Here is a 53,792-nt window from a genome sequence, read left to right on the forward strand (position 1 = left end):
TTCGCGTGGACTCGCCGCGCGACACCCGCCACTCGTACTCCTTGCGGATCGCGCTCGCGAAACCCAGCTCCAGCAGGGTGTTGAACGAGCCGTCGGCCGCTTCCAGGACCGTGCCGAGCAGCCGGTCCAGCTCCTGCGGGGTGACCACGGAGAGCGGCAGCTTGCCGACGAGATAGATGTCGCCGAGCGGGTCGATCGCGTAACTCACGCCGAAGAGACGGAGGTTGCGCTCCAGCAGCCAGCGGTGGACCGCCGCGTCGTTCTCGTCCGGATGGCGGACGACGAAGGCGTTGAGGGAGAGCGAGTGCTTGCCGACGCGCAGTGAGCAGGTGGTGGACAGCTTGCGCGTGCCGGGCAGCTTGACGACGTAGCCACCGGGTTCGGGGCTCTCCCAGGCGAGCCCGGCGTCCTCCAGGGTCGCCTCGATGACCTGCGCGACCTGCGCGGCCTGCGTCGTCGCCGCCACAGCCGTTGCCGCTTCGTCGGGTACGTCAGCCATGGTGCGAGCGTACGCGACGGCGGTGTTCGTGCATCGCGGCCGTGTACACGTCGGCGGTCGCGGACGCGGCGGTGTCCCAGCCGAAGCCCTGGGCGTGCGCGGCGGCGGCCGCACCCATCCGCGCGACCAGTTCCGGCGCTTCGGCGAACCGGCCCAGTGCCTGGGCGTACGCCTGCGGGTCGTGCCCCGGTATCAGGAAGCCGCTGACCCCGTCCCGCACCGCCACCGGGAGCCCGCCGACGGCCGCCGCGACGACCGGGGTGCCCGCCGCCTGGGCCTCTATGGCGACCAGGCCGAAGGATTCGCTGTGCGAGGGCATGACCAGCACGGACGCGGCCCGGAACCAGTCGGCGAGCTGGTCCTGCCCGACCGGCGGGTGGAACCGTACGACGTCCGCGATACCGAGCCGGGCGGCCAGTTTCTGCAGCCCCTCCGGCTTGGCGAGCCCGCTGCCGCTGGGGCCGCCGACGACCGGTACGACCATCCGGGTACGCAACGAGGGATCGCGGTCCAGCAGGGCGGCGACGGCCCGCAACAGCACGTCCGGGGCCTTCAGCGGCTGGATGCGCCCCGCGAAGAGCGGGATCAGGGCGTCCTGCGGCAGTCCGAGGCGCGCACGCGCCGCCGCCCGCCCGTCGGCCGGGCGGAAGCGGTCCAGGTTGACCCCGGGGTGGACGACGGCGACGGACCCGGGATCGGCCTCGTAGAAGCGGACGAGCTCGTCCGCCTCCCCGGCGGTGTTCGCGATCAGCCGGTCGGCCGCGCTGACGATCTGGGTCTCGCCGATGACGCGGGCGGCGGGCTCGGGGGTGTCGCCCGCGGCGAGCGACGCGTTCTTGACCTTGGCCATGGTGTGCATGGCGTGGACGAGCGGGACGCCCCAGCGCTGGGCCGCGAGCCAGCCGACGTGACCGGAGAGCCAGTAGTGGGAGTGGACCAGGTCGTAGTAGCCGGGGCGCTGACCGGCCCACGCCTGCATCACGCCGTGCGTGAAGGCGCAGAGCTGAGCGGGCAGCTCCTCCTTGGCCAGACCCTCGTACGGTCCCGCGTCGACGTGCCGGACCAGGACACCGGGCGCCAGCTCGACCGCCGGGGGCAGCCCGCCGGCGGTGGACCGGGTGAAGATCTCGACCTCGATGTTGATCGCGGCGAGGCGCCTGGCCAGCTCCACGATGTAGACGTTCATGCCGCCCGCGTCACCCGTGCCCGGCTGGTGCAGCGGCGAGGTGTGCACGGAGAGCATCGCGACACGGCGGGGTTTGCGGTGGCCGCCGGGGAAGGCGGTGGGGAACCTGAGGCGCGGCGCGACACGGCTGCTGCCGAGCCGGGAGACGTACTGACTCACGTCGTCCGGTCCTCCTCACTCAGGGCATGACAGCGGAGGGACTTGAGCCCCTCGCAAGGGGCTGCAACAGTGGAATGTCTCCTTTCATTTCCGCTTTACCAAATCATTACGGTGCGGGAGCCGCACGCCGGGGCCGGGAAGCGGGGCCGGGCCCCACGCCGCCTGCCACCCCCGCGGAATCGTTACGCTCGCTGTCATGCGCCCCATCGGCACCGCGACCCGCGGGACCACCAACCCGAACCGGCTCCGCCGCATGGACCGCTGGATCGCCGCCACCCACGGCCCGGCCCTGCGCCGCGCCGACGCCCCCGCCGCCGTCGACCTCGGGTACGGCGCCGCGCCCTGGACCGCCGTCGAGCTGCTCCAGCGCCTGCGCACCGCCGAGCCGCGCACGACGGTGACCGGCATCGAGATCGACCCGGAGCGGGTCGCGGCGGCGAAACCGTACGAGCGCGAGGGCCTCACCTTCCTGCACGGCGGCTTCGAGATCCCGCTCCCCACGCGCCCCGACCTCATCAGGGCGGCGAACGTGCTGCGCCAGTACGACGAGGACGAGGTCGCCGCGGTCTGGCAACGGCTGTGCGGCCGCCTCGCGCCGGGCGGGCTGCTGGTGGAGGGGACGTGCGACGAGATCGGGCGCCGGCATGTCTGGGTGGCGCTCGGCCCGGAGGGCCCGCGCACGGTGACGTTCGCGACCCGGCTCGGCTCCCTGGAGCGCCCCTCCGACCTCGCGGAACGCCTGCCCAAGGCGCTGATCCACCGCAATGTGCCGGGCGAACCGGTCCACGCCTTCCTGCGGGACTTCGACCGGGCGTGGGCCGCAGCCGCCCCGTACGCCTCGCTGGGTGCCCGGCAGCGCTGGATCACAGCGGTGCGGTCACTGTCGGCCGACTGGCCGCTGGCGGACGGGGTACGGCGCTGGCGCCAGGGCGAAGTCACGGTGAAATGGGCCGCCGTCCAGCCCGACCGACAGCCCAACACGCGCTGAACAGGCCCGGCGAACGCGCGTACGGGGAGGCGGGCGGGAACACGGACGGGGCATCGTTCGTCCAGACGAAGGGGAGCGACAGCGATCACGGGGCCCGGGGAGAGATCCCCGGGCGTCGGCCGACCCGTGTGAGCGTCAGGACAGCGGCCGTGTGCCTCTGTTGCTTTTCGGTACGGCATGGCACGATCTCGTCATCGACCAAAGTTACTGACGGTAAATCAGATTCATTGGATCTGCCGGTTCCATAGGAATCACAGGCTTCATAGGCTTCATAGGCTTCATCGGGTTCATTCGGAGGGGGATCTCGTGAACCGACGTCACTGTGCCGCAGCCGCGATCACTCTGGTCTGCGCGCTGACCGTACTCACCGCGCCGGTCCAGGCTTTCGCCGCGCCCGCGCCCCCACCCCCCTCCCCCTCCGCGTCGCAGCCCGCTTCCGGGTCCGAGGCGGCGAAGCCGAAGAAGACCCTCGAAGAGGTACGCAAGGAGATAGACGCCCTGTACCGCAAGGCCGGGGCGGCCACCGACGCGTACAACCTCGCCGAGGAGAAGGCCGAGAAGCAGTCCGGCGAGATCGTCAGGCTGGCCCGGGCCATAGTCGCGGGCCAGGCGAAGATCGCCGAGCTCAAGAGCATGGCGGGCGCCCAGGCCCGCGAGCAGTACCGCACCGGCGGACTGCCGCCCGGCGCCCAGCTGATGCTCAGCGACGACCCGCAGCTGTTCCTGGACGGGGTGACCCGGGTCCGGGAGGGCCAGCAGGCCGCCCAGGGCGTCCTCGGCGAACTGACCAGGACCCAGCAGGACTTGGAGACGTACACCCAGGACGCGAGCACCAACTGGGACAAGCTCGAAGCCGGCCGCCTCAAGCAGGCCGAGGCCAAGAAGAAGATCAACGCGCAGATCGCCGCGGCGAAGAAGCTGGAATCCCAGCTGAAGAAGGAGGAGCGGGCCCGCCTGCTGAAGCTGGAGCAGGAGGCGGAGTACAAGCAGCAGACGGCCTGGCTCAGCTCCGGCGCCCTGAAGGACATCAACCGCGAGGCGAGCGCGAGCGGCAGGAAGGCGGTGGCCTTCGCGACCGCACAGATCGGCAAGCCGTACGTCTGGGGGGCCGAGGGCCCCGGTTCGTACGACTGCTCGGGGCTGACGTCACAGGCCTGGGCGGCGGCGGGCCGGCCGATCCCGCGCACCTCGCAGGAGCAGTGGCGGCTGCTGCCGCACATCGCCATCAAGGACATGCGCCCCGGCGACCTCATCATCTACCACGGTGACGCGAGCCACGTGGGCATGTACATCGGCGACGGGGCGATCGTCCACGCCCCCCGTCCCGGCCGCAACGTCACCCTGGCGGGCGCGGGCTCGATGCAGATCCTCGGAGTCGTACGCCCGGACAAGTAGGGACACCGGCCGGGTGCGGGGGCACCGGATCGTGGGCGCCGACCACGTCGAGCCCGGCCGGCGATCGAGGACACAGCACGCCCCGGCCACCCCTCCCCCGGCACTCTGTCGACGCCCCCGACCCTCGTGGGAGTGACCCGCACTCCCACGGGAGTGACCCGCACCACCGACCCCCCACCACCCCGCGTGACCTTTGTCATGCCCGGATACCCGCCCCCACGCCCGCGCATCTCGCCGGATCCGTGACCTGACGCGGCTTATGGCGGTGCATATGACAGCGGCCGATCGCGGAACGCCATTCCGTTCCCCCACCGCGGACCGCTATCGTCCCCGTCTGGCGGGTCGTCGATCGTCGTTCCGCCGCGCCCTCGGGGGGAGGGAAGGAAACCGAAACCGATGCCCGTACCCGCACCGCAGCAACAACAGCACACCGTTCCCGCTGCGGAGACCTCCCACGGCGCCCACCTCACCCTCCTGGTGATCGAGGACGACCCGGCGGGCACCTTCACCGTCCCGGAGCTCCCGGCCGTGGCCGGCACACGGGTCCGCATCCGCACCGCCCGCAACCTGACCGAGGCGGGCCGGCTCCTCACCGACGACGTGGACTGCATCCTGCTGGACCTGGCCCTGCCCACCGGCAACGAGGCGCGCTCGACCGGGCCCGAAGGGGCCGAGGGCGCCGAGCGGGCCGACGGGCTCGCCACCCTCGAGCACGTCCTGCGGATCGCCCCGCGCCACGCCGTCCTCGCCCTCACGGCGGAGGACGACGCCGAGCTGGGCGCCGAGGCGGTACGGGTCGGCGCCCAGGACTACCTCTCTCGCGGCGAACTCGACGGACTGCTCCTCAGCCGCGCCATCCGTTACGCCGTCGAACGCAAGCGCGCCGACACCGCCCAGCACCAGCTCACCGAGTCCCGGCTGCGCGCCCAGGAGAACGCCCGCCTCGAACGCGGCCTGCTCCCCACCCCGCTGCTCGAAGGCTCCGATCTGCGCTTCGCGGCCCGCTACCGCCCCGGCCGCAGCCGTGCGCTGCTCGGCGGGGACTTCTACGACACGGTCCGTACGCCCGACGGCACCGTCCACGCGATGATCGGCGACGTCTGCGGGCACGGCCCCGACGAGGCGGCGCTCGGCGTGGAACTGCGCATAGCGTGGCGGGCGTTGACCCTGGCCGGGCTCTGCGGGGACGAACTGCTCTCCACGCTCCAGCAGGTCCTGGAGCACGAGCGGGAGAGCGAGGAGATCTTCGCGACGCTCTGCACCGTCGACATCGCGCCCGAGGGCCGGCGCGCCGGGCTCTGCCTGGCGGGCCACCCCGCCCCGCTGATCGCCCGGCGCGGACAGGCCGCGCGCCTGCTCCCGTACGAGGACGGCGGCCCGGCCCTCGGCCTGCTGCCGCGCGCCCGGTGGCCGCGCCGGCAGGTGGACCTCGGCGGCACCTGGAGCCTGATGATGTACACGGACGGGCTGATCGAGGGGCGCGTGGGACCGGACGGTACGCAGCGGCTCGGCCAGGACGGCATGGTCGCGATGATCAACCGCCAACTGGCGGAGGGGTTCACCGGCGAGGCCCTCCTGGAGGCGGCGGTCACCGAGGCGCGGGAGCTGAACGGCGGCGAGCTGACCGACGACGTCGCGGTCCTGCTGCTCGACCGCGACCAGGAGCGCAGCCGCCGGTGGGGCGTGAACGGCGAACGGGGCCGGAGCATCCCGCGCCCCCGCCCCGAACCGACACCACCCACGCCCTCCGCAAGCACCGCGGGCGCCACGACCGCCGCGAGCGGTCAACGCCCGCCGTTGTAGGGCCCGTACGGCCCGTCGCTGCTGGAGCCACCGCGCCGGCCGCCGCCCGAGACCGCCTGCAGCGCGGGCCGTACGTCCACCAGGAAGACGATGGACGCGACAGCTCCGGCAAGCTGCAGGAACAGCATCGGCACGAAGAGATTCACGGCGACGGTGATGCCGAGGATGATCAGCCAGAAGGACTTCTTCTGCTTGTCCGCGGCCCGGTAGGCGTCCTCACGGGCCGTGGCGGCCATGATCAGTGCGACCACGGCCAGGACGAGCATGACCATGTAGAGCAGCCAGACGAGTGTGCTGAATCCTGTGAGCAACATGGTGTGCACCGCCTAATAAGTGGATGAGCGCCTCGCGGCCAAGGTACCGGGACAACGAGCCGGGCACCCCGAAAGGTGCCCATCCCGCGCCCCGGTACACAATCCGGCCGGGGCGTCGAGGCCCTACTTCGTGGTCGGCGGAGTGTTCTTCTTCGCGGTGGGCTTGCTCACGGGCGCCTTCTTGGCGGGCGCGGCCTGCGCCTTGCTCTCCGGCCGGACGGCCTTCGGGGCGGGCGCTGCCTTGGCCGGACCGGGCTTCGCGGCCGGCCCCGGCTTCGCGGCCGGACCGGGCTTGGCGGCCGGCTGCGTCTTCGCGGTGCCCGTCGGCCTGGACTCCTTGCGCGGCTCGACGACGACGGCGATCTCGACGATCTCGTCGGCCGTCTCGCCACGCCAGTTCTTCACGGTCTGCTCACCGCGCTCGGCGACCTTCTCGTACGTCTCCCGGGCCCGCACCGCGTACTCCGCGGCCACGCCCAGCCCCCGCAGCGCCAGGTCCTGGGCGTCCTCGCCCAGCTTCCGCAGGTCACTGTCGAACGACCCGATCACCTCGGTGAACTTGGCCTGCACGGCGGCCTGCGCCTCCTTGGCCTGCGAGGCGACCTTCTCCTGCACGGCCTTGGGGTCGGTATTGCGTACCGCCTCGATACGCTCCGGCGCCTCCGCGCGCAGCTGCTCGATCAGCGCCGGGACCTTGCGCGCCTGCTCGACGGCGATGTCGGCCGTACCGGCGGCGAAGTAGAGGGGGGTCGGGTCGGTGAGGGTCTTGCGCAGGTCATCGGTGATGGCCATGACTGTGGTCCTCCCGGATCATCAGACTCAGTGTGAGGGTTTTGAAGAGTTTGAAGGCTTTGAAGCCGAGCCGGCGTCGCTGCCGCCGGCCTTGTGGGGGCCGTCGGCACCGGCACCCGCTCCGGACTCGCCGCCGGTCTCCGATCCGGCTCCGACGCCGGATTCCGGTCCGGGCTCGAACCCGTTCTCCTTGCGGAAGGAGTCGTAGATCTGCAGCAGAACACTCTTCTGCCGCTCGTTTATGGACGGGTCGGCCAGAATCACCGCCCGCGTCTCCAGCTCATCCCGCTCCCGCTCATCCAGGATCCCGGCCCGCACGTAAAGGGTCTCGGCGGAGATCCGCAGCGCCTTGGCGACCTGCTGCAACACCTCGGCGCTCGGCTTGCGCAGCCCGCGCTCGATCTGGCTGAGGTAGGGATTGGACACCCCCGCGGCATCGGCGAGCTGCCGCAGCGACAGCTGGGCGTTGCGCCGCTGCTCGCGCAGATACTCACCGAGATTGCCGACGTTGAGTGATGCCATACCCCGATGGTGCACCCACCTTGCTAACTTTTGCAAGCACCCGCTTGCAAAAGTGCGCCACGCCACCCGCACGGCCCCGTGCGATCTCCCGTCCCGTTTATCCGTTCTCAGCAGATGTGGCGAGTCCCAGTGGTTCTGGCGAACGACCTGGCGGAGTCCCGACGAAGCCGGCCGGCCTGTTGTCCCGTCGCGTTCAAGCTGGCGGATTCCCACTCGATCTCATTCGGGCTGACAGATTCTCACTGCCACGAGCTCGGAGCGGCGGTGTTTGCTTCGATCGTGGCCCAACTGGTCCGCGGCGCGGCCCTTGAGGCCATCATCAGCGGCAGCGAGGCCGTCACCCGCAAGACTCTCGACACCATCGAGGTCGACCAGACCGCCGAGGACGCACGCAACGAACGGCGCCGAGCCCGAAAGCCCCGCCGCCGGAGGCCGGATGCCGACGCAGCCTGAACAACTTCGGTCACTGCCCATCTCTCCCGGCCCCGTCCACAACGAGACACTCGGCTCCTACCTCCACCGCCTCGCCGTCGCCAACAACCGCCCCGCCAGCGTCCTTGCCCGGCTTCTGGGCCCCCTCCCACCGGAGTTCTCACCGCTCAGCAACACCACAGCCGGATGGACCGCTCACTCACCCGACCGCCACCCGAGCGGTGGCGTCACCCGCCGCGAGAAGGTGGGCGGCGTGGTCGAAGCGCACCAGCTGGGCGGCACGCTTGGGAGTGAGGCCGATCTGGGACCGGAAGCGGGACCACAGGCGCTTACGGCTCCATCCCACCTCGTTCGCCAGGCTGTCGACCCGCACCTGTCCCCGGCTGGTGAGCATCCGCCACCAGGCAGCAGCGATCTCCGGATCGAGCGGTGGGCGGGCGTCCAGCCGTCGGCCAAGGACATCCGCCGCGATCGTGAACCGTTCGTCCCACGACGTGGCGGCGCGCAGCCTGTCCTCGGCTCGCCCGGCGTCGCGACCCCAGACATCTTCCAGGGAGACCACGGTCCCGACGAGCTCGGTCGATGCGCTGAGCACTGCAGCCGCCACGACCGGCGACAACCGAATCTGGAGGCACTGGCCTGCCTCGGCCGTCCGGCCGCTGATCCGAAGGTTGCCCGGGATCAGCCCGACGACCACGCTGCCGCGTTCGCGCCGGCCGTGGGCGTTGTAGACGAGGCCGTCTCCTTCGCTCAGGTCCACGAACAGGGTGACCGATGGGTGCGCAACCATGGCGATGTCCACGAGCGCCGGGAAACGTTGACCGAACCCGGCCATGCTGATCCCGGGCAGTCGCTCTGACTGCCGCGGGATCGCGACCTCCACCCACGTCCAGTCAGGTGGTGACTCTGTGGCCCACACAGCACCAGGGTAGCGATCGGTGTCAGCGGCCTGCCGCCGCGAAGGCCAGCAGCAACTTGCTGGTCGTCTCCGGCGCTTCGAACATGGGGAGGTGTCCGACGTCGGGCAGTTGCTCGACGCGCGCGTTCGGCACCGTGTCGTATTGGTGTGCCGAAGACGGATCCCAGCGGCGGTCGGCAGCGCCGAAGATCACCAGGACCGGGACGTCGAGGGCGGTGAGGCGGTCGGGCACGCTCCGCTCGGCGATGTACGCGGCGTTTCGGCGCAGCACCGTCCTGAACGTGCGATAGCTGATGCCCCGGACCTCGGCGACCAGGTCGTCCGGGACGTCCACCGGGCGGTTGCATACCGCGGCCACCCCCCTGCGGAGCATCGCGTCCGAGCGGATCGACCAGAGGAGCGGGCCCAGCGGCGGGGCAATCAGCATCTGAAGGAGGACGGGCTGCGGAAGGAGCGCGTCGGGACTCGGGCCGCTGCTGATCAGCGCGAGCGAACCAACCAGGTCAGGGCGCTGTTCGGCAAGCGCGGTGGCGATGTATCCACCGCTGGAGTGCCCGACCACGGTGATCGGACGAAGGTCGAACTCGTCGAGCACCGCGGCCAAGCGGCCCGCCTGCTCAGGCACGTCGTACGACGGCGCGGGCGAAGACTGGCCGTGACCCGGGAGGTCGACTCGGATGACGTGATACCGGTCGGCGAGTGCCGGCACCACCGGGCTCCAGGAGCCGCCCGAGAATCCCGATCCGTGGATGAGCACCAGCGGCGGCGCCTGCCGCGGGCCGTAGTGGACCACATGCATCCCGTGCAAGTGCGTGACGTCGTCATGTCCCATGTACGGGACGATGCCTGCGCTGCCCGCTATCAGTCTTGTACAAATGTCGTCGCGAGGCTGACGCTCGCCGGACACCTCTGTCTCCACGGCGAGCGGGACTTCCACGAAAGCCAGGCCGTTTGAGAACGTCAGCCATCGGCAGTCTCCAACCATCTGGCATTCATGCAGGTCAACGTGTCGCTACCTGCCACCTACACCGCGACGGGACACCTGTACGGTCCACCGCATGGTTGACGAGTTCGATGTGGCTCAAGCTCTGCGCGGCGGGATACCCGACAGGGCGCGAGCCTGGGCCTTCCTTCGGGACTTTGCCGCAGCGTGGGTGGAGCCGCTCGCCGACGGCGCCGGTACGCGAGCGGAGGAGCTGGAACAAGCCGAGGAGACGCTGGGGCTCGCGCTGCCGACCGCGTTGCGTGAGGCCTACTCGCTTCTCGGCACGCGTCACGATCTCACCGGCAACCAGGACCCTCTGCTACGGCCCTCCGAACTGTTCGTGCATGACGAGTTCGGCGGAGTGCTCGTCTTCCGCAGCGAGAACCAGGGGTGCGCTTTCTGGGGCGTCCGACTGCGGGATCTCGACCAGGACGATCCGCCGGTGTTCGTCCAGTCACGGGACGGCTGGGTTCTCTTCCTGGAGCGAGTCTCCCTGGCCTGTGTCGAGCTCGTCCTCGGCGAGACGCTGCTCGGCCGCGAAGAACGGCTCTACAACGCCTGCGAACTTCCCGCCGAACTGATCCGAGAGCTGCCGAGCCGGTTCACGCGGGTGGAGTTTCCCGAGTACCCGATGTGGACCGGCATGGCGGACTCACCCGTGTGCTGGTTCTCCGCACCCGGCATGCTCTTGCGGCTCGACGGACTGAGCGACCACAGCTGGCTGCACGTCCGGGGAAGGACGCAGGCCGACCTGGACTCGCTCTGCGACACCATCCTCGGACACTGGGTACGCGGGTAGTCAGTGCCGTTGGAAGCCGACGAACTGCCTTTCTAGGCACCCGATGGTCTGCTCGGATGGCTGGGAACTCGGCGAATCGAGCGCAACGGGGCGTGAGAATGGCTGATCCGTACGTCATTCTCAACGAGCTCGCCCAGGAGCTTCGGCCGATGTCACAGGGCATCGGGTGGTTCGAGAGCCTCTCCGCTGAGGAGCAGTCCACCACCCTGCGACTCCTGTCCCATTTCTGCATTCAGGCCCGCGCCACCACCGAGGACGGCCCGGAAAGTATCCGACGCGCCGGACTTCGCGCCACGCACACACCGGCAGTTCTGATCGCACGAGGGCGGATCGACCAGCAACTCGGGAAGATCGCCAGTCTCACCCCGCACGACGAGCGCCTCAAGTCATTCCGGCTACTGATCGCGGTGCTGGCCGTCGCCGACGAACGCCGGCGGGAGCGCTTCTGCTCCGACGGTTGCGGACACGCGTGGCATCGACTGGCCGTCGGTACCCCCGAAACGCCGGCCTGATTCCTCGCGCTGTCGCCCCTACCGGGCCAGCGGCCGGAGGGGAAACATCGCACTCAGCTTCGGCAGTTTGCGCGCCGCCTCGTCTTCGCAGCGCACGTTCCACTGCTCGCCGAGCGGCCCTCTACTGCCCGCTGCATCGCCCTGATCAGCTTCGACCGGACACCGTCTCTCCGAAGCAGAGGCAGTCCCGGTCCTTGTGAGGCATCTGGTCGTGCGTCTCTGCCGGCCTTGGGCAGCCGCCGACTTGTCTCGGCCAATCCGAGGTACCGGACGCCCCCGGCACCTACGGTCCGTCACACCTGGTCAGCGCCGAGTGGGGGGTGGCCGGTGGAGGACTTTCCGGCCTGAGTGCGCCGACGCGTGGCCAACAAGCGACGAGGGACCGGGGCTACTGTCATCAGCCATGACCGAAGCCACCTACCTGCACACCACTCGGACCGCCTACGACACCGTTGCGGTCGACTACGAGAGGCTCGTCCGCGACGAACTGAACACCAAACCGCTGGACCGCGCCATGCTCGTCGCGTTCTCCGAACTCGTGCAGGCACCAGGCACGAGGCCGGTCGCCGACCTCGGCTGCGGCCCCGGCCGCATCACGGCCCACCTCCGCTCACTCGGAGTGGAAGCATTCGGCATCGACCTCTCCCCCGAGATGATCGCGGTCGCCCGCCGGACACACCCGGGTCTTCGGTTCGAAGAGGGATCGATGACCGCTCTGGACCTGGAAGACAACAGTCTCGGCGGCATCGTCGCCTGGTACTCCACCGTCCACACCCCACCCGAGCTGCTGCCGACCGTGTTCGCGGAATGTCACCGGGTGCTGGCCCCGGGCGGCCACATGCTCCTGGCCTTCAAGGTCGGGGACCGGCTCCGGCATCTGGACCAGGCATACGGCCACGAACTGTCGCTCGATGTCTACTGGATGTCTCCCGATCACATCGCCGACCTGATGAGCGAGGCCGGCCTCGTCGTGGACGCCCGGCTGATCCGTGAACCCGACGAGCGCGAGAAGCCCCGACAGGGTCGGCAGGCCTTCTTCCTCGCCCACAGGCCGCAGTCATCGTGACGGGACACCTCGGGTCGTAGCGCCGCCCTGCCTCACCCCCGGCCGGACAGGACATCCCGTGTCCCGTGTCCCGCCTCGGGGATCCGCTCTGATATCGGCGGACCTGATATCGGCGGACCCTGCGCCGTAACCGGTGCCGCTATCCTCGACCGGGGCCGGCCCACACCCGCGGCGTGTCCATGATCGCGGGGGAAGCCGAGGCCCACGGGGTCGACGCGCTGCCGTAGGGGCGGGGTGACCGGTGCGCCGCGCGCACCGGTTTCGACCTGCGTGCGCCGCCCACCCCGTACCGCTGGTTCCGCTTCTCCCCGCGCCGCATCCTGCCTGGCGCGACGCGAACGAGACGCCGGACCGCGATCCGTCGCGCGACGGCCGCTGGTCGGTCCGACGCCTCGGCCGGGCGCGCCTCGTGGCCGGGGCCCAGAGGCTTCACGGGCCGAAGCGAAGGAGAACCAGGCGTACCGCTCGAAGCCGGTCGGATCGAGCCGGGCGATGCCGACGGGGACCGCGAAAGCGGCCCCGCCCGACAGATGGAGACACGATGAGCATGGCCACGAGGACGGACACGCAGTCGTCCGCGCCGCACACTGCCGACAGCCACGATCTGATCCGCGTGCACGGCGCGCGCGAGAACAACCTCAAGAACGTCAGCATAGAGATCCCGAAGCGCCGCCTCACGGTGTTCACCGGCGTCTCCGGCTCGGGCAAGAGCTCGCTGGTGTTCAACACGATCGCCGCCGAGTCGCAGCGGCTGATCAACGAGACGTACAGCGCCTTCGTGCAGGGCTTCATGCCGACGCTGGCACGTCCCGAGGTCGACGTACTCGAAGGACTGACGACCGCGATCGCCGTCGACCAGCAGCGGATGGGTGGCGACCCCCGCTCCACGGTCGGCACCGCCACCGACGCCAACGCGATGCTGCGCATCCTCTTCAGCCGGCTCGGGAAGCCGCACATCGGCCCGCCCGGCGCCTACTCCTTCAACACCGCCTCGGTCCGGGCGAGCGGCGCGATCACCGTCGAGCGCGGTGCCAAGAAGGCGGTGAAGGCGACCTTCTCCCGCACCGGCGGCATGTGCACGCGCTGCGAAGGCCGGGGCACGGTCTCCGACATCGACCTCACCCAGCTCTACGACGACTCCAAGTCGCTCGCCGAGGGCGCGTTCACCATCCCCGGCTGGAAGTCCGACAGCTTCTGGACGGTCCGGGTCTACGCCGAGTCGGGCCTCCTCGACCCGGACAAGCCGATCCGCAAGTACACCAAGAAGGAGATGCAGGACTTCCTCCACCGGGAGCCGACCAAGGTGAAGGTCGAGGGCGTGAACCTCACCTACGAGGGGCTGATCCCCAAGATCCAGAAGTCGTTCCTGTCCAAGGACAAGGAGGCGCTGCAGCCGCACATCCGGGCGTTCGTGGAGCGGGCGGTCACCTTCACCACCTGCCCCGAGTGCGACGGGACGCGGCTGAGCGAGGGGGCCCGGTCGTCGAGGATCGAGCGGATCAACATCGCCGACGCCTGCGCGATGGAGATCCGCGACCTGGCCGAATGGATCCGCGGCCTCGAGGAGCCTTCGGTGGCGCCGCTGCTCGCATCGCTGCAGGAGACCCTCGACTCGTTCGTGGAGATCGGCCTCGGCTACCTCGCGCTCGACCGGCCGGCGGGCACGCTGTCGGGCGGCGAGGCGCAGCGCGTCAAGATGATCCGCCACCTCGGTTCCTCGCTCACCGACGTCACGTACGTCTTCGACGAGCCCACCGCGGGGCTGCACCCCCACGACATCCAGCGGATGAACGACCTGCTGCTGCGGCTGCGGGACAAGGGCAACACGGTGCTCGTCGTGGAGCACAAGCCGGAGATGATCGCGATCGCCGACCACGTCGTCGACCTCGGCCCCGGCGCCGGTACGGCGGGCGGCGCCGTGTGCTTCGAGGGCACTGTCGAGGAGCTGCGGGCCGGTGACACCGTCACCGGCCGCCATCTCGACGACCGGGCCGCCGTCAAGGAGACGGTACGCAAGCCGACCGGCGCGCTGGAGATCCGCGGCGCGACGGCGAACAACCTGCAGGGCGTCGACGTGGACATCCCGCTCGGGGTGCTCGCCGTCGTCACCGGCGTCGCCGGCTCCGGCAAGAGTTCGCTCGTGCACGGGTCGATCCCCGTCGGCGAGGGCGTGGTGTCGGTCGACCAGAGCCCGATCAAGGGCTCGCGACGGAGCAACCCGGCAACGTACACCGGACTGCTCGACCCGATCCGCAAGGCGTTCGCGAAGGCCAACGGCGTGAAGCCGGCCCTGTTCAGCGCCAACTCCGAGGGCGCCTGCCCCACGTGCAACGGCGTCGGCGTCGTCTACACCGACCTGGCGATGATGGCCGGCGTCGCCACCCCCTGCGAGGAGTGCGAGGGGAAGCGGTACCAGGCATCGGTGCTCGAGTACCACCTCGGCGGGCGCGACATCAGCGAGGTGCTCGCGATGTCGGTGGCCGAGGCCGAGGAGTTCTTCGGCGACGGCGAGGCGCGCACACCGGCCGCGCACCGCATCCTCGAGCGGCTCGCCGACGTCGGGCTCGGCTACCTCAGCCTCGGCCAGCCGCTCACCACGCTGTCCGGCGGCGAGCGGCAGCGGCTCAAGCTGGCCACCCACATGGCCGACAAGGGCGGCGTCTACGTCCTCGACGAGCCGACCACCGGCCTGCACCTCGCCGACGTCGAGCAGCTGCTCGGCCTGCTCGACCGGCTCGTCGACTCCGGCAAGTCGGTCATCGTCGTCGAGCACCACCAGGCGGTCATGGCGCACGCCGACTGGATCATCGACCTCGGCCCCGGCGCCGGCCACGACGGCGGCCGGATCGTCTTCGAGGGCACACCCGCCGCCCTCGTCACCGCCCGCTCCACCCTCACCGGCGAGCACCTCGCGGCCTACGTCGGCGCCTGACCGGGGCGGCCCCGTGGGACGGGTTCTCGCACACTGGATCCGGTGTGCGAGGACCGGACCGGGATCGGCCGGACAGCGCGCCGCCGATGTCCGGCCGATCCCGGTCCGGGGCACCCGCACGGCGGCCGGCCGCAGGGCAGTCGCCCACCGTTTGACCTTCACCTTGGGGGAGGCCACAGCATCGGTGGGGCCGGGCGACCTGCTCGGCACGAGGAGGAGAGCGGGCATGGGGCTGCTGACCATAGGGACGTTCGCGAAGGCGTCCCGGCTGTCACCGAAGGCGCTGCGTCTCTACGACGAGCTCGGACTGCTGCCCCCCGCTCGCGTCGACCCGGTGACCGGCTACCGGCTCTACGCCCCGGAACAGTTGGACCGGGCCCGGCTGGTGGCCTGGCTGCGCCGCCTGGGCATGCCGCTGGCTCGCATCCAGCACGTCTGCACGCTGGACGCGGCCGCAGCAGCCCAGGAGGTCCGCGCGTTCTGGGCACAGGTCGAGGCCGACACCGCCGCACGGCGGGACCTGGCCGCCTTCCTCGTCGATCACCTGTCCCGGAAGGACCCCGCCATGACCCCGATCACCCGGCCGCTGGAAATCCGTTACGCCGCACTGTCCGACACCGGACTCGTCCGTGAGAGCAACCAGGACACCGCCTATGCCGGATCACGCCTCCTTGCCGTCGCCGACGGCTTCGGGGCCGGCGGAGCAGCCGCCGGCGCAGCAGCCGTCGACGTGCTCAAGCGCCTGGAAACCGACAACGTTCCCGCGGGCAGTCTCCTCAACGCCCTCGAAGACGCCGTCGAACAGGCCGGTCGGGCCGTCCGCGGAGTCGCCGGAGCCGGCCTTTCATCGCAAGAGGTCGGCACGACGCTCACCGCGATGCTCTGGACCGGTTCACAGCTGGCCCTTGTCCACATCGGCGACTCCCGCGCCTACCTCCTGCGTGCCGGAGAGCTCTTCCGGATCACCCATGACCACACCGTGGTGCAGTCGATGGTCGACGAAGGGCGCCTCAGCCCGGAGGAGGCCGTCTCCCACCCTCAGCGATCGCTGCTGATCCGGGCCCTGTCCGGGGACGCCGAAGTCACGCCCGACATGCGCCTGCACGACGCGCGGCAGGGCGACCGCTATCTGCTCTGCTCCGACGGCCTGTCGAGCGTCGTGCCGGACGAAGAGATTCACCGGGCACTCGCCGCGATCGGCGATCCTGAGCAGGCAGTGCGCGAACTCATCGCCCTTGCCAACCGCTCCGGCGGCCCCGACAACGTCAGCTGCGTGGTCGCCGACGTCATGGAGCTCCGTTCGGGCCACTGATCCCGGTGCCCTCCGGCGGACGCCTGATCGGCATCCGCCGGACGCCCGCAACCCTCGACGAACACGAGACAAACGGGGTTGAACGTTGCCGCGTGGCCGTACGATCCGCGCGCCTGGTGCGGCTCGTGCGGTTCATGCGACCCGATCGGGTACTACCGGGCGAACGTGGCCAAGAGCCTGGAGTTCGCCGGCCACCTCCTGCGCAACGGCTGTACCCGCATGATCTTCAGCTCGTCCGCCTCCATCTACGGCCCGGACGCCGATCTGACGGTCGACGAGGACTCCCCCGTCGCCCCGCAGAGCCCGTACGCGCGCACCAAGGCGGTGTGCGAGGCGATGTTCACCGACATCGCCGCCACGCAGCCTCTGCGCGTGCTGTCCCTGCGCTACTTCAACCCGATCGGCGCAGATCCGAAGATGCGTACGGGACTTCAGCTGCGGCGCCCGAGCCACGCCCTGGGCAAGATGATCCAGGCGCAGGAGGAAGGCACCGCGTTCCAGGTCACCGGAACCGGCTACCCGACGCGCGACGGTTCGGGCGTGCGCGACTACGTCCATGTCTGGGACCTCGCCGCCGCACATGTGGCCGCGCTCGGCGCCTTCGACTCCGTCCTGCCGGTCGCGGGGTCCGGGCCGGCGGCCACCTCCACCGTCATCAACCTGGGCACCGGCACGGGCACCACCGTGCGCGAGCTCCTCGACGCCTTCAACAGCGTGGTCCAAGCACCTGTGCCCGCGGTCGACGCCGAAGCCCGGCCGGGCGATGTCGCGGGGGCGTACACCGGGAGCGACCGGGCGAAGCGGCTGCTGGGCTGGCAGCCGCGGTACTCGCTGGCGGAGGGCATCCGCCACTCCCTGGAGTGGGCCGCCGTACGAGAGGGCATGCTCGGCCGTTCCGTGTAGGCGCGGGGGCGGGTGCACGCGAGGGAACGGACCTCGTACGCCCGCCCCCCGGGACCACAGGGCCTAGGATCCCGCCATGGCTATCGACCCCGGCTACACCTGCTCCTGCTGCGGCGAACACCACGCGGAACTTCCGATGGGGTACTCGACCATGGCACCCGACGTCTGGGACGCGAGCCTGGAGAACGATCCCGACAGCATGCTCTCCTCGGACCAGTGCGTCGTCAGACACGAGCACTACTTCATCAAGGGTCTGATCGAGATACCCGTCCTCGGCAGCGAGGAACCGTTCTCCTGGGGCGTCTGGGTCTCGCTCAGCCGGGAGAACTTCGGGCGCGCCCTCGACGTGTGGGAGACCCCCGGCCGGGAGTTCGAGCCGCCGTACTTCGGCTGGCTGAGCACCGAGTTGGGGCTGTACTCGCCCCGCACGACCAACCTCAAGACGAATGCCCACACCCGCCCGATCGGCCTGCGTCCCCGGATCGAGCTGGAGCCCACCGACCATCCCCTCGCCGTGGAACAGCGCACCGGCATCACGCGCGACCGGGTGCGCAAGATCGCCGAAGCGGTGCTGCACGCCGACGACGTCCCTGCCTGAGCGGCCCCGCGCTCAGCGGGCGGTCGTGGCCGCGCACCGTGTCGGCCGCTACTGCGCCCCGAGTCCCGACCGCAGTTGCACGAAGGCGAGTTCGGCCGCCTCGACCGCGCCGTCGTACACCTGGTCCGCGCTCTCCCCCGCTTCGATCCGCCGCCAGTTCTCCAGGGCCAGGATGCGCAGTACGGCGTTGATCTGGCCCGCGGCCAGCCTGTCCCGCACCCCGTCGCCCAGCGCACGGGCGAGCGCCGCCTCCGAGCGGCCCTGGTAGGTGTACAGGCGGGCGACCAGGGACGGCGTCCCGTACAGCAGCCGCTGATACGCCAGCACCGCCGGCACATCGCAGAGCCCGGTCACCGGGTCGCGTCGCTCCAGGCCTGCCAGGAAGTTGCGGCGCAGGGCGTCCAGGGGCGACTCGTCGTCCGCGCGGGCGGCGACCACGCGGGCGGACTCGTCCTCGTGGTCGGCGAAGCGGTGCAGGGCCAGGTCCTCCTTGGCCGGGAAGTACCGGAACAGTGTCGGCTTGGAAATGTCCGCGGCGGCCGCCACCTCCGCCACCGAGACCTTGTCGAAGCCCCGCTCCAGGAACATCGCGATCGCGGCATCGGAGATCGCCTGGTACGTCAGCTGCTTCTTCCGCTCACGCAGGCTCATCGGCGCATGCGGCGCGGGGCCCGCAGGCTCCGCCGTCCCGGGTGTGTCTCCGCTCATGACCATGAAGCGTACGCCTTGACCTCAACCGGACTTGACGTCCGAGAGTGGTCGCACGGGCGCCGGGCAGGCCGGACGCCGACAGCCGGAAGGGTGTGGTCCAGATGCGCGCGGTGCTGGTCAGGGAGCTGGGCGGGCCGCAGTCGCTGGTGACGGCCGAGCTGCCGGACCCGGTGGCGGGGCCGGGGCATGCGGCGCCTGTGCCGTGAACCAGTTCTCGTAGCCCTGCCTCGTCGTCCCCACCGACGGCCGGCGGCGGCTCGGCGTGACCTGCCGTCGGCGGCAGGCCGGGGCCGTTCCTAGAACATGTCCGGGCACCAAGCCCGCCGCGCCGCCCGGAACATCCCCTCCGCCAGCGCCACCGCACCCGGCGTGCGTTCCTCGATGCGGCCCAGCGCCGCCAGTCGGACCGGCGACTCGTCGCCCAGGTAGAGCGTCCCCAACTCCCTTACGTCCAGGGCGAGATCGGCTTCGGCCGAGGTGGGGGTGCAGCTCGCGCCGGCCGGGGAGGCGTCCAGGCGGTAGCGGCCGGTGGTCAGGCCCGTGGTGTCGTGGACGTCCAGGACCAGCGCGCCGGGTACCGCGTACGTACGGGCCTCCAGAGCGCGTACGACGTCCAGGACGCGCACCCACAGCCAGTCCGCGTGGGTCACGATGCGGGCCGCGCGTGGGTCCGGGAGCAGGAGGGGCAGCAGGTCGTCGGGGGCGCGGTAACCGGTGCGGACCGTGGTGATCCAGTCGATCGAGCAGACGAAATGCCACAGCGCGCGCTCCGCGGCCGGGGTGACGGCGATCTGCCCGAGCACCGTGGCCCGGTTCAGCGGCTGCTTGGCCTCGCCCCAGTTGTCGTCGGCGCGGTAGGCGATCAGACCGTCCGGCTCACCGGCCGCGTTGCTGTAGACCGCGTAGAAGGGTTCCTTCCAGGCCTCGGGACCGGACGGGACCTCGCCGGTGTTCAGTTCCCACCAGCGGGCGTCGCGGCTGACCACACCGTGCTGCCGGGCGCGCAGCCGGTCGTGGAGGGCCGGGCCCAGCTTCCGTACGTCGGCACCGCTCACCAGGTCGATCCGGCCGCCGTCCTGCACGGAGGGGCCCGACCAGCGCGGGTCGAGGCCCGCCCTCGGTACGTCGATCTCCCACTCGGTGGTCCACGCCGCCGGACCGAAGCCGTACCGCCCGTAGATCGGGTACTCGGCGGCGATCAGTGTGGCGACCACGTCGCCGCGCTCCTTCGCCGCCGCCAGGTCCGTGGCCATCATCCGGCTGAGCAGTCCGCGACGGCGGTGCGTGGGCGACACCGTGACGTTGGCGATCGCGTCGGCCGGCACCGTGGCACCGCCGACGGCCGTGAGCTCCTGTGCGAACGAATGGAACGTGGCCACGCACCGCCCGCCGTCGAACGCGCCCTGTACGCGGGCGAGATCCGTGAGCGGGAGCCGCCGTTCGGCCTCTTGTTCCGTTCCCGTCGGCGGCTGCAGAAAGCCGGTGTGCTTGGCGCGCAGCCAGTCGGGGAACTCGGAAGCGGTGATCGTACGGACGTCAGGGACCATGTGAGCCACGCTAGACACCCGGCTCGCGAGTTGTCGCCCAGTTTCCCGGGACCGCGGAATCCGCTCAGAACGCCGCCCTGATCTCGCCGACCTCACCGCCGCCGCCCAGCAGCGGCGTGCGTCCGATCCGGGAGACCACCGGGGCGTCGATGCCGAGCAGGCGCAGCGACCGGGCCAGCACCGGGCCGAGCGCCCGCGTCGCGCCGTCGTCGATCTTGAAGGCCACGGCCCGGCCGTCCGCCAGCGCCACCGCCTGCACCGCCTCCGCGCCCATCTTGGAGAGCGTGCCCGGCACCTCCCGCATCAGCCAGGTGTCGGGGCGGCGCGTTCCCGCCACGTACTCGGGGTGGGCCCGCATCGCGTCGCCGACCCGGCGCTCCGCCGTCCCCGGCTCGGCCAGCACGAACGTGCGGAAGGCCCGCGCCAGACCCACCAGACTGATCGCCATCAGCGGCGCCCCGCACCCGTCCGTCCCGACCGCCGCGACCGGCTCGCCGGCCGCCTCCTCGACCACCTGGTGGACCAGCTGCTGGAGCGGGTGCGACGGGTCGAGGTAGGACGCCCGGTCCCAGCCGTTCAGCGCGCACACTGCGAGCATCGCCGCGTGCTTGCCGGAGCAGTTCATGGTGATCCGCTCCCGGACGTTGCCCGCGGCGAGATACGTCTCCGCCTCCGCCGGGTCCAGCGGCAGATCGGGCGGGGTCTGCAGATCGCCGGGGGTCAGCCCGTGCTCGGCGAGCATCTTGCCTACGAGTTCGAGGTGGAAGCCCTCGCCGGAGTGGCTCGCGGCAGCCAGTGCCAGCCGCTCCCCGGACAGGTCGAGCCCGGCCCGCAGCACGGCCGCGGCCTGCATCGGCTTGTTGGACGAACGGGGGAAGACCGGCGCCGCCGGGTCGCCCAGGACCCGTTCCACACTGCCGTCGGCGGCCAGGAGGACCAGCGAGCCCCGGTGACGGCCCTCCACGAAGCCGGACCGTACGACCTCGGCCAGGACGGGGTGGGCGGGGGATATGGCGGAGGGGGCGGCGGGGGCGGCGCTGGAGGTCATGGTGGCCTTCCGGGGACGGGCGGAACCTGCCCCCGGAAGGGTCGCTTCAGGCGAGCAGGTCGTCTACTTGTGCTTCACCGTCACGGTACCTGCGGGCGATCTCCGCACTGCAATCGTCAGCGGTGCGTTGCAGCTGGTGACGGCGGCGGGAGACCTGCTGCTCGTAGCGGACCAGGCGCCCCATCGCGATGTGCAGCTCGTCGTCCGTACGGGCGTCGAGGTCGGAGAGTTCGACCTCGGCGAGCGTCTCGGCCGCCAGCCGGCGGTACTCGTCGCTGCGCGGCGTGGTGAGCGTGACGTGCCGGGCGGAGGAGCGGTGCCGGGACGGGGTGTCGGCGAGGATCTCCGAGAGCCGGTCCACCACTGGTGTCTCCGGATCCCGTCTGCGGGCCAGCTCGGCCCGCAGGATGTCGATCCGGCCCTGGATCAGCCGCCGCACATAGCTGAGGTCGGCCTCGTCGCGCTGCGCGTCGCGACGCAGTGTGCGCAGCTCCGGCAGGCACAGGCCGCCCAGCTCCGGCTGCGGTCCCGCGGACGGGCCGTCCAGGTATGCGTGACCGGTTCGCTGGACGGGTGGGCGCAAGGTGCTGGTACTCGTACCGGTGGTGGTGCTGGTGCTGGTGCCGGTACCCGTACTGATACCGGTACCCGCACTCGTACTGATACCGGTACTCGTACTCGTACTGGTGCCGGTACGCGTGACCGGCACGGCGCCGGGGGACTGCCCGGTTCCATAGGTACTCATGCTGGTGTCCATCCCCTCGACCGGTGCGTCGGCACACCGCCTTCCCAGCATGGTGCCACTCCGGTGGGGCATATGTGGATGCTCTGTACCCGTTCAGCCCAAGACAGGTTGGCCAGGATAGGTTGGTCCATATGCGTGCAGTGGTGCAGAGGGTGGACGGTGCGAGCGTCACGGTGGCCGACGGCACGGGCGCGTCGGGCGGGCCCGAGACCGTCGGCGAAATCGTCGGTGAAGGGCTGTGTGTGCTGGTCGGGGTCACCCACGGGGACACCCCGGAGAAGGCGGCGCAGCTCGCCCGCAAGCTCTGGTCGGTCCGCATTCTGGAGGGCGAGAAGTCCTGCTCCGATGTGAATGCACCACTTCTGGTGATTTCTCAGTTCACTCTCTACGGGGATGCCCGGAAGGGGCGCAGGCCCACGTGGAACGCCGCGGCGCCCGGCGAGGTCGCCGAACCGCTGGTCGACGAGGTGGTGGCGCAGCTGAGGGCGCTGGGCGCGCAGGTGGAGACCGGCCGGTTCGGGGCGGACATGCGGGTCTCGCTCACGAACCACGGCCCGTTCACCGTCCTCGTCGAGGTCTGAACCGGCCCACGGCCCGACCCCGGACAGAGGTCGGGCCGTGCACTCGGTACATCGGTACGGACGGCGCAGACGCCGCAGACGGTCGCGCGTAGAGAATCTGCGTGCGGTTACGGCTCCACGACCGTCTCCTGGGCGGCGGCCGTATCCCCCGCGAGCAGCTCCGCGTCCACTGCCACGTTCCGCTTGACCAGGGCCAGCGCGATCGGCCCCAGCTCGTGGTGGCGGGCGGACGTCGTGATGAAGCCCAGCTGCCGGCCCTCGGCGCCGTCCGCGGCGAGCCGTACGGGGGTGCCGTGTCCGGGCAGCACGACCTCGCTGCCGTCGAGGTGCAGGAAGACCAGCCGCCGCGGCGGCTTGCCCAGGTTCTGCACCCGGGCCACGGTCTCCTGGCCCCGGTAGCAGCCCTTCTGGAGATGGACGGCGGTGCCGATCCAGCCCAGCTCGTGCGGGATGGTGCGGTGGTCGGTCTCGAAACCGAGGCGCGGGCGGTGCGCCTCGACGCGCAGCGCCTCGTACGCCAGGATGCCGGCCACCGGGCCGTGTGCGGCCGCGTACGCCTCCAGGTCGGCGCGGGGCAGGAACAGATCCCGGCCGTACGCCGTCTCCCGTACCGTCACCCCGTCCGGGACCTCCGCGATGGAGCCGGCCGGCAGATACACGACGGCGAAGTCCTCGGTGCGGTCGGCGACTTCGACCCGGTAGAAGAACTTCATGGACTCCAGATAGGCGACGAGGTCGCCCTGCGTGCCCGGTTCGGCGTGCATCCACACGGTCTCGCCGTCGTCGACGAGATAGAGGGCGTGCTCGATGTGTCCGTGCGCGGTGAGGATCAGGGCCTCGGTGGCCTGTCCCGGGGCGAGTTCGCTGACGTGCTGGGTGAGCAGCAGATGCAGCCAGGCCAACCGGTCGCTGCCGGTGACGGTGACGACGGCGCGGTGCGAGAGGTCGACGAGGCCGGAGCCGTCGGCGAGGGCGCGCTGCTCGCGGAACAGGTCACCGTAGTGCGCGGCGACGCCTTCGTCGCGGCCTTCGGCGGGGACCGCGCCGGGCAGGGACAGCAGAGGGCTCTTCATGCGACCAGCGTACGACGCGATTTGCGGCTCGGGACGGGCCGGTCCTATGCCTTGGGTCCGGCCGCGTCGGCCGTCCGTGCCGCGTCCCCGGATGCCGCCTTCGCCGTGCAGTCGGCGCAGCGGCCGAAGATCGCGAAGTGCTTCATGTCCGTCTCGAACCCGAAGCTGTCCTGCAGCTTCGCGGTGAACTCGGCGACGACCCCGACATCGGCCTCGATGACGTTCGTGCAGTCGCGGCAGACCAGATGGATGTGGTGGTGGCGGTCGGCCAGGTGGTACGTCGGCGCCCCGTGCCCCAGATGGGCGTGGCTGACCAGCTCCAGCTCCTCCAGGAGTTCGAGCGTCCGGTAGACGGTGGAGATGTTCACGCCGGACGCGGTCCTGCGCACCTCGGCGAGGATGTCGTCGGGCGTCGCGTGTTCCAGCGTGTCGACGGCTTCGAGGACAAGCTGCCGCTGCGGCGTCAGCCGATAGCCGCGCTGCCGGAGATCGGTCTTCCAGTCGGTGCTCACCACGGGCCCAGTGTAGGACCGGGTGAACACCTGGCCACAGCTGTGTCCGGGAGATTCCGTGAACTGCTCCGGCGTGGACCCGGACCCGAAGGGCTTCTTGAACTACTTGAAGAAGGCGATGCCGTCGTCCGGGAGGTCGCCGAGGCTCTTCGCCATCGCCTCGACCTCTTCCGGGGTGACGACCTTCTTCAGGTGCGCCGACATGTACGGGCGCAGCTCCACCTCCGGGGTGGCCTTCTCGCCGACCCACATCAGGTCGCTCTTCACATAGCCGTAGAGACGCTTGCCACCGCTGTACGGGCCGGAGGCCGCGGTGCGCGCCACCGCGTCGGTGACCAGGTCGATCTGCGGCTTCTTGTCAGCCAGCTCCCCGTACCAGATCTCGATGACGCCCTGGTCGCGGACCATGACGACCTCGACCTTGCGCTCCTTGTCGATGCGCCAGTAGCCCGACTCGGACTCCAGCGGCTTGACCTTCTTGCCCTCGGAGTCGAGCACCCAGGTGTGCGAGGTGTACTCCAGGAAGTCCCGGCCGTCGTGGCTGAAGGAGACCTCCTGGCCGAAGTTGCACTGCTCGGCGCCCGGGAAGTCGGCGACACCCGCGCCCGCCCAGTTGCCGAGGAGGAAGGCCAGCGGGACGAGGTCCGGGTGGAGGTCGGACGGGATCTCGATCATGAGTGGCTCAGACGATCTGTGAGGGGGCGGGGGCGGGGAAGGTCAGCGCTGACCCTGGTAGAGCTTCTTCACGGTCAGGCCGGCGAAGGCGAGAACGCCGACGCAGACCAGCACCAGCAGGGCGGAGAAGAATGCCTCAAGCACGGGAACTCCTTGGAACGAGCGGTAGGGCAGCAGTATGGGGCCGGGCCCCAGCCTAATGGCTCGGGGCCCGGCCCGTCGGTTCGGGGCGTGCGTGGGGTCCGCCGGGGGACGGGTCAGCCCAGCAGCCGGCTCCGCAGGATCGGCGTCCGGTGGAACGGCACGCTCTCCGTGCCCTCTTTGCCCTTGCCGGCGCCGTTCCGGCCTTCGTGGAAGTCCGGAACGATGAGGTTGCCCGCCTGGCGATTACAGTTCGGCACATGCCGAAGAAGCTCGTGATCAAGGTGACTGCCGGTGCCGACTCAGCCGAGCGCTGCTCGCAGGCGTTCACGGTGGCCGCGGTCGCCGTCGCCAGCGGCGTGGAGGTCTCCCTCTGGCTGACCGGGGAATCCTCCTGGTTCGCTCTGCCGGGCCGCGCCGCGGAGTTCGAACTGCCGCACGCCGCGCCGCTGCCGGATCTGATCGAGTCGATCCGGGCGGGCGGGCAGATCACCCTCTGCACGCAGTGCGCGGCCCGGCGCGACATCACCGAACAGGACGTGTTGGAGGGCGTACGGATCGCGGGCGCGCAGGTCTTCGTCAGCGAGATCATGGCCGAGGGCGTCCAGGCCCTGGTCTACTGACGCGCCACGCGCACCACGGGCACGCGCCCCCGCCCCGCCCCCATTAGTGCCGTTTCTTGCCGTCGAGTTCGTCCCACCACTCGTCGGACTTCGGGTCGCCGGACGGATCGTCCCACCAGCGGTCCTCCGGGCCCCGGCGGTTGGCGATCATGGCCGCGACGGGCGGGATGACCATGGCGACGAGACACATCGCTATCGCGGCGGGCATCGACCACAGCCGGACGAATGCCCAGGCCGACACGAAGAGGACGATGCAGGCGCCCATCATCAGGAAATAGCCGCGACGGCGTCGGGCGTACATAAATCAAGCGTAGGCCCGTTACGCGCACACGCGAATGGCACGAAGGGCCGTACCCCGCTTCAGAAGGCGTCCAACCTCTGGGGTACGGCCCTTCGGCCGGTGAGGTGTCGCGGGAGCCCACCGGGCCGGTCGGCCGGGCAGGCTCCCGCGTGCGAACTAGACGGCGATGGCGACCTCGGAGAGGCCACCGGTCTGCGCCACGACCGTGCGGTCGGCGCTGCCGCCCGGGACGAGGGCGCGGAGCGTCCACGTGCCCTCGGCCGCGTAGAAGCGGAACTGTCCGGTCGCCGAGGTCGGGACCTCCGCGGTGAACTCGCCGGTCGAGTCCAGCAGGCGCACGTAGCCGGTGACGGGCTCGCCGTCGCGGGTCACGCTGCCCTGGATGGTGGTCTCACCGGGCTTGATGGTCGAAGCGTCGGGGCCGCCGGCCTTTGCTCCACACATGGTGTTCTGTCCTTCTGGGTCGGGGGGCGTCCTGGTCCGGGTGGTACCGGTCCGGGTCGTGCGGAGTTGCTTGGTGGTTACTTGTTGGCGCCGAGCTCGATCGGCACGCCCACGAGGGAGCCGTACTCGGTCCACGAACCGTCGTAGTTCTTGACGTTCTCCTGGCCGAGCAGCTCGTGCAGCACGAACCAGGTGAGCGCGGAGCGCTCGCCGATGCGGCAGTACGCGATGGTGTCCGTCGCGAGGTCGACCTGCTCGTCCTCGTAGAGGGCCTTGAGCTCGTCGTCCGACTTGAAAGTGCCGTCGTCGTTGGCGTTCTTCGACCACGGGATGTTGCGGGCGGTCGGCACGTGGCCGGGGCGCTGGGACTGCTCCTGCGGGAGGTGCGCCGGGGCGAGCAGCTTGCCGCTGAACTCGTCGGGCGACCGCACGTCGACCAGGTTCTGGCTGCCGATCGCCTTCACGACCTCGTCGCGGTAGGCGCGGATCGACTCGTCCTGCGGCTGGGCCTTGTACGCGGTGGCCGGGCGGGACGGGATCTGGTCGCCGTCGACCAGGTCGCGGGAGTCGAGCTCCCACTTCTTGCGGCCGCCGTCGAGCAGGCGGACGTCCTGGTGACCGTAGAGCTTGAAGTACCAGAACGCGTAGGACGCGAACCAGTTGTTGTTGCCGCCGTACAGGACGACCGTGGTGTCGTTGCCGATGCCCTTCTCGGACAGCAGCTTCTCGAAGCCCGCCTGGTCGATGAAGTCACGGCGGACCGGGTCCTGGAGGTCCTTGGTCCAGTCGATCCGGATCGCGTTCTTGATGTGGTTCTTCTCGTACGCGGAGGTGTCCTCGTCGACCTCGACGAGGGCGACCTTCGGGTCCTCGATGTGGGCCTCGACCCAGTCGGCGTCTACCAGGACGTCACTGCGGCTCATTCTGTTCTCCTCCGGGGCAGTCTGCGGCGAGACGGTGCGAGACGGTGCGTGATGCGGATGTACGGCGGCGCAGGGTGCGGCGCACGTGCGACATGCGATCGGGATGGGCCCTGAATCGGTCGAAGGGCCGGGGGAATGCGGGGTGCCGAAGGCTCCCGCTCAGACAGTGCGACAGAGCATGGCGGCGACGCGGCACAGGTCCACTGCCCGCCGCTTCGTGAGATCCGCCCGTCCCCACTGTGGGAGACCGCCTATAGAGCACTGCATGGGACCGATCGTAGGGAGGTACGGGCGGACATGTCACCGCCGTGTCGCATCCTGAGACTCGATCGTCCGCAATACGAGACATCGGCTGGATGGCGTCGCCTCCCGCGCGGCTCCCCTGCCGTCCGCGCCCGTCGGCCATCTGCGGATCGGACACGACCGTCTCAATATGTGGCCCGAAGTGCCCTGCGCCGCCGAGGCCACTGCCCGGCCCCGGCGGAACCTATCCGGCGAGCTGTACGTCCGTGCCCGCCACCGAGATCTCCAGGCCGTCGGCGGTCGGCTGGATCTTCTGCAGCTTCAGGCCGCTGGGCAGGCCGCCGACCTCCCGCTCGAAGTCGGTCTTCCGGCGCACCAGACCCTCCAGCCCGGGGATGCCCTCGCCCGGCACCTTGTCGGCGTGCACCTTGAGGATGTGGCCGTCGACGAGGGTGACGGTGGAGAGCACACTGCGCGACAGCGGGCGGCCGAGGATGTCGACCGTGCCGGTCACCTTCACCTTGCCGTTGCCGCCGTACTCGACGACGGCGCCGTCGCCGGCGGCCTTGGTCAGGTCCTCGTACGAGATGACGGCGGTGCCGGTGGCGCGTGCGGCGGTGGCGCCGGAGTAGCCGTCGGCCGGCTTCACCTCGTGCAGCGCGGCGTTCATCCTGTTGATCCGGATCCTGCGGCCGTTGGCGTCGGTCTCGATGCCGGTGATCTCGACGTCGACCTCGTCGAACTGCGAACCGGCGAGCTGGGTCAGGAACGGAAATCCCTTGATCGAGACGTCCGTGGAGCCGATCGTGGCGCCGGTGACGTGGACCCGGCCCTCGATCTCCGACTCGGCGAAATACACCGCCGCCCGGTCGACGACGACGAAGATCCCGCCCAGAACCACCACTGTGACCAGCAGTATTCGCAGTGCGCGCATGCCCGCTCTTTCCCCCACCCTGCATCCGGCCGGACCCCCGGCGCCCCCGCGTCCGGTACGGATGCACGGCACGCCCGGGGTGATCGACGAGCGGACGCCCCCCTTCGGTTCCCGCTCGGTTCCCGAAGGGGGCGGCGGCGGTGCGTGCTACGAGATCGCGCGGCCGAGCAGATAGACGGCGGGGGCGGCGGCGGTGAGCGGCAGTGCCACACCGGCCGTCATGTGGACGAACCGCGACGGGTAGTCGTAACTCGCCACCCGCAGCCCGATCAGCGCGCAACCGCCCGCCGCGAGGCCGAGCAGCGCACCCTTCGTGCCGAAATCGGTGAACGCCCCCGCCGCGGCACCGGCGCCCGCGGCGGCGAGCAGCGCCACCACGACCGAGGCCGGTCCGGGCAGCGGCAGCGCGCGGACGAGGACGGCGACCGCGACGGCCACCCCGCCCACCGTCACCGCGTCCGGGACCGCCGCGAGGTGTCCGGCGGCCAGGACCGAGAGCGCGGCCGAGGCGACGGTGGCCATCAGCCCCTGCATCCGCTCGTCGGCGCTCGCGTGGCTGCGCAGCTGGAGGACCACGGTGAGCAGCACCCAGATGCCGAGGGTGCCGAAGATGGCGGCCGGTCCGTTCTCGCGGCCCGCGGCGAGCAGCGCGATGTCGGCGACGAGGCCACCGGCGAACGCGAGCGCGATGCCCTGCCGGGCCGGCCACATGCCGTTCAGCCGGAACCACCCGGCCGCGGTCACGGCCTGGAGCAGCACCAGCGGTACGACCAGGGCGTACGGCCCGATCGCGGCACCGAGGGCGAGGAGCAGTCCGAGTCCCGCGGTGAGGGCGGCGGGCTGCATACCCGGCGCGATGATCGGCGAGCGGCCCTCGGCGCGGGCGCGCTGGGCGTCGGTGATCCGGCTGTTGCCCAGGGTGGTGGGGGCGGTGTATCCGGCGGCGTCGAGCGCGGACGCGGTGGCGGCGGCGGGCGGGTCCGCGGGTACGTCCGCCCGGACCGGCTCGGCCGGGGCCTCGGGAGGCAGCGGGTAGGAGCCGACGGCGCGCTGCGGATGCGAAGGCGGCAGATAGGCGGTCTCGGCGGCAGCCGGAACGGGCTGCTGCACAGGCTGTGCGGGCTGCGCGGGCTGTGCGGGCTGCGCGGGCTGTGCGGGCTGGATGGTCGGCTGGTACTGGGTGTCCCAGGTCTGGCCCTCCCAGGTCTGCGCGACACCGAATTCCTGCGGGCCGTGCGCCGCGGGTGCGCCGGACTCCGGCAGGTGGCCGGTCGGCCATGCGGACACCGGGTCGGCCGGCCGCGGGGCTCCGTACGACGCCTGCTGACCGTACGACTGGCCGCCGTAGGACTGGCCGCCGTAGGACTGGCCGTCGTAGGACTGGCCGTCGTACGCCTGGTCCCCGTACGACTGCGCGCCCTGGGTCAGGTCGCCGTACGCCTGCTGACCGTACACCTGCTGTCCGTACGCCTGCTCCCCGTACGGCTGCTGTCCGTACGCCTGCTGTCCCTGCTCCCCGTACACCTGCTGTCGTCCGTACGCCTGCTCCCCGTACGGCTGCGAGGGCTGTGGCTCCTGGTCGCTCAGCGGGGCGTGACCGGGCTCGTACCCGTAGCCGTGGCCCGGGTCCTGTCCGTACGGATGCTGTTGATCGTTGCTGCTCATGTTCTGCGGTTCACCCTCCTGCGAACGGCGGGAGCACCTCGACCGTGCCGCCCTCGGCGAGACGTACGGTCTCATGACTGCGGGTCCCCACGGGGTCACCGTCGACGAGGAACGAGCACCTTTGCAGCACTCGGGTGAGCTCGCCGGGGTGCCGTTCGCGCACCGCGGCGAGCGCGTCGGCGAGCGTCGCAGCGGCGTACGGCTCCTCCGCGGTCCCGGCGGCGGCCTTCGCGGCGGCCCAGTAGCGGATCGTTCCGGCAGACATGGCGGAGTTCCTCTCCTCTCTCTCGCTCTCGCATCAGCTGTCCATCTTGACTTCCTCCCCCTCCCGAAGGAGGGGGATTCCTACGGCTCGCGCCGTGGGGTTTTCTGCTTCGTCGCCGACTGCCCGTCCGGAGTTCTCCGTTGAGGTCTTACACCGGCTCCACAGACCGATACCGCCAGCCCGGCGGCCAGAAGGTTGTGTGCCGCGTTCCCGTCGCGGTCGTGCGTGACGCCGCAGCTGTCACATGTCCAAGTACGGACGTGCAGCGGCATGCTCGCGGCGAGCGCACCGCAGTGGGAGCACAGCTTGGAGGAGGGGAAGAAGCGGTCGACAGTGATCACTTCCCGCCCATACCAGGCGGCCTTGTACTCCAGCATGCTCCGGAACTCGGCCCAGCTCGCGTCGCTGATGGCGCGGGCCAGGCTCCGGTTCTTGACCATATTGCGCACGGTCAGATCCTCGATCACGAGCGTTTGGTTCTCACGCACGAGACGAGTGGTCAGCTTGTGGAGGTGATCCCGGCGCCGGTCCGCGATCCGGGCATGGATCTTCGCAACCTTGATCCGGGCCTTGACCCGGTTCGCGGAACCCTTGGCCTTCTTCGCGAGGACCCGCTGGGCCTTCGCGAGACGCGCCCGGTCCTTGCGTTCATGACGGGGGTTGGTGATCTTCTCCCCGGTGGACAGTGTCAGCAGGGAGGTGAGGCCCACATCGATTCCGACCGCCGTATCCACGGCGGGGAGGGGCCTGACCCCGGGGTCGTCGCACAGCACGGACACGAACCAGCGTCCGGCCGCGTCCTGCGACACGGTCACCGTGGACGGCACCGCACCCTCCGGGAGCGGCCGGGACCATCGGACGTCCAGCGGCTCCTTCATCTTCGCGAGGGTGAGTTCGCCATCGCGGTACCGGAAGCCGCTGGTCGTGTACTCGGCAGAGGCCCGGGACCTCTTCTTCGACTTGAAGCGGGGGTACTTGGCCCGCTTCCCGAAGAAATTCGCGAACGCGCTCTGCAAGTGGCGGAGCGCCTGCTGGAGCGGGACGGAGGAAACGTCGCAGAGGTAGGCCAGCTCGTCGGTCTTCTTCCATGCCGTGAGCATCGCCGAGGTGGCGTTGTAGTTGACCCGCTCCCCCCGCACCCACGCTTCCGTGCGGACGGCGAGGGCGAGGTTGTAGACCTTCCGGACGCATCCGAAGGTACGCGATAGCTCCGCTGCCTGCGTATCCGTCGGGTAGAGGCGGTACTTGAATGCCCGCTTCACGTCAGTGGTCATGGTTCACAAACTAGCGCGACAACAGGTAAGAATCAAACCTGCGGGTCAGAGCACCGCGGTCCGCCAACGGTGGACGCCCACTACCAGGGCATCTGCCGGTTCTGGACCCCGGACGCGGCCGCCTACAAGGGACTGGGCCAGACCTACGTCGACGACCCGCGGTTTCGTTCGGCCTACGACAAGGTCACTGCCGGGCTGGCCGAGTACCAGCGCGATGCGATGGTCGCCTACGCAGATGCCCGGCTGAGCTGACCGATCGCTCACGCTGCTGGGGGCTGCAGACCCCCGGCCCCGAGCACCTTCCCGCCAGACCACCTCCGGGCGGTGGCCCGCCGTACGGAAGGGCATCGCCGACGCTATGCGGAAGTAGCCCATCCCTTCCCGGCTTTGCTGACGCCGAACACCGACCCGGCCCTGACATCGGTCTGCCCAGCCGTGACGGAGAGGACCGAGTGGGACGCGGCCTCACGCGTCCCCCGCCTCTCACTCCCGGAGAGCTCGTGCCCGTCCTGCCGTCCTGCCTGCTCGAACCCCTGTGGGACCAATTCGCGGCGCTGCTGCCCGAGCACGTGGACACCCACCCGCTGGGCTGCCACAACCCGCGCATCCCAGACCGGATTGTCTTCGAGCACGTCATCGCCGCCCTCGTGCACGGCTCCGGCCATCCGCCGCGCGACCCCGCGCTACAGGGACAGCCGGCCCACCACCAAGCGCCTGAAGTGACGTCTACCGCCGGGCGCTCTAAAGCCGGGGGTATCCACGAAAGGAATCAGATGAATCACCGCGCCGCCGCCCAGTCGCCGATGCGGGTGAGCAGGCTCTCGTCCGCGGCGTTCTCGGCATGGCCCATGCCGTGCTCCAGCCACAGCTCGGCGCCGTCGCCCGCCGCTTCGGCCAGCATCCGGGGGTGGTCCAGCGGGAAGTACGGATCCTGGTCGCCGTGCACGATGAGCAGCGGGGCCGGGGCGATCAGCCGGGCCGCCCCGACCGGGGAGAGCGGGACCGGGTCCCAGTCGTCGTGGTCGATCCGGGTGCGGAGCCCGTAGCGGCCGACCAGCCGGCCGACGGGCCGGGTGACCACCCAGTGCAGGCGGCGCATCGGGGCCGTGCCCCGGTAGTACCAGCGGGCGGGGGCGCTCACGGCCACCACCGCATCGGCGCGCGCATCCGCATGCACCCCCTCGTACGCTTCGATGCGCCCCCCGCGCTCCGCGCTCACACCGGCTCGTCCCTTGCACAGCGCCCCGTGCCGCAGCACCACCGAGCCGCCCATCGAGAACCCCACGGTCACGACCCGCCGGTGTCCGAGCGCCCGCGCCCACTGCACCGCCGCCGCCAGATCCAGCACCTCGCGATCGCCCACCGTCGACCGCCCGCCGGACCCGCCGTGCCCCCGGAACGAGAACGTGACCACGGCCGCGCGCCGGCCGAGAACCCCGGCGGCACGCCGTACCGCGGGCCGGTCCACCGATCCGGTGAACCCGTGCGCGACCACGATCGCGGTACCGTCGAAGGATGTTTCCGCAGCGGCCCCGGCATCTGCCGTACACGGCTCGTACACCGCCTCGATACGGACCCCGTCATCGGTCCGCAACGTGGTCCGCAACGGGGTGCGCAGCAGTCCGGGCGTGATCAAGGGAACAGAGGAACTCCGAAATCGCCCCTCGGACACAGAACTCATGTGGGCTATTCTGCTGGGAAGAGGATCCGGGCAAAGCAGCCCCTGGGTCCTTTTGTGCTTTCCAGGCGTTGTTACGGCGACGTTTCCACAAGCTCAGCGGTCCCGGGGCGCGGGGCCGCACCCGTAGAAAACGTATGACGGACGATGACGAACGTCGTACGGCGAGCAGTGACCGAGCCGGCACGAACCGTACGAAGAAGTGCCGCATACTCCCCCGGGCCGGGCCCGGGAGTGCCCCTCTCGCAGGGAACGAGGAGGACCGACGTAATGGGCGAGCGAACCGCGCACGATCATCGACCGACGACCCAGGCAGGTGGGCGGCGATGAGTTCACTGCTGCTTCTGACAAATGCCCTTCAACCGTCGACGGAGGTGCTTCCGGCCCTCGGTCTCCTGCTGCACAGCGTGCGGGTGGCGCCGGCCGAAGGCCCCGCCCTCGTCGACACCCCCGGTGCCGACGTCATCCTGATCGACGGCCGCCGCGATCTGCCGCAGGTGCGGTCGCTGTGCCAGCTGCTGCGGTCCACCGGACCGGGCTGTCCGCTGATCCTCGTGGTGACGGAGGGCGGTCTCGCGGCCGTCACGGCCGACTGGGGCATCGACGACGTGCTGCTGGACACGGCGGGCCCGGCCGAGGTCGAGGCCCGGCTGCGGCTGGCCACCGGCCGGCAGCAGATCAGCTCCGACGACTCCCCCATGGAGATCCGCAACGGCGATCTGTCGGTCGACGAGGCGACGTACAGCGCGAAGCTGAAGGGCCGCGTCCTGGACCTGACCTTCAAGGAATTCGAACTGCTCAAATATCTGGCGCAGCACCCGGGCCGGGTCTTCACCCGCGCCCAGCTGCTCCAGGAGGTCTGGGGTTACGACTATTTCGGCGGTACGCGGACAGTCGACGTCCATGTGCGGCGGCTGCGCGCCAAGTTCGGCCCGGAGCACGAGTCGCTGATCGGCACGGTCCGTAACGTCGGCTACCGGTTCGTCACACCGGAGAAGGTGGAGCGCGCGGCCGAGGCCAAGGCCCGGGCCACGACGGAGAGGGCCGCCGAACCCGTAACCCGTTCGGAGCAGCCGAGCGCGGCCGAGGCCCCGGAAGAAGCCCCGGTCCGGCCTGCCAACAGGTAGGTATATCCGCGTAGACTGCCGCGCGTGGCCAAGGTGACGCGGGACGATGTGGCGAGACTGGCGGGTACGTCGACCGCGGTCGTCAGCTACGTCATCAACAACGGACCCAGGCCGGTCGCCCCGGCCACGCGCGAGCGGGTGCTCGCCGCGATCAAGGAGCTGGGCTACCGGCCCGACCGGGTTGCCCAGGCCATGGCCTCGCGGCGGACCGACCTCATAGGGATGATCGTGCCGGACGCCCGGCAGCCGTTCTTCGCGGAGATGGCGCACGCGGTCGAACAGGCCGCCGCCGAGCGCGGGAAGATGGTGCTCGTCGGCAACTCCGACTACCGCGACGAGCGCGAGGTCCACTATCTGCGGGCCTTCCTCGGCATGCGGGTCTCCGGGCTGATCCTGGTCAGCCAGGGCCCCAGCGAGCGGGCCGCGGCGGAGATCGAGGCGTGGGACGCGCGGGTCGTGCTGCTGCACGAGCGGCCCGAGGCGATCGACGACGTCGCGGTCGTCACGGACGACGTCGGCGGCGCCCAGCTCGCCACCCGGCACCTGCTGGAGCACGGCAACGAGTACGTGGCGTGCCTCGGCGGCGTGGAGTCGACCCCGTCGGTCGGTGACCCGGTCGCCGACCACGTCGAGGGCTGGCGCCGTGCGATGCACGAGTCGGGGCGCTCGACGGAGGGCCGGCTCTTCCAGGCCCCGTACAACCGTTACGACGCCTATCAGGTGGCGCTGAAGCTGCTCGCGGGGCCGGACAGGCCGCCGGCGATCTTCTGCTCGACGGACGACCAGGCCATCGGTGTACTGCGGGCCGCGCGCGAGCTGCGGATCGATGTGCCCGGGGAGCTCGCGGTGGCGGGCTTCGACGACGTGAAGGAAGCCGGTCTGACCGATCCGCCGCTGACGACGGTCTTCTCGGACCGCCCGGCGATGGCGCGGGCGGCCGTGGACCTGGTGCTCGACGACTCGTTGCGGGTGCAGGGGTCGCGCCGGGAGCGGCTGAAGCAGTTCCCGTCGGCGCTGGTGGTACGACGGTCGTGCGGCTGCGGGGAACCCGCGGGCGGGGTGCGTTAGGCGGGATGCGTCAGGCGGGGCGGGCGGCACCCGCGCCCCGCCACGTTCGCACTCCCCCACGACCCAACGGAAGCCGTACTCCCTTATATCGGGCATACGAGGTTCTGCCGGGCTTCTCAGCGCGTGCTCAGGTTTCTCTCATCTTCGGCCGTCACGCTCTTTTACATGACAGAGAGCCAGCGCCCGAGCGGCGAGTACCCGATGTACCCCTCGTACGGCAACGGTGACGCGTCCTACCCGCCGCCGCCGTCCTACCCGCCCGCCCCCGAGCCCGCCGCGCACCGGCGCCGGGCCAGGCGGCCGGTGGCACTCCTGGCGGCCGTGGCCATCGCGGCGGGCGTCGTCGGCGGCGGCACCGCCGCCTTCGTCCAGCAGTTCACCGGCAACGACACGAACAGCACGGGCGGCGGCGTCGTCCCCGGCACCACCGTCTCGCAGAGCAGCAAAGGGACCGTCGCCGGTGTCGCGGCGGCCGTCTCGCCGATGATCGTCGAGATCAACGCGACCTCGACCGCGGGCGAGTCCACCGGCTCCGGCGTGGTCATCACGTCCGACGGCGAGATCGTCACCAACAACCACGTCATCTCCGGCGCCTCATCGGTCAAGGTGAAGCTCAGCACCGGCAGGACGTACACCGCGAAGGTCGTCGGCACCGACGCCGACAAGGACCTCGCGCTCATCAAGCTCCAGGGTGCGAGCGGGCTGAAGACGGCCACGCTGGGCGACTCCTCGGCGGTCGCGGTCGGCGACCAGGTCGTCGCGATCGGCTCGCCGGAGGGCCTGACCGGCACCGTCACCAGCGGCATCGTCTCCGCCCTGAACCGCGATGTCACAGTCGCCAAGGAGAACGGCAGCGGCCAGGGGCGGGGGCAGGGCGGGCAGAGCGGCGGCGAGCAGTGGCCGTTCGAGTTCGGCGGCCGGCAGTTCAACGGCGACACCGGCGACTCCACCACCACGTACAAGGCCATTCAGACCGACGCCTCGCTCAACCCCGGCAACTCCGGTGGCGCGCTCATCAATATGAACGGCGAGATCATCGGCATCAACTCCGCGATGTACTCGGCGAGTTCGTCCGACGGATCCAGCAGTTCCGGCGCGGGCAGCGTGGGTCTCGGCTTCGCCATCCCGGTGAACACGCTGAAGGCCGACCTCGCCACCCTGCGGTCCGGCAACGGTTCCTGAGGAGACAGGACGGACATGAACCCTCCCACCCGGATCCCCGCCGGCCCGGCCGACCTGGCCCTGCCCCTCGCTCTCGTCGCGGAACTGGCCGGCCGCAGGACCTCCGAGCCGCCCCGCGTCCCGGAGGTCCGTGCCGCCACGGCCCGCGAACGCCGGGCCGCGCGACGGCGTGCCGCGGCCGTGCGAGGCTGAAAGCAGCACGGTCCGCCCGGAACGAGAAGAGGAAAACGAGCGATGAGCCCCGCCGAAGACGATCCGCAGCGCATCCTGATCGTCGACGACGAGCCCGCCGTGCGTGAGGCCCTGCAGCGCAGCCTCGCGTTCGAGGGGTACGGCACCGAGGTCGCCGTCGACGGTTTCGACGCCCTCGCCAGAGCCGACGCGTACGCGCCCGACCTCATCGTCCTCGACATCCAGATGCCGCGGATGGACGGCCTGACGGCGGCCCGCCGGCTCCGCTCCGCGGGCACCACCACCCCCATCCTGATGCTCACCGCCCGCGACACCGTCGGCGACCGGGTCACCGGTCTCGACGCGGGCGCCGACGACTACCTGGTCAAGCCCTTCGAGCTGGACGAGCTCTTCGCCCGTATCCGGGCCCTGCTGCGCCGCAGCTCGTACGCGGCCGCGGCGGGCGGCGGCGTCCCCGACGACAATGTGCTGGCCTTCGCCGATCTCCGGATGGACCTGGCCACCCGCGAGGTCACCCGTGGCACCCGCCGGGTCGAACTGACCCGTACCGAGTTCACCCTGCTGGAGATGTTCCTGGCACACCCGCGGCAGGTGCTGACCCGCGAGCAGATCCTCAAGGCCGTGTGGGGCTTCGACTTCGAGCCGAGCTCCAACTCCCTGGACGTGTACGTGATGTACCTGCGCCGCAAGACGGAGGCGGGCGGCGAACCGCGGCTCGTGCACACGGTGCGGGGGGTCGGTTACGCACTCCGCTCCGGCGGCGGTGACGGATGACCGGCACCCTGCACCGGCTCCGCGCCCTGCCCCTGCGGACCCGGCTCGCGCTGCTGGTGGCGACGGCGGTCGCGGTGGCGGTCGCGGCGGTGGCGGCGGCCTGCTGGTTCGTGACGCGGGTGCAGCTGGAGCAGCAGATGGACGCGTCGCTGCGCAGTTCCAAGGTCGACAAGAACTACCTGAGCGACCTGTACAACTACTGCCAGGGCACCAGGCCACTGCCGCCGCAGTCGTTCACCGGGTACACCGTTCAGCTCATCGACTCCCGGGGCACGGTGTGCATCGACCCCGACGCATATGCGCTCCACGTGAGCCCCGCGGACATCGCGGTGGCCGAGGGCAAACAGCGCGACACCCTGCACTCGGCGAAGAACGCGCGCGGGGAGAGGATGCGCGTCTACACGTACGCGCTGGTGCAGATCGCCCCCGTTCCCGGTGGGACGACGGGCAGCATCGCCGTTTCCCTCGCCCGCCCGATGAGCGAGATCGACAAGCCGCTCTCCACCCTCGCCTGGGTGCTCCTGGTCGTCTCCGGCATCGGCGTCGTCGGCGCCGGCGCGGCCGGGCTGTGGGTCGCCCGTACCGGGCTGCGGCCCGTCGACGAGCTCACCGAGGCGGTCGAGCACGTCGCCCGCACCGAGGACCTCACCGTCCGCATCCCGGTCGAGGGCGAGGACGAGATCGCCCGGCTGTCCCGCTCCTTCAACTCGATGACCGCCTCCCTCGCCAGCTCCCGCGACCGTCAGGCCCAGCTGATCGCGGACGCCGGCCACGAACTGCGGACGCCGCTGACCTCGCTCCGCACCAACGTCGAGCTCCTCGCCCGCAGCGACGACACCGGCCGGGCCATCCCGCCGGACGACCGCAGGGCCCTGATGAACTCGGTCAAGGCGCAGATGACCGAGCTGGCCTCGCTCATCGGCGACCTCCAGGAACTGGCCCGCCCCGACGCGGCGGACCCCGGCCCGCTCCAGGTCGTCGCCCTGCACGACATCGCGGACACGGCCCTGGAACGCGCCCGCCTGCGCGGCCCCGAGCTGACGATCAGGGCCGACCTGACGCCCTGGTACGTACGGGCCGAACCGGCGGCGCTGGAGCGGGCGGTGGTCAACGTCCTGGACAACGCGGTCAAGTTCAGCCCGCCCCGCGGCACGATCGAGGTCGCGCTGCGGAACGGCGAACTGACCGTACGGGACCACGGCCCCGGCATCCTCGCCGAGGAACTCCCCCACGTCTTCGAACGCTTCTGGCGCTCCCCGTCCGCCCGCCAGCTACCCGGCTCGGGCCTGGGCCTGTCGATCGTCGCCCGCACGGTCCAGCAGTCGGGCGGCGAAGTGACCCTGCGCCCGGCGGCGAAGGGAGACGGCACCGAGGCGTCGATCAGGCTGCCGGGGGCTCCGCAGCCGCCGCCGGGGCTGTGACGGGGGGAACCGGCGATGCGAAGGGAAGAATTCGTGGGTTCTCGGCGGCATACAGCCCCGTCGGGCCGGTCAGACCCCGGGGTTGTGCCTGATCAGCGATTCGACCAGCCCGGACCGGGTGGCGGGGAAGTCCAGCGGGACGATCCCGAGCCCGGTCCGGCCCGCCGCCTCCGATCCGTCCAGGAATGACTGCACCTGCGGGTTGAGCCGGTCCGCGTTCCAGCGCGGCGGCATCAGGGCGGCGGTGCTGACGTAGTTCATGAACAGTTTCCCGGGCCGCTGCGCGGCCTTGCGGAACTGGGCCTCGATCTTGGGGTATTTGGCGAACGGCTCCGCCATGTAGTCGTCCTGGATGTCGAAGAGTTCCGAATCTGCGTAACGGACCCCGGGCAGTCCGCCGTTGTCGGCAAGCAGTACGACCTTGCCGCGCGCCTCACCCAGCGAGGGCAGTGCGGAGTCGATACGGAACAACGGCCGCCACCCCTTGACGTCGAGGTAGAGGTCGAAGACCCGCCGGAACTCCGCGTCGCTCTCCTCGGAGTACTCCTGCTTGACCCGCATCAGCACGGTCTCGCCCGGGTGAGCCGCCAGGAAGTCCCAGCAGGCGCCGAGCACATCGCCGAACATCAGGTTCTGGTACGAGGCGCCGTGGTGGATCGCGAACGCGTCACCGGTGACCCGGCACCGCACGTCGAGAAACCGCAGCCCGCTGTTCAGCTGCTCGGCGACGGTGGTGTTCTGGCACTCGGTCCACGGCCCACCGTAGCGAGCCCCCGAGTCGTGCGATCCGGGGATCGTGAGGCGTTGCAACGCGGTGGCGTCGGGGACGGCGCCCATCCAGTCCTGGGTGGCGAGGACCTGCCGGGCCCCGGCTGTGGCGGGGCCCGCGCCGACGACAACGGTGGCGGTGGCGGCGAGAGCGCCGGCCAGGAAGTTCCGGCGAGTGGCGGTGTACGGGCTCATGCGGGGAGTGCCTCCGTCTGCCGTGGGGGGTCAGCCGCCAAATTATGACGGGTGCACGACACCAGCGGAACAGGGCCGACGGCTGCCCGCCCGCGCATCAGATTCCGGGAAAGAGCCGACGCGATCTCGACGTTCTCTCAGGGGAGGGGCACCCGGCGCGGGTGTTGGGGGCAAACCGGCACGGGGTGGTGATCTCACGGGTGCATCTCAGAACAGCGCCGCAGCAAGGTCGCGCCATGCCGTGCGGGGGAAGAGACGATGGTCCGTGGTGGCTATCTGAAGGGCAAGGTGGTCGGCCCCGGCCTTTTGCTGCTCGGTGAGTCGGGCGGCAACCTTGTCAGGGCTCCCGTGGATGAACAGGGCGTCGATCAGTTGGTCGCTGCCGCCATCGGCCAGATCTTCGTCGGTGAAGCCGACGCGCAGCCAAGCGCCACGGTAGTTGGCCAGTTCCAGGTACGGGACGAGCACGGCGCGCGCCTGTGAGCGGGCGGAATCCGGATCGGTGTGCAGGATGACGGTCTGTTCCACTGCCAGCAGGGGCCGGCTTCCCAGATCGGACCTGGCCCGTGCGGTGTGCGCCACGTCCACCAGGTAAGGATGCACCCCCACTGACCGGGCAGCGCCCAAACGGGTCATCTGCGGGCCGTGCGCGCCGATGATGCGTGCGCAGGACGGCAGGGGAGGGGCAGCCGCATCCAGTTCGTCCAGGTACGAGCTGAGCGCCGCGTAGGGGCGGTGATAGCGGTCGACGAAGTCGGCGTGGCTGACGCCCAGTCCTACCAGAAGCCGGGCCCGCTGGTGCTCGGGCAGTGCGTGGTAGGCGGCGGCGAGCCGGTCGGCTGGTTGTTCCCAGATGGACACACACCCGGTCGCGACCGCTACTCGCCTTGTTGCGGCCAGGAGTTCGGCGGCAGCGACCAGGTCCCCGCTGGGGTTGCCGCCCGGACTGCCGCCGAGCCAGAGCGTTCCGTACCCCAGCTCTTCGAGCTCTGCTGCGGCGTCCTGCGCTTCGCGCCGGTCCCCGTGCGTAAAGGCCAGGCTCCATATGCCGAACGGTCCGAGTTCCACAGGCGGTCCTCCTCGAGCGGGGACTGCATTTCTATCGCTGCGGCCGGGCCCCTCCTCGCAGGATTCCCCATGGTGTCCAAAACTCATGCCGGCGGTGTCCGGAAGCCTCGGCCGGCCCGGTGATCGTCCTCACCGAATGTGTGCCGGAACCGAGTTGTGACGGCGGTTGTGCACAGGCGTCGCCTGACAGCTTCCCCGCCTGGTACTCCAGCTGTAGATCGTGATCTTGCTGGTGGGGGCCTGTACGGGAACGGGCGCGGCCGCCGTTGATCATCGTGGGTGTGTGGACTGACGACGAGACGGCGGCCACTCCACAACGTAGATCCCGCACGTTGGAGCGGGAGGCGTTTGAGGTGGCCATGGGGCGCATCGCAGGCCGGTTCGCCCGCTATGAACCTCGCCTACGGGCCTTCGGATCTCATCGTGGGCCGCCTCCCATTCCTCCCGGACGTCCTCGTGGTCCCGCCCCAGCAGGGCGAGTTCAGGCGCTGAACAGGTCGCGGACCGCGTCGTATCCCGGACCGGGTGTGAAGTGGCCCGACAGCCACGGGAAGTCGGCGTCGTCGATCAGGATCTCCCCGACCGGTTCGCCGTCGCCCGGAACGTGCCATACCTCTCCGTCGAACCCCAACTCCGCCTCCCCCGCCCGCTGTCGATCACACTGTCGGCCGGCATGCCGCCGGGCACCGGCAAGCGGCCCGGACCTGCCCTCGGACCGGACCACTCACCGCGTGCTACTCCTCGCTAGGCCGCTTGGCCTGCCGGGTGGAAGTTGATGCGTTCCCTGATGACGGGGAAGCCGGCCTTGGCAAAGTTCGCGGCCATGGGGAAGTTGCCCTGGTCCGTCGCTCCGCTGACGAACTCCGCGCCCTGCTCGACGAGGAGGTGGGTGCACTCCGCGAGGAGGTCGTAGGCGTAGCCGCGACCGCGCTGTTCCGGGACGACTCCGATGAAGCCGATGGTCGGGCCGGAGGGGTTGTGGGCCGGGATGTGGATGCCGGCCAGGTCGCCCTCCGGCGTGTGCGCGATCTGCCACCACTCCCGTGGGGAGGGGCACCAGTGGAAGAAGTCGAGTTCCTCCTGGGCGGCCCGGTCGAGGCCGCCCTCCTCGATGGCCCTGAGCGCGTGGGCGTCCAGGGTGACGGAGTGGATGCGGCGCAACGCGTCGAAGAACACGGTGTCGTCGGGTTCGGCGCTGAAGCGCAGGCGTCCGGGCCGCTCGGGCAGACCTCGCTCCGGGGTCCAGCGATACAGGAAGCGTTCCACCACGAGTTCGTACCCTGCGGCTCGTGCGGCGGCGAAGCGCGCCTCGGCGCCGGCGCGCAGGTCGGTCTTCTCCCGCCAGCCGCCGGGCAGGTTGATCTCGAGTTCGACCTGCCAGGGAGCGGAGCGCAGGAGTTCGGCCCCGGCCTCCTCCTCGCCCTCGGCCACGTCGAACCAGTTGATGTTGACGGGCTCCGAGTCGTCGGGGCCGCCCCACCACGCGCCGCGTGCGACGACCTCGCCGTCGCGCAGGGCGACGCGCTTCCAGTCGGGGCGGAACCGGGTACGCCGATGGCCTTCACGGGCGCCCAGGGGGTCGGGGAGTGCGTCGAAGAGATGAGCATCGCTCGCGGAGAGCGCGCGGATGACCGGATCGGTCATGGATTCCTCCGGGATACAGGCTGCTTGGAGCGCTCCCGGTCAGAACTGACAAACCACGCCGGGATAGCGGAAGAGGGAGCGCTGGAAAGGTGTGAACTGCACGGCACTCGCCTCCTTCTGTCCATCTCAGGGCGTGAAGCCACACAGTACGTGATCTTCCGCGGGTCCGTCCACGGATTTCCGCGCCCCTTGAAGGAGGGATTCGCGGGGACGACGCAGAGCGCTCTCAAAGGCCCGCGGGGCCCTGAGCGGACGACGACTGGGCCGTCATCGAGCTCGCCGACCCGACGCCGAGCCACCGCCAGTTGCTGATCCGCCGCAACCGCACCACCGGTGAACTCGCCTACTATCGCTGTCATTCCACCCGGCCGGTGCCACTGACCTCCCTGGTGAAGGTCGCCGGATCAAGGTGGCGGGTGGAAGAGACCTTCCAAAGCGAAGGGGCCGGCGGGGCTCGACGAGCATCAGGTTCGCCGCTCCCCCTCCTGGGTCCGCTGGGTCACCCTCGCGATGCTTGCCCACGCCTTCCTCGCAGTGGTCCGCGCCAACGAACACGCCCGCCGCCCAGGACCAGCCGACCTGATCCCGCTGTCCTGCAACGAGATCCAACGCCTGTTCATCACGGTCGCCGTCCAGCCTCTCCACGATGAGGCCCACTGGCTCAGCTGGTCCGACTGGCGCCGCCGCCACCAGGAGCGATCACGGACCAGCCATTACCGACGACAAGCCGCATCCCAGACATGAAGATCACGCTCTACAGCTGGAGTACTAGGCTCCCCGCATGAGCCCGAGCCCGCGTATCGCCTGGCGGCACTCCACCCTCCGAATCATCCGCGTCCACCCGCCCTACTGCGCCCCCTACGACCAGCACGCCATCCGCCACGCGCCGGCCCACGACCCGGTCCGCGCCCGCGCTGTCGTCGCCGGACTCTCCACCGTCGCCACCGTCGCCGAAGAACTCGACCCCATGCTCCGCCGGGACATCGGCCACCCCCGGCACATCGGCGACCTCGACCACGTCGCCGTCGGATGCTGGGGCGACATCGTCCAGATCGGCGACCCGGCCCTCGGTGAGGACGGCATCCTCTCCACCAACCTCGACGCCGCGTTCGATGCCCAGGTCAAAGCCCACCCCGAGGCCCGCATCACCGCCGTCTGCGAGATGAACTCGGCCGAGACCTACAGCAAGTACCTCGCCCATGTCCCCGGGCAGCCCCGCCTCTCCGCCGACGGCTGGGACGACCAGTACGTCACGGGCAACCCCGCGCAGCTCCTGCGGGCCGTCGGCGTCGATCCCGGCGCCCCCGGGGCCGAGTGCCTCGACACGGACCAGGACAAGCCCTTCATCGGTGTCGAGTACCTCGACCTCCTCGCCTGTGGCCTGCACTCCATCTACAGCAAAGAGAACCTGACGGTGTCCGTCTTCAAGGTCACCCGCACCGAGGACGCCCAAGAAGCCATCGACGACGTCTGGCACCAGGACTGAGGCCTGCAGACGGCCCGTGCCGAGCGGTGGCCCTGCGTCCGTCGGGATGCCGGGTCGCTGTCGTTTCCAGGGCCACCCCTTGACCGCCGCCGGCGTGACGAGCGTGGGCAAGGGGTGGCCTGTTCGCGCTCCCCACCTGGCGCAGTGAGACGGGGAGTTGTGCCACCCGGCAACAACTCGCTCGGGAAGCGGGCCACGGCGGGCGACACACGGCAAGCTAGCCCGCGATGGGAGCCCGTATCAAGTGTTGGGTATCTAAAGAGTGATGCCCTTATTACCCGTAGGTGATACGCAATGGCTGATTCAAGCCTTCGTCAGCACATCGGGCGGCCCCCATCTGCGCCGATGGGAACCGCCCGATGCCGGAGCACTACGAATCAGGCCAGATCGTCGAACTCGCCTTCCTTGGCGCCACCAAGGAAGGCGCGCAGCTTGGCACGGCTCGTACGAATGACCACGTCCGGGTTGTCGCTCTCTCGCATGAGGATCTCCCCTCCGCTCTCAGCGAGTTCCAGGCAGTTGTCGCCGTCGGCGTCCGCGGACTTGGACGACTTTCGCCATTGAATGCCCATGGTTCTCACGCCTCCATATTTCATGCTTGCCCTGCGACTTCCTTGATGAAGTCTCTTGAACTCTGCGGATCGAGCGACCGCCCTTCCGTCCGGTCGAGCACCGCCCGAAAGACCTGGAGACGGGCCTCGGCATCCACGAATCCAGACCCGGTCTGAGTGTCCGTCTGCACAGTGTCAAGCTGCGGAACAGGACCGTAGACATAGTGCGTCGAACTACCGGCGTTCGGAAAACCGCCTGCCTCGAAGGGGATCACTCGCACCGTGACATTGTCGCGCTCCGACTCCTTCAAGAGGTGATCGAGCTGCCCGGCTGCGACCTTGCGCCCTCCGTACTGCATCCGCAGAGCCGCCTCGTGAATCAGGAAGGTGCAGGTGGGCGGGTCCGGCCGGTCGAGAACATCCCGACGCCTCAACCGATGCGAGAGCCTGCGACGGAGGCTCGCCGGAGTCGGTGCAGGCAGCGCTTCCGCGTACACGGCACGTGCGTAGTCCTCGGTCTGGAGCAAGCCGGGCATATGCATGATCTGTACGGACCGGAATCCGACTGCGTGGTGCTCCAATTCAGCCAGGTCGAGCGCACTTCCGGAGAGCTCACCGCGATAGTCCTCCCACCACCCCTTTATCCGCTCCTCGGCCATCTCGGCGAGCGCATCGACGTAGGCCGCGTCGGAACATGCGTAGTGCCCGGCCCACGCACGAACCCGCGCGCCACTCACCCCAAACCGCCCTGATTCGGTGTTGCTGATAGTGGTGCGGTCCGTGCCCAACAGCGCTGCAGCCTCGGTCGGTGTCAGGCCGGCGTGCTCGCGCATCCTGCGCAGTTCCGCGCCCAGTCGGCACTGCCGCGCTGTAGGGGGCTTCCTCGGTGGCATCAGCCTCTCCTCTTGTCGAATCCCAGTGTGGCCGCATCCCCCGAAGGGGTCTACCTATCGCAATGTTTGTTGGTTTTCCCACAACACTTGATACGCCAACGCTATCGTCGTCCTCACACCGCGCCGCACGTCGCTAAGCCCGAAGTGCAGCCGTACGAACGTGCGTTGAGCCGCGCGGCCGTACGGCCATTGCCACGGTTCAACGAGCGACGCACCCGTTCAGACCGCACCGCGTTGGGAGAACGACATGAGCACCGCCACCGCAACTCCCCTGCCACCGAACCCACTCGGCGGCGAGACCTACCGGCTGACGCTGCCGAACACCGCGAGCGCCGCCAGGATCGCGCGTGACTTCGTCACCTCACTGCTGAACGTCAGCAGACACATCGGGCTCATCGACGACGCACGGCTCTGCGTCACCGAAGTGGTCACCAACGCGCACCGGCACACCTGTACGCACCTGATCGGCGTCCATGTGACGGTCAACCGGAAACGCGTCACCGTCGCCGTCGCGGACGACGACCCCACCGCACCGGCCGTTCTCGGCGTGCTGCCCGCAGCGCCCGAAGGGGAGCACGGGCGGGGGCTCGTTCTGGTGGACAGCCTCGCTCTGGCCTGGGGGGCGAACGTCTTCGGGGGCCTCTCGCCCCATCGCAAGATCGTCTGGTTCACCCTCGGCGGGCCGGATTCGACGCCGTGAGCGCGTGGGGGGCGGTCCTGGTCGCCGCCACTCTCGGCGCACTCGCCGCAGGTCTGCTTCTGGCGCCGATACCGCGCCGGGCGTCGGCGGACCGCGACGAGGAATGTCCGTAGCGCCGTCGAGCGTACTCAGCACTGTGGGACGCCGACCTCCACCACACCGAAGCACCCCCTCCATCAGGGCCGAGCAGCCCTGTCCGCCGACTCGGCCAGGTCGAACCGGGCAAACCTCGCGGAAGGTCGCGGCGGCTCGGAAACGCGACCGGGCACCACCGGACGACGGGAAGCCCGGTCCCGGAGGTACGTACCGCCAGGTGAGGTCCATCGCGACGTCCATTGGCGCACATGACCTTCTGTCACCAATAGGGATACATGCAGTTACTGCTATTTATACGGGCATTCAGCGACGACCGCGTCACCAACGTCATCTGCGACGCGACCACGCTGCCGCCGGGTGCCTTTACGCCCTGCCACGGTACGTACACGATCACCCAGGCCGACGCCAATGCCTGCAAGAAGACCAAGTCGGGCGGCGACAGCAAGCTCTGCCCTGTCACCAACGTGGCGGTGGCGGCAGGCACCGGCCCGCAAGGGAACCAGATCGCCAGCACGCCCGCCGAGGTCACCATCAAGATCAGCAAGAAGCGGCCCAAGCCCCCGCACCACAAGCCGCCGCACAAGAAGCCCGTGCACAAGAAGCCCGTGCACCACAAGCCGTCGCACAAGAAGCCCGTGCACAAGAGGACGTACAGCGAGGAAGGATCCAACGGCCAGGGACAAGCCTGACAGCAAGCAGGAAATCCGACGGCCCGATGAGCGCGAGGCCGGCGGAATCCTGTTTCGTAGACCGTTCACCTCGCGCCCCGCCCCGGAACGACCGGAGCGGGGCGCGAGGCACGTCCCCGGCGTCGGCGTCCGCATCGCCCGCAAAGGAAAACGCAGTGGGGCGGTGGGCCCGCCGGCCCACCGCCCCACTCACCCGCGTACGGGAGTTACGTAGCTACTGGAGTTACTGGAGTTACCGGATGACCGTGATCCGGTCCGTCGCCGGCGGGGCCAGCGGCGCGGCGGCCGTCGAATGGGCCGCCAGGTAGGTGTTGAAGAGGTCCAGGTCGGACGGGCCGACCAGCTTGTTGGTGCCCTGGCCGAGTGCCGCGAAGCCGTCGCCGCCGCCTGCCAGGAACTCGTTCATCGCGACGCGGTAGGTCTTCGCCGGGTCGATCGCCGCACCGTTCAGCTTGATGGTGTCGGTGACCACGCGGGCCGCGCCCGTCTTCGTCATGTCGAGGGTGTAGGTGAGGCCCTTGGAGATCTGGAGGATCTTCGGGCCGGCCTCGTTGGAGCCGCTGACCTGCTGCTGCAGTGCGGTGATCAGCTGGGCGCCGGTCAGGTCGACGACGTTCATCATGTTGGTGAAGGGCTGCACGGTGAAGGACTCCCCGTACGTCACCACCCCGTCGCCCTCACTGCCGGTCGCCTTGTAGACCAGGTCCGCGCGGATGCCGCCCGGGTTCATGAAGGCGACGACCGCCCCGCCCTTGTCCGCCGGGGCCAGGCCCTCCAGCTGGGCATCCGCGATCAGGTTGCCGAGCGGCTTCTCGGGGGCCGTGGAGCCGCGGCCGTCGATGTCGGCGGTGATGTAGCCCTGCGGCTTGTTCGCGATGGGCGCCGCGAGGGTGTTCCAGCGCGCGATCAGGTCCGTCATGTCGGTGGCCCTGGGCTGGTCCCGGCTGACGATGTGGTTCGCCGACTTCGGGTTCGAGGCCCCGGCCGACTTCACCGACGTACGGACGATGTCCTTGGTGCGGCGGTCGTAGGTGAGGGTCGTGTCGGTGTAGAGCTTGCCGAACGACGACGCCGAGGTGACCATGCGCGGGTTGCCCGCCGGGTCCGGGACGGTGCAGACGTACGCCTGGTGGGTGTGGCCCGTGACCAGCGCGTCGACCTTCGGGCTGATGCCCTTGGCGATGTCGACGATCGGCCCGGAGATGCCGTCACCGGCGCCGGAGCTGTCGCAGTCGTAGTTGTACGAGGTGGAGGCCGGTGCCCCGCCCTCGTGGATCAGCGCGACGATGGACTTGACGCCCTGCTGGTCCAGTTCCTTGGCGTACTTGTTGACCGTCTCGATCTCGTCGTGGAACTTCAGGCCCTTGACGCCGTTGGCCGTGACGATGTTCGGTGTGCCCTCCAGGGTCACCCCGATGAAGCCGATCTTGACGCCGTTCTTCTTCCAGACCGTGTACGGCTTGAGGACCGGCTTGCCGGTCTTCTCGTCCGTCACATTGGCCGCGAGGTACGGGAAGTCGGCGCCCTGGAACTTCTTGCCCTTCTCGTAGCACCCCTCGACCGGGTGGCAGCCGCCGTTCTGGAGGCGGGCCAGCTCGGTGGCGCCCTCGTCGAACTCGTGGTTGCCGACGGTCGTCACATCGAGGTCGATCTTATTGAGCGCCTCGATGGTCGGCTCGTCGTGGAAGAGACCGGACAGCAGCGGGCTCGCGCCCACCATGTCGCCACCGGCCGCGGTGATCGAGTACGGGTGCCCCTTGCGCGCGGTGCGCAGCGAGGACGCGAGGTACTCGACGCCACCGGCCGGGATCGCCTTGGTCGTGCCGTCGGCCTGCGTCTCGGTGACGGTGCCCGCCGAGCCGGCCGGCGGCTCCAGGTTCCCGTGCAGGTCGTTGAAGGACAGCAGCTGCACGTCGACGGTGCCGGCCGGCTGGTGCTTCCCGTGGCCCTGGGCGTTGCCCTGGGCGCCGGCCGGCATCGCGGCGACGAGCGCGCCGACGGTGGCGAGCCCGGCCGCGGCGGCGAGCACCCGCCGGGTTGCGCGGTTCTTCTGCGGTGTCGCTGACATCGGTCCCCTTGTGAGTTCAGCGGGAGGTTTGAGGGTGATGGCGAGTCTGGAGACTTCGTGCCGCAGCCTAGAGTCAACGCGCGTAGCGCGACAGGTGCCGGGGGTTACGAACTGGTTGCCATGCGGTCTGAATCGGGGCGAAGTTACCCACCTCACCCGTAGTGCGTACTTATGCAGGCAGAAATGTCATGGCACGCACGGCTGCCCGGAAGCGTGTGCGCAACCTGGCGGCTCCTCTTCCGTCGGCTGCGCCGCCGCCGCGGTACGCGCAGGTGGGCCCGAGCAGGCTGCGCTCCCCTGCCGAGGGCCCGCTGTCCGCCGAGGACCTGGCCGTGCCGGACACCGTCATCGGCGGTGACGGGCCGCTGAGTGTGCTGCGGCGGCAGGGCCTCACCGTCCGCGCCGCCCACACCACCTGGGTCGCCCGCCGCCCCTGAACGCCGAGGTCCGGCAGATCCCGGGGCCCTTTCCGCCGTACGCTCGTACACATGACGACTGACGTACCTCTTCCCGCCCCCGGACGTGAGCTCCAGACGCTCGACGTGCTCTCCCCCGAGCAGGCCGAGGCCGTGTCCGGACTGCTCGCCGAGGCGGCCCGGTCCGATGGCAGGCAGGCCGTGTCCGAGCAGGGGCGGTTGCAGTTGCGGGGCGGGCGGCGTGAGGGGGTGCGGCATCTGCTGCTCACCAGTGGGGGCACCCTGGTGGGATACGCGCAGTTGGAGGACACCGACCCCGTCGAGGCGCCGGCCACCGAGCTGGTCGTGCATCCGGCGTACCGCGGGCAGGGGCACGGGCGGGCGCTGGGGGCGGCGCTGCTCGCCCTGACCGGGAAGCGGCTGCGGGTGTGGGCGCACGGCGGGAAGTCCGCGGCCCGGCATCTCTCGCAGGTCCTCGGCCTCTCCCTCTTCCGCGAACTGCGCCAGCTGCGCCGCCCGTTGGGCGCGGCGGACATCGCGGAGCCGGTCCTGCCGCCCGGCGTCACCGTCCGCACCTTCGTGCCCGGTGAGGACGACGCCGCCTGGCTCGCCGTGAACCGGGCCGCCTTCGCCCACCACCCCGAGCAGGGCTCGCTGACCCAGCGCGACCTGGACGACCGCAAGGCGGAGCCGTGGTTCGACCCGAAGGGGTTCTTCCTGGCCGAACGCGACGGCGAGCTGATCGGCTTCCACTGGACGAAGGTGCACGCCGAGGAACAGCTCGGCGAGGTGTACGTCGTCGGCATCCGGCCCGACGCGCAGGGCGGCGGCCTCGGCAAGGCGCTCACCGCGATCGGGCTGCGCCACCTGGCCGCCGAGGGGCTGCCGACCGCGATGCTCTACGTCGACGCGGACAACAAGGCCGCGCTGGCCGTCTACGAGCGGATGGGCTTCGCGACGCACGAGGTGGACCTGATGTATCGCACGGAGTCCTGAGCAGCCACGGCTCGCACCAGGGGCGGTGTCTCTTGACGCCGCCCCTGCCTTGCGCCATGCTTTCACTACTTAATTAGTGAAAGGGGGGTGAGCATGGCAGAGTCCGCAGCGGTCGAGTACCGCATCGACCGGCGCAGCGGCGTCGCCACGTACCTCCAGATCGTCCAGCAGACCAAACAGGCCCTCCGTCTCGGCCTGCTGGAGCCCGGCGACCGGCTGCCCACCGCACGCGAGGTCGTCGAGGCCACCGCCATCAACCCGAACACCGTGCTCAAGGCCTACCGCGAGCTGGAGCGCGAGGGCCTCGTCGAGGCCCGGCGCGGGCTCGGCACCTTCGTCACGCGGACCCTCGGCGGCGCGGCGGCCGTCGACGACGCGCCGCTGCGCGCCGAGCTCGCCGACTGGGCCCGCCGGGCCCGCGCGGCCGGGCTGGAGAAGGACGATGTGAGCGCGCTCTTCACCGCCGTACTGGACAAGACCTTCGAGGGGGATCACGCCGGATGACAGGCGCTGCGATCGAGGCCGTCGGCCTCGGCACGAAGTACCGGGGCAGGGGCGGGGGCTGGGCGCTGCGCGACTGTTCGTTCCGGCTGCCCGCCGGGCGCGTGTGCGCTCTCGTCGGCCCCAACGGTGCCGGCAAGTCCACCCTGCTCGCCCTTGCGGCGGGCTTCCTGCGGCCGACGGAGGGGACGGTACGGGTGCTGGGCGCGGCGCCCGGCGGGGCGCGGGCCCGGATGGCCTTCGTGGCCCAGGACAAGCCGCTGTACCCGCAGTTGACGGTCGCCGGAACCCTCTGGGCGGGCGCCGAGCTGAACCCCGGCACCTGGGACCAGGACACCGCCGAACGCATCGCCGGGGAGCTCCCGCGCGACGCCGCGGTCCGCACCCTCTCCGGCGGCCAGCGCACCCGGCTCGCGCTGGCCCTCGCCCTCGGCAAGCGGCCCGAACTGCTCCTGCTGGACGAGCCGATGGCCGATCTCGACCCCCTCGCCCGCCACCAGCTGATGGGCGCGCTGATGGCCGAGGCCGCCGAGTACTCCACGACCATCGTGATGTCCTCGCACATCCTCACCGAGCTGGAGGGCGCCTGCGACTACCTCCTGCTCGTCGACGGCGGCCGGGTCCGCCTGGGCGGCGAGACGGACGACCTGCTCGCCGCGCACGCCCTGCTCACCGGTCCCGTACGGGACACCGCGCCGCACACCGTCGTCGAGTCCCGCACGGCGGGGCGTCTGCAGACCGCGCTGGTACGGCGGGAGGGCCCGGTGGACACCGCCGTCTGGGAGGCCGCGGAGCCTTCGCTGGAGGAGCTGCTGCTGGCGCATCTGCGCTCGCCGCAGGCGCCCGCCCTGCTCACGCCGAGCGCCGGGGCCGACCTGGAGGTGGCAGCCGTATGAGCACGATCGCACTGCGCGGCCGTATGAGCACGATCGCACTGCGCGGCCCGGACCGCGTCGTCCTGGCCCAGCACCGGCGGGCCCTTCAGCTCCTGGGCGCACTCCCCGTCCTGGTCGTCGCCGTGCTGGCCGGCGCCTGGCTGTGGACCGACCATGTCGCGGACGCCTTCGCCGCGACGGGCTGCTCGGTCGTACACACCACGCCCGGCTGCGGCGACACGGTGAACGACTTCCTCGACCGCCGGCTGTGGATGCAGGAGGTCCTCGGCTGGTCCGGCCTGCTGATGATGGTCCTGCCCGCGTTCGTCGGGATCTTCGTGGCGGGCCCGGTGATCGCCCAGGAGATGGAGAGCGGCACGTACCGGCTGGCGTGGTCCCAGTCCGTGACACCCACCCGCTGGCTCGCCGCCAAACTCGCCGTCCCCGCCGTCGTGACCCTGGCCTCCGTGTCCGTGCTGTCGGCCGCCTGCGCCTGGGCCCGGGCGCGGGCGGACTCCGTAGACCAGGAGTCGGACCTGTACTCCCGCGAGGTGTACGGCTCGATGGGCACCGTCCCCGTCGGCTACGCCCTGTGCATGCTGGCTCTCGGCGCGCTCGCGGGGCTGGTGCTGCGGCGCACCGTCGCCGCGATGGTCGTGACGGTGATCGGATACGGCGCGCTGGTGATGGCACTGAACACCGTGCGCAACGGTCTGTGGCCCTCCCTGACGGACACGTTCAAGAACAGCAACGGCTACCGGTTCCCCGCCGGGGCCGTCGACACCGGACAGGGCTGGCTGACCAGCAGCGGCAGGCGGCTGCCCGCCAACGCGTGCCTGGACTGGGCCGACGACCTCGAACAGTGCCTGGCCGACAAGGACATCACCCTCCGCTACCTCGACTACCACCCCGTCTCGCACTTCTGGCCGCTCCAGCTCGTCGAGACCGGCATCCTGCTCGTCCTCGCCGCGTTCGCCGTCGCCCTCGCCTTCCGGGTGCTGGGCCGTCGGCACGGCTGAACCCGCCGGCCGTGTCCGGACCCCTGCCGGGGGCCCGGACACGGCCCGTACGACCGGTCCGCGCACCCGCACACCGCTTCCTGCACGTCATGTCGCCGTTACCGGCCATTCAGAAGGGCTTGCGACCCTCTCAGGATGCAGCCAGCCGTGCCGACCCCCCGCAATGGGAGAGATCCCGGTGGAGACCGTGGCAACCGTGCCGACCCCACGGACCGCGCGTTCCCCGCGATCTCCGTACCCTCCGGCGCGCCCTCGGAGCCCCTGACGCGGAAGAATGGGGCCATGAGCCAGCAGCCCAGCTCCGAGGTCCCGGCCCAGTCACCCGTACAGCCGTCCGTCGGCGCGCTCGCCGCGCACCGGCCGCACGCCGTCGCCGCCGCGTCGTCCAACGGCGCCGCGCTGTCGACCCGGGCCGACCTCGATCCCGACATCGACGCCGACGTCGACGCGTACGAACCCGACATCGACGGCGACGAACTGCCGCACGACCGCTTCCTGGACCGGGAACGCAGTTGGCTCGCATTCAACGAACGAGTGCTCGAACTGGCCGAGGACCCGGCGACC

61 protein-coding genes and 2 pseudogenes (2 of these 63 only partly in view) are annotated in these 53,792 nt (G+C 70.3%); 32 read left to right on the forward strand and 31 right to left on the reverse strand.

Annotation, left to right across the window (positions count from 1 at the left end; translation table 11 throughout):
- Positions 1-499 carry the 5' portion of a YbjN domain-containing protein gene (locus ACFVV1_RS21300; protein ID WP_389991271.1) on the reverse strand. Its footprint begins 44 nt before the window's first position, so the window shows 499 of its 543 coding nt (coding positions 1-499); the start codon lies at positions 497-499; its stop codon lies beyond the left edge, outside the window.
- Positions 492-1,844: a D-inositol-3-phosphate glycosyltransferase gene (gene mshA / locus ACFVV1_RS21305; protein WP_389991274.1), complete on the reverse strand. Its 1,353-nt coding sequence runs from the start codon at positions 1,842-1,844 to the stop codon at positions 492-494. The genes ACFVV1_RS21300 and mshA overlap by 8 nt, the downstream gene beginning before the upstream one ends.
- Before the next feature lie 196 nt (positions 1,845-2,040).
- Between mshA and ACFVV1_RS21310 the strand changes: the two genes are divergently transcribed.
- The 3 genes from ACFVV1_RS21310 to ACFVV1_RS21320 all read left to right on the forward strand — a co-directional run bounded on the left by ACFVV1_RS21310 (position 2,041) and on the right by ACFVV1_RS21320 (position 6,030).
- Complete coding sequence (locus ACFVV1_RS21310; protein ID WP_389991277.1) at positions 2,041-2,832, forward strand: class I SAM-dependent methyltransferase; 792 nt, start codon at positions 2,041-2,043, stop codon at positions 2,830-2,832.
- Positions 2,833-3,138: 306 nt separating this feature from the next.
- Entirely contained in the window at positions 3,139-4,227 is a 1,089-nt protein-coding gene (locus tag ACFVV1_RS21315) for an NlpC/P60 family protein (protein ID WP_389991280.1), read from the forward strand.
- Positions 4,228-4,623: 396 nt separating this feature from the next.
- Positions 4,624-6,030 (forward strand): PP2C family protein-serine/threonine phosphatase, encoded by a 1,407-nt coding sequence (locus tag ACFVV1_RS21320; protein ID WP_389991283.1) that lies wholly within the window; start codon positions 4,624-4,626, stop codon positions 6,028-6,030.
- On the opposite strand, the gene ACFVV1_RS21325 is transcribed toward ACFVV1_RS21320, so the two are convergent.
- From ACFVV1_RS21325 to ACFVV1_RS21335, 3 genes are all read right to left on the reverse strand, one after another.
- Positions 6,012-6,344, reverse strand: coding sequence for a DUF2516 family protein (locus tag ACFVV1_RS21325; RefSeq protein ID WP_383760261.1), 333 nt, complete (start codon positions 6,342-6,344; stop codon positions 6,012-6,014). The genes ACFVV1_RS21320 and ACFVV1_RS21325 overlap by 19 nt on opposite strands.
- Positions 6,345-6,467: 123 nt before the next feature.
- Positions 6,468-7,136, reverse strand: a complete 669-nt coding sequence (locus ACFVV1_RS21330) for a hypothetical protein (protein WP_389991286.1) — start codon at positions 7,134-7,136, stop codon at positions 6,468-6,470.
- Positions 7,137-7,163: 27 nt separating this feature from the next.
- Positions 7,164-7,658 carry a helix-turn-helix domain-containing protein gene (locus ACFVV1_RS21335; RefSeq protein ID WP_389991289.1) on the reverse strand — a complete coding sequence of 165 codons (495 nt, stop codon included), beginning with the start codon at positions 7,656-7,658 and terminating at the stop codon, positions 7,164-7,166.
- Between the two features lie 264 nt (positions 7,659-7,922).
- On the opposite strand from ACFVV1_RS21335, the gene ACFVV1_RS21340 reads away from it, so the two are divergent.
- Positions 7,923-8,111 carry a hypothetical protein gene (locus tag ACFVV1_RS21340; protein ID WP_389991292.1) on the forward strand — a complete coding sequence of 63 codons (189 nt, stop codon included), beginning with the start codon at positions 7,923-7,925 and terminating at the stop codon, positions 8,109-8,111.
- Positions 8,112-8,289: 178 nt separating this feature from the next.
- Here ACFVV1_RS21340 and ACFVV1_RS21345 read toward each other — a convergent pair whose 3' ends face one another.
- Both ACFVV1_RS21345 and ACFVV1_RS21350 read right to left on the reverse strand, forming a co-directional pair.
- Positions 8,290-8,880, reverse strand: coding sequence for a helix-turn-helix domain-containing protein (locus ACFVV1_RS21345; RefSeq protein WP_389991295.1), 591 nt, complete (start codon positions 8,878-8,880; stop codon positions 8,290-8,292).
- A gap of 151 nt (positions 8,881-9,031) precedes the next feature.
- Complete coding sequence (locus ACFVV1_RS21350) at positions 9,032-9,841, reverse strand: alpha/beta fold hydrolase (RefSeq protein ID WP_389991298.1); 810 nt, start codon at positions 9,839-9,841, stop codon at positions 9,032-9,034.
- 226 nt (positions 9,842-10,067) lie between these two features.
- On the opposite strand from ACFVV1_RS21350, the gene ACFVV1_RS21355 reads away from it, so the two are divergent.
- The 7 genes from ACFVV1_RS21355 (at position 10,068) to ACFVV1_RS21385 (ending at position 18,116) form a co-directional block, all read left to right on the forward strand.
- On the forward strand, positions 10,068-10,793 hold the full coding sequence (locus ACFVV1_RS21355) for an SMI1/KNR4 family protein (RefSeq protein ID WP_389991301.1): 726 nt from the start codon (positions 10,068-10,070) through the stop codon (positions 10,791-10,793).
- A gap of 98 nt (positions 10,794-10,891) precedes the next feature.
- Positions 10,892-11,305: a DUF5958 family protein gene (locus tag ACFVV1_RS21360; protein WP_389991304.1), complete on the forward strand. Its 414-nt coding sequence runs from the start codon at positions 10,892-10,894 to the stop codon at positions 11,303-11,305.
- Between the two features lie 403 nt (positions 11,306-11,708).
- Entirely contained in the window at positions 11,709-12,371 is a 663-nt protein-coding gene (locus ACFVV1_RS21365) for a class I SAM-dependent DNA methyltransferase (RefSeq protein WP_389991307.1), read from the forward strand.
- Between the two features lie 541 nt (positions 12,372-12,912).
- Positions 12,913-15,303 (forward strand): ATP-binding cassette domain-containing protein, encoded by a 2,391-nt coding sequence (locus ACFVV1_RS21370; RefSeq protein WP_389991310.1) that lies wholly within the window; start codon positions 12,913-12,915, stop codon positions 15,301-15,303.
- Between the two features lie 226 nt (positions 15,304-15,529).
- Positions 15,530-16,615 carry a MerR family transcriptional regulator gene (locus ACFVV1_RS21375; RefSeq protein WP_389991313.1) on the forward strand — a complete coding sequence of 362 codons (1,086 nt, stop codon included), beginning with the start codon at positions 15,530-15,532 and terminating at the stop codon, positions 16,613-16,615.
- A gap of 78 nt (positions 16,616-16,693) precedes the next feature.
- On the forward strand, positions 16,694-17,518 hold the full coding sequence (locus ACFVV1_RS21380) for an NAD-dependent epimerase/dehydratase family protein (protein WP_389991316.1): 825 nt from the start codon (positions 16,694-16,696) through the stop codon (positions 17,516-17,518).
- A gap of 76 nt (positions 17,519-17,594) precedes the next feature.
- Positions 17,595-18,116 (forward strand): DUF2199 domain-containing protein, encoded by a 522-nt coding sequence (locus tag ACFVV1_RS21385; RefSeq protein ID WP_389991319.1) that lies wholly within the window; start codon positions 17,595-17,597, stop codon positions 18,114-18,116.
- Between the two features lie 48 nt (positions 18,117-18,164).
- Here the strand turns inward: ACFVV1_RS21385 and ACFVV1_RS21390 are convergent, their stop codons facing one another.
- On the reverse strand, positions 18,165-18,830 hold the full coding sequence (locus tag ACFVV1_RS21390; protein ID WP_389991322.1) for a TetR family transcriptional regulator: 666 nt from the start codon (positions 18,828-18,830) through the stop codon (positions 18,165-18,167).
- Between the two features lie 41 nt (positions 18,831-18,871).
- On the opposite strand from ACFVV1_RS21390, the gene ACFVV1_RS21395 reads away from it, so the two are divergent.
- Complete coding sequence (locus ACFVV1_RS21395; RefSeq protein ID WP_389991325.1) at positions 18,872-19,033, forward strand: hypothetical protein; 162 nt, start codon at positions 18,872-18,874, stop codon at positions 19,031-19,033.
- A 90-nt stretch (positions 19,034-19,123) separates the two neighbouring features.
- On the opposite strand, the gene ACFVV1_RS21400 is transcribed toward ACFVV1_RS21395, so the two are convergent.
- The 3 genes from ACFVV1_RS21400 to ACFVV1_RS21410 form a co-directional block, all read right to left on the reverse strand.
- On the reverse strand, positions 19,124-20,374 hold the full coding sequence (locus ACFVV1_RS21400; RefSeq protein WP_389991328.1) for a GNAT family N-acetyltransferase: 1,251 nt from the start codon (positions 20,372-20,374) through the stop codon (positions 19,124-19,126).
- A gap of 64 nt (positions 20,375-20,438) precedes the next feature.
- Complete coding sequence (locus ACFVV1_RS21405; RefSeq protein WP_389991331.1) at positions 20,439-21,422, reverse strand: asparaginase; 984 nt, start codon at positions 21,420-21,422, stop codon at positions 20,439-20,441.
- A 46-nt stretch (positions 21,423-21,468) separates the two neighbouring features.
- Complete coding sequence (locus tag ACFVV1_RS21410; RefSeq protein WP_389991334.1) at positions 21,469-22,167, reverse strand: ABC transporter substrate-binding protein; 699 nt, start codon at positions 22,165-22,167, stop codon at positions 21,469-21,471.
- A gap of 131 nt (positions 22,168-22,298) precedes the next feature.
- Between ACFVV1_RS21410 and dtd the strand changes: the two genes are divergently transcribed.
- On the forward strand, positions 22,299-22,748 hold the full coding sequence (gene dtd, locus ACFVV1_RS21415) for a D-aminoacyl-tRNA deacylase (RefSeq protein WP_389991337.1): 450 nt from the start codon (positions 22,299-22,301) through the stop codon (positions 22,746-22,748).
- Positions 22,749-22,855: 107 nt separating this feature from the next.
- On the opposite strand, the gene ACFVV1_RS21420 is transcribed toward dtd, so the two are convergent.
- From ACFVV1_RS21420 to ACFVV1_RS21435, 4 genes are all read right to left on the reverse strand, one after another.
- Complete coding sequence (locus ACFVV1_RS21420) at positions 22,856-23,821, reverse strand: YgfZ/GcvT domain-containing protein (RefSeq protein WP_389991339.1); 966 nt, start codon at positions 23,819-23,821, stop codon at positions 22,856-22,858.
- 44 nt (positions 23,822-23,865) lie between these two features.
- Positions 23,866-24,336 carry a Fur family transcriptional regulator gene (locus ACFVV1_RS21425; protein ID WP_389991342.1) on the reverse strand — a complete coding sequence of 157 codons (471 nt, stop codon included), beginning with the start codon at positions 24,334-24,336 and terminating at the stop codon, positions 23,866-23,868.
- Positions 24,337-24,435: 99 nt separating this feature from the next.
- Complete coding sequence (locus ACFVV1_RS21430; protein ID WP_389991345.1) at positions 24,436-25,008, reverse strand: FABP family protein; 573 nt, start codon at positions 25,006-25,008, stop codon at positions 24,436-24,438.
- 257 nt (positions 25,009-25,265) lie between these two features.
- Positions 25,266-25,409, reverse strand: coding sequence for a hypothetical protein (locus ACFVV1_RS21435; RefSeq protein WP_389991348.1), 144 nt, complete (start codon positions 25,407-25,409; stop codon positions 25,266-25,268).
- Between ACFVV1_RS21435 and ACFVV1_RS21440 the strand changes: the two genes are divergently transcribed.
- Positions 25,410-25,772: a DsrE family protein gene (locus tag ACFVV1_RS21440; protein WP_389991351.1), complete on the forward strand. Its 363-nt coding sequence runs from the start codon at positions 25,410-25,412 to the stop codon at positions 25,770-25,772.
- 43 nt (positions 25,773-25,815) lie between these two features.
- Here the strand turns inward: ACFVV1_RS21440 and ACFVV1_RS21445 are convergent, their stop codons facing one another.
- The 8 genes from ACFVV1_RS21445 to ACFVV1_RS21480 all read right to left on the reverse strand — a co-directional run bounded on the left by ACFVV1_RS21445 (position 25,816) and on the right by ACFVV1_RS21480 (position 31,821).
- On the reverse strand, positions 25,816-26,073 hold the full coding sequence (locus tag ACFVV1_RS21445) for a DUF3099 domain-containing protein (RefSeq protein ID WP_389991353.1): 258 nt from the start codon (positions 26,071-26,073) through the stop codon (positions 25,816-25,818).
- Between the two features lie 156 nt (positions 26,074-26,229).
- On the reverse strand, positions 26,230-26,517 hold the full coding sequence (locus ACFVV1_RS21450) for a DUF1416 domain-containing protein (protein WP_018490348.1): 288 nt from the start codon (positions 26,515-26,517) through the stop codon (positions 26,230-26,232).
- Positions 26,518-26,594: 77 nt separating this feature from the next.
- Complete coding sequence (locus ACFVV1_RS21455) at positions 26,595-27,440, reverse strand: sulfurtransferase (RefSeq protein WP_389991356.1); 846 nt, start codon at positions 27,438-27,440, stop codon at positions 26,595-26,597.
- Between the two features lie 159 nt (positions 27,441-27,599).
- The gene (locus tag ACFVV1_RS21460) at positions 27,600-27,707 is read right to left on the reverse strand and encodes a putative leader peptide (protein ID WP_353962445.1); all 108 of its coding nucleotides are present in this window, start codon (positions 27,705-27,707) and stop codon (positions 27,600-27,602) included.
- A 220-nt stretch (positions 27,708-27,927) separates the two neighbouring features.
- Positions 27,928-28,617, reverse strand: coding sequence for a DUF2993 domain-containing protein (locus tag ACFVV1_RS21465; protein WP_389991359.1), 690 nt, complete (start codon positions 28,615-28,617; stop codon positions 27,928-27,930).
- 147 nt (positions 28,618-28,764) lie between these two features.
- Positions 28,765-30,282 carry a hypothetical protein gene (locus ACFVV1_RS21470; protein ID WP_389991362.1) on the reverse strand — a complete coding sequence of 506 codons (1,518 nt, stop codon included), beginning with the start codon at positions 30,280-30,282 and terminating at the stop codon, positions 28,765-28,767.
- A 10-nt stretch (positions 30,283-30,292) separates the two neighbouring features.
- The gene (locus ACFVV1_RS21475; RefSeq protein WP_389991365.1) at positions 30,293-30,547 is read right to left on the reverse strand and encodes a MoaD/ThiS family protein; all 255 of its coding nucleotides are present in this window, start codon (positions 30,545-30,547) and stop codon (positions 30,293-30,295) included.
- A gap of 80 nt (positions 30,548-30,627) precedes the next feature.
- Positions 30,628-31,821, reverse strand: coding sequence for an RNA-guided endonuclease InsQ/TnpB family protein (locus ACFVV1_RS21480; protein ID WP_389991368.1), 1,194 nt, complete (start codon positions 31,819-31,821; stop codon positions 30,628-30,630).
- Positions 31,822-31,890: 69 nt separating this feature from the next.
- Here ACFVV1_RS21480 and ACFVV1_RS21485 point away from each other — a divergent pair, with 69 nt between their 5' ends.
- Both ACFVV1_RS21485 and ACFVV1_RS21490 read left to right on the forward strand, forming a co-directional pair.
- Positions 31,891-32,073 (forward strand): TipAS antibiotic-recognition domain-containing protein, encoded by a 183-nt coding sequence (locus tag ACFVV1_RS21485; protein WP_389991371.1) that lies wholly within the window; start codon positions 31,891-31,893, stop codon positions 32,071-32,073.
- Positions 32,074-32,321: 248 nt separating this feature from the next.
- Positions 32,322-32,486, forward strand: a pseudogene (locus ACFVV1_RS21490) (IS5/IS1182 family transposase); the annotation flags it as partial.
- Positions 32,487-32,599: 113 nt separating this feature from the next.
- Here the strand turns inward: ACFVV1_RS21490 and ACFVV1_RS21495 are convergent.
- Complete coding sequence (locus ACFVV1_RS21495; RefSeq protein ID WP_389991374.1) at positions 32,600-33,502, reverse strand: alpha/beta hydrolase family protein; 903 nt, start codon at positions 33,500-33,502, stop codon at positions 32,600-32,602.
- A gap of 323 nt (positions 33,503-33,825) precedes the next feature.
- On the opposite strand from ACFVV1_RS21495, the gene ACFVV1_RS21500 reads away from it, so the two are divergent.
- From ACFVV1_RS21500 to ACFVV1_RS21525, 6 genes are all read left to right on the forward strand, one after another.
- Entirely contained in the window at positions 33,826-34,626 is an 801-nt protein-coding gene (locus ACFVV1_RS21500) for a response regulator transcription factor (protein WP_389991377.1), read from the forward strand.
- 24 nt (positions 34,627-34,650) lie between these two features.
- On the forward strand, positions 34,651-35,694 hold the full coding sequence (locus tag ACFVV1_RS21505; protein WP_389991380.1) for a LacI family DNA-binding transcriptional regulator: 1,044 nt from the start codon (positions 34,651-34,653) through the stop codon (positions 35,692-35,694).
- A gap of 165 nt (positions 35,695-35,859) precedes the next feature.
- Entirely contained in the window at positions 35,860-36,876 is a 1,017-nt protein-coding gene (locus ACFVV1_RS21510) for a S1C family serine protease (RefSeq protein WP_389991383.1), read from the forward strand.
- A 15-nt stretch (positions 36,877-36,891) separates the two neighbouring features.
- Positions 36,892-37,068, forward strand: coding sequence for a hypothetical protein (locus ACFVV1_RS21515; protein WP_389991386.1), 177 nt, complete (start codon positions 36,892-36,894; stop codon positions 37,066-37,068).
- Positions 37,069-37,110: 42 nt separating this feature from the next.
- Positions 37,111-37,842 (forward strand): response regulator transcription factor, encoded by a 732-nt coding sequence (locus ACFVV1_RS21520; protein ID WP_389991389.1) that lies wholly within the window; start codon positions 37,111-37,113, stop codon positions 37,840-37,842.
- Positions 37,839-39,263, forward strand: coding sequence for a sensor histidine kinase (locus tag ACFVV1_RS21525; RefSeq protein ID WP_389991392.1), 1,425 nt, complete (start codon positions 37,839-37,841; stop codon positions 39,261-39,263). Before ACFVV1_RS21520 ends, ACFVV1_RS21525 begins: the two co-directional genes overlap by 4 nt.
- A gap of 69 nt (positions 39,264-39,332) precedes the next feature.
- Here the strand turns inward: ACFVV1_RS21525 and ACFVV1_RS21530 are convergent, their stop codons facing one another.
- From ACFVV1_RS21530 to ACFVV1_RS21545, 4 genes are all read right to left on the reverse strand, one after another.
- Complete coding sequence (locus tag ACFVV1_RS21530; protein WP_389991395.1) at positions 39,333-40,226, reverse strand: phosphatidylinositol-specific phospholipase C; 894 nt, start codon at positions 40,224-40,226, stop codon at positions 39,333-39,335.
- A gap of 207 nt (positions 40,227-40,433) precedes the next feature.
- A complete protein-coding gene (locus ACFVV1_RS21535; protein WP_389991398.1) occupies positions 40,434-41,294 on the reverse strand; it encodes a TIGR03620 family F420-dependent LLM class oxidoreductase in 861 nt (286 codons plus the stop codon).
- 481 nt (positions 41,295-41,775) lie between these two features.
- Positions 41,776-41,925 carry a hypothetical protein gene (locus tag ACFVV1_RS21540; protein WP_389991401.1) on the reverse strand — a complete coding sequence of 50 codons (150 nt, stop codon included), beginning with the start codon at positions 41,923-41,925 and terminating at the stop codon, positions 41,776-41,778.
- Positions 41,926-42,038: 113 nt separating this feature from the next.
- Positions 42,039-42,938, reverse strand: a complete 900-nt coding sequence (locus ACFVV1_RS21545) for a GNAT family N-acetyltransferase (protein ID WP_389991404.1) — start codon at positions 42,936-42,938, stop codon at positions 42,039-42,041.
- A gap of 257 nt (positions 42,939-43,195) precedes the next feature.
- Between ACFVV1_RS21545 and ACFVV1_RS21550 the strand changes: the two are divergent.
- Together ACFVV1_RS21550 and ACFVV1_RS21555 are read left to right on the forward strand one after the other, a co-directional pair.
- Positions 43,196-43,682, forward strand: a pseudogene (locus ACFVV1_RS21550) (IS701 family transposase); the annotation flags it as partial.
- A 37-nt stretch (positions 43,683-43,719) separates the two neighbouring features.
- Positions 43,720-44,424, forward strand: a complete 705-nt coding sequence (locus ACFVV1_RS21555) for a DUF6333 family protein (RefSeq protein ID WP_389991407.1) — start codon at positions 43,720-43,722, stop codon at positions 44,422-44,424.
- A 377-nt stretch (positions 44,425-44,801) separates the two neighbouring features.
- Here ACFVV1_RS21555 and ACFVV1_RS21560 read toward each other — a convergent pair whose 3' ends face one another.
- A complete protein-coding gene (locus tag ACFVV1_RS21560) occupies positions 44,802-44,996 on the reverse strand; it encodes a DUF397 domain-containing protein (protein WP_389991410.1) in 195 nt (64 codons plus the stop codon).
- 20 nt (positions 44,997-45,016) lie between these two features.
- Positions 45,017-45,868 (reverse strand): helix-turn-helix domain-containing protein, encoded by an 852-nt coding sequence (locus ACFVV1_RS21565; protein WP_389991413.1) that lies wholly within the window; start codon positions 45,866-45,868, stop codon positions 45,017-45,019.
- Positions 45,869-46,115: 247 nt separating this feature from the next.
- Between ACFVV1_RS21565 and ACFVV1_RS21570 the strand changes: the two genes are divergently transcribed.
- Both ACFVV1_RS21570 and ACFVV1_RS21575 read left to right on the forward strand, forming a co-directional pair.
- A complete protein-coding gene (locus ACFVV1_RS21570; protein WP_389991416.1) occupies positions 46,116-46,568 on the forward strand; it encodes an ATP-binding protein in 453 nt (150 codons plus the stop codon).
- Between the two features lie 371 nt (positions 46,569-46,939).
- Entirely contained in the window at positions 46,940-47,353 is a 414-nt protein-coding gene (locus ACFVV1_RS21575) for a hypothetical protein (protein ID WP_389991419.1), read from the forward strand.
- 232 nt (positions 47,354-47,585) lie between these two features.
- Here ACFVV1_RS21575 and ACFVV1_RS21580 read toward each other — a convergent pair whose 3' ends face one another.
- On the reverse strand, positions 47,586-49,421 hold the full coding sequence (locus ACFVV1_RS21580; protein WP_389991422.1) for a bifunctional metallophosphatase/5'-nucleotidase: 1,836 nt from the start codon (positions 49,419-49,421) through the stop codon (positions 47,586-47,588).
- A gap of 188 nt (positions 49,422-49,609) precedes the next feature.
- Between ACFVV1_RS21580 and ACFVV1_RS21585 the strand changes: the two genes are divergently transcribed.
- The 6 genes from ACFVV1_RS21585 to ACFVV1_RS21610 all read left to right on the forward strand — a co-directional run.
- Complete coding sequence (locus tag ACFVV1_RS21585) at positions 49,610-49,858, forward strand: hypothetical protein (protein WP_389991425.1); 249 nt, start codon at positions 49,610-49,612, stop codon at positions 49,856-49,858.
- 51 nt (positions 49,859-49,909) lie between these two features.
- Positions 49,910-50,833, forward strand: a complete 924-nt coding sequence (gene mshD / locus ACFVV1_RS21590) for a mycothiol synthase (RefSeq protein WP_389991428.1) — start codon at positions 49,910-49,912, stop codon at positions 50,831-50,833.
- Positions 50,834-50,926: 93 nt separating this feature from the next.
- Entirely contained in the window at positions 50,927-51,337 is a 411-nt protein-coding gene (locus ACFVV1_RS21595) for a GntR family transcriptional regulator (RefSeq protein WP_389991431.1), read from the forward strand.
- A complete protein-coding gene (locus ACFVV1_RS21600; RefSeq protein ID WP_389991434.1) occupies positions 51,334-52,230 on the forward strand; it encodes an ABC transporter ATP-binding protein in 897 nt (298 codons plus the stop codon). The genes ACFVV1_RS21595 and ACFVV1_RS21600 overlap by 4 nt, the downstream gene beginning before the upstream one ends.
- Positions 52,227-53,228, forward strand: coding sequence for an ABC transporter permease subunit (locus ACFVV1_RS21605; RefSeq protein ID WP_389991436.1), 1,002 nt, complete (start codon positions 52,227-52,229; stop codon positions 53,226-53,228). The genes ACFVV1_RS21600 and ACFVV1_RS21605 overlap by 4 nt, the downstream gene beginning before the upstream one ends.
- A 282-nt stretch (positions 53,229-53,510) precedes the next feature.
- On the forward strand, positions 53,511-53,792 hold the 5' portion of the coding sequence (locus ACFVV1_RS21610; RefSeq protein WP_389991439.1) for an RNA degradosome polyphosphate kinase. It continues 1,974 nt past the right edge of the window; the window shows 282 of its 2,256 coding nt (coding positions 1-282); it begins with the start codon at positions 53,511-53,513; the stop codon falls past the right edge of the window.

Origin of the sequence: Streptomyces sp. NPDC058092, assembly GCF_042884935.1 — a bacterium.
GTDB lineage: Bacteria > Actinomycetota > Actinomycetes > Streptomycetales > Streptomycetaceae > Streptomyces.

Excerpts from the sequence above, each read along its gene's own strand:
- ACFVV1_RS21370 (WP_389991310.1), top strand. The coding sequence starts at position 12,913 with ATGAGCATGGCCACGAGGACGGACACGCAGTCGTCCGCGCCGCACACT.
- ACFVV1_RS21465 (WP_389991359.1), bottom strand. The coding sequence starts at position 28,617 with ATGCGCGCACTGCGAATACTGCTGGTCACAGTGGTGGTTCTGGGCGGG.
- ACFVV1_RS21515 (WP_389991386.1), top strand. The coding sequence starts at position 36,892 with ATGAACCCTCCCACCCGGATCCCCGCCGGCCCGGCCGACCTGGCCCTG.
- ACFVV1_RS21595 (WP_389991431.1), top strand. The coding sequence starts at position 50,927 with ATGGCAGAGTCCGCAGCGGTCGAGTACCGCATCGACCGGCGCAGCGGC.
- ACFVV1_RS21470 (WP_389991362.1), bottom strand. The coding sequence starts at position 30,282 with ATGAGCAGCAACGATCAACAGCATCCGTACGGACAGGACCCGGGCCAC.
- ACFVV1_RS21390 (WP_389991322.1), bottom strand. The coding sequence starts at position 18,830 with ATGGTCATGAGCGGAGACACACCCGGGACGGCGGAGCCTGCGGGCCCC.
- ACFVV1_RS21360 (WP_389991304.1), top strand. The coding sequence starts at position 10,892 with ATGGCTGATCCGTACGTCATTCTCAACGAGCTCGCCCAGGAGCTTCGG.
- ACFVV1_RS21345 (WP_389991295.1), bottom strand. The coding sequence starts at position 8,880 with ATGGTTGCGCACCCATCGGTCACCCTGTTCGTGGACCTGAGCGAAGGA.
- ACFVV1_RS21325 (WP_383760261.1), bottom strand. The coding sequence starts at position 6,344 with ATGTTGCTCACAGGATTCAGCACACTCGTCTGGCTGCTCTACATGGTC.
- ACFVV1_RS21450 (WP_018490348.1), bottom strand. The coding sequence starts at position 26,517 with ATGTGTGGAGCAAAGGCCGGCGGCCCCGACGCTTCGACCATCAAGCCC.
- ACFVV1_RS21600 (WP_389991434.1), top strand. The coding sequence starts at position 51,334 with ATGACAGGCGCTGCGATCGAGGCCGTCGGCCTCGGCACGAAGTACCGG.
- ACFVV1_RS21575 (WP_389991419.1), top strand. The coding sequence starts at position 46,940 with ATGCAGTTACTGCTATTTATACGGGCATTCAGCGACGACCGCGTCACC.
- ACFVV1_RS21330 (WP_389991286.1), bottom strand. The coding sequence starts at position 7,136 with ATGGCCATCACCGATGACCTGCGCAAGACCCTCACCGACCCGACCCCC.
- ACFVV1_RS21420 (WP_389991339.1), bottom strand. The coding sequence starts at position 23,821 with ATGAAGAGCCCTCTGCTGTCCCTGCCCGGCGCGGTCCCCGCCGAAGGC.
- ACFVV1_RS21320 (WP_389991283.1), top strand. The coding sequence starts at position 4,624 with ATGCCCGTACCCGCACCGCAGCAACAACAGCACACCGTTCCCGCTGCG.
- ACFVV1_RS21350 (WP_389991298.1), bottom strand. The coding sequence starts at position 9,841 with ATGGGACATGACGACGTCACGCACTTGCACGGGATGCATGTGGTCCAC.
- ACFVV1_RS21585 (WP_389991425.1), top strand. The coding sequence starts at position 49,610 with ATGGCACGCACGGCTGCCCGGAAGCGTGTGCGCAACCTGGCGGCTCCT.
- ACFVV1_RS21605 (WP_389991436.1), top strand. The coding sequence starts at position 52,227 with ATGAGCACGATCGCACTGCGCGGCCGTATGAGCACGATCGCACTGCGC.
- ACFVV1_RS21520 (WP_389991389.1), top strand. The coding sequence starts at position 37,111 with ATGAGCCCCGCCGAAGACGATCCGCAGCGCATCCTGATCGTCGACGAC.
- ACFVV1_RS21560 (WP_389991410.1), bottom strand. The coding sequence starts at position 44,996 with ATGGGCATTCAATGGCGAAAGTCGTCCAAGTCCGCGGACGCCGACGGC.
- ACFVV1_RS21445 (WP_389991353.1), bottom strand. The coding sequence starts at position 26,073 with ATGTACGCCCGACGCCGTCGCGGCTATTTCCTGATGATGGGCGCCTGC.
- ACFVV1_RS21440 (WP_389991351.1), top strand. The coding sequence starts at position 25,410 with ATGCCGAAGAAGCTCGTGATCAAGGTGACTGCCGGTGCCGACTCAGCC.
- ACFVV1_RS21410 (WP_389991334.1), bottom strand. The coding sequence starts at position 22,167 with ATGAGTACCTATGGAACCGGGCAGTCCCCCGGCGCCGTGCCGGTCACG.
- ACFVV1_RS21495 (WP_389991374.1), bottom strand. The coding sequence starts at position 33,502 with ATGAGTTCTGTGTCCGAGGGGCGATTTCGGAGTTCCTCTGTTCCCTTG.
- ACFVV1_RS21500 (WP_389991377.1), top strand. The coding sequence starts at position 33,826 with ATGAGTTCACTGCTGCTTCTGACAAATGCCCTTCAACCGTCGACGGAG.
- ACFVV1_RS21430 (WP_389991345.1), bottom strand. The coding sequence starts at position 25,008 with ATGATCGAGATCCCGTCCGACCTCCACCCGGACCTCGTCCCGCTGGCC.
- ACFVV1_RS21510 (WP_389991383.1), top strand. The coding sequence starts at position 35,860 with ATGACAGAGAGCCAGCGCCCGAGCGGCGAGTACCCGATGTACCCCTCG.
- ACFVV1_RS21530 (WP_389991395.1), bottom strand. The coding sequence starts at position 40,226 with ATGAGCCCGTACACCGCCACTCGCCGGAACTTCCTGGCCGGCGCTCTC.
- ACFVV1_RS21335 (WP_389991289.1), bottom strand. The coding sequence starts at position 7,658 with ATGGCATCACTCAACGTCGGCAATCTCGGTGAGTATCTGCGCGAGCAG.
- ACFVV1_RS21310 (WP_389991277.1), top strand. The coding sequence starts at position 2,041 with ATGCGCCCCATCGGCACCGCGACCCGCGGGACCACCAACCCGAACCGG.
- ACFVV1_RS21385 (WP_389991319.1), top strand. The coding sequence starts at position 17,595 with ATGGCTATCGACCCCGGCTACACCTGCTCCTGCTGCGGCGAACACCAC.
- ACFVV1_RS21375 (WP_389991313.1), top strand. The coding sequence starts at position 15,530 with ATGGGGCTGCTGACCATAGGGACGTTCGCGAAGGCGTCCCGGCTGTCA.
- ACFVV1_RS21480 (WP_389991368.1), bottom strand. The coding sequence starts at position 31,821 with ATGACCACTGACGTGAAGCGGGCATTCAAGTACCGCCTCTACCCGACG.
- ACFVV1_RS21455 (WP_389991356.1), bottom strand. The coding sequence starts at position 27,440 with ATGAGCCGCAGTGACGTCCTGGTAGACGCCGACTGGGTCGAGGCCCAC.
- ACFVV1_RS21525 (WP_389991392.1), top strand. The coding sequence starts at position 37,839 with ATGACCGGCACCCTGCACCGGCTCCGCGCCCTGCCCCTGCGGACCCGG.
- dtd (WP_389991337.1), top strand. The coding sequence starts at position 22,299 with ATGCGTGCAGTGGTGCAGAGGGTGGACGGTGCGAGCGTCACGGTGGCC.
- ACFVV1_RS21475 (WP_389991365.1), bottom strand. The coding sequence starts at position 30,547 with ATGTCTGCCGGAACGATCCGCTACTGGGCCGCCGCGAAGGCCGCCGCC.
- ACFVV1_RS21580 (WP_389991422.1), bottom strand. The coding sequence starts at position 49,421 with ATGTCAGCGACACCGCAGAAGAACCGCGCAACCCGGCGGGTGCTCGCC.
- ACFVV1_RS21555 (WP_389991407.1), top strand. The coding sequence starts at position 43,720 with ATGAGCCCGAGCCCGCGTATCGCCTGGCGGCACTCCACCCTCCGAATC.
- ACFVV1_RS21400 (WP_389991328.1), bottom strand. The coding sequence starts at position 20,374 with ATGGTCCCTGACGTCCGTACGATCACCGCTTCCGAGTTCCCCGACTGG.
- ACFVV1_RS21355 (WP_389991301.1), top strand. The coding sequence starts at position 10,068 with ATGGTTGACGAGTTCGATGTGGCTCAAGCTCTGCGCGGCGGGATACCC.
- ACFVV1_RS21460 (WP_353962445.1), bottom strand. The coding sequence starts at position 27,707 with ATGCAGTGCTCTATAGGCGGTCTCCCACAGTGGGGACGGGCGGATCTC.
- ACFVV1_RS21365 (WP_389991307.1), top strand. The coding sequence starts at position 11,709 with ATGACCGAAGCCACCTACCTGCACACCACTCGGACCGCCTACGACACC.
- ACFVV1_RS21405 (WP_389991331.1), bottom strand. The coding sequence starts at position 21,422 with ATGACCTCCAGCGCCGCCCCCGCCGCCCCCTCCGCCATATCCCCCGCC.
- mshD (WP_389991428.1), top strand. The coding sequence starts at position 49,910 with ATGACGACTGACGTACCTCTTCCCGCCCCCGGACGTGAGCTCCAGACG.
- ACFVV1_RS21545 (WP_389991404.1), bottom strand. The coding sequence starts at position 42,938 with ATGACCGATCCGGTCATCCGCGCGCTCTCCGCGAGCGATGCTCATCTC.
- ACFVV1_RS21565 (WP_389991413.1), bottom strand. The coding sequence starts at position 45,868 with ATGCCACCGAGGAAGCCCCCTACAGCGCGGCAGTGCCGACTGGGCGCG.
- ACFVV1_RS21570 (WP_389991416.1), top strand. The coding sequence starts at position 46,116 with ATGAGCACCGCCACCGCAACTCCCCTGCCACCGAACCCACTCGGCGGC.